At 71.6% G+C, this 56,773-nt stretch carries 54 protein-coding genes (1 of these 54 only partly in view); 38 read left to right on the top strand and 16 right to left on the bottom strand.

The window, feature by feature from the left end:
• On the top strand, nt 1-242 hold the 3' portion of the coding sequence (locus ABD205_RS11650; RefSeq protein ID WP_344044991.1) for a hypothetical protein. Its footprint begins 121 nt before the window's first position; the window shows 242 of its 363 coding nt (coding positions 122-363); its start codon lies off the left edge, out of view; it ends in the stop codon at nt 240-242.
• A 7-nt stretch (nt 243-249) separates the two neighbouring features.
• Here the strand turns inward: ABD205_RS11650 and ABD205_RS11645 are convergent, their stop codons facing one another.
• On the bottom strand, nt 250-966 hold the full coding sequence (locus ABD205_RS11645) for a type 1 periplasmic-binding domain-containing protein (protein WP_344044990.1): 717 nt from the start codon (nt 964-966) through the stop codon (nt 250-252).
• A gap of 141 nt (nt 967-1,107) precedes the next feature.
• Here ABD205_RS11645 and ABD205_RS11640 point away from each other — a divergent pair, with 141 nt between their 5' ends.
• The 4 genes from ABD205_RS11640 (at nt 1,108) to ABD205_RS11625 (ending at nt 6,580) form a co-directional block, all read left to right on the top strand.
• Nucleotides 1,108-2,325 carry a HupE/UreJ family protein gene (locus ABD205_RS11640; RefSeq protein WP_344044989.1) on the top strand — a complete coding sequence of 406 codons (1,218 nt, stop codon included), beginning with the start codon at nt 1,108-1,110 and terminating at the stop codon, nt 2,323-2,325.
• A 116-nt stretch (nt 2,326-2,441) separates the two neighbouring features.
• On the top strand, nt 2,442-4,319 hold the full coding sequence (locus ABD205_RS11635; RefSeq protein WP_344044988.1) for a purple acid phosphatase family protein: 1,878 nt from the start codon (nt 2,442-2,444) through the stop codon (nt 4,317-4,319).
• Between the two features lie 123 nt (nt 4,320-4,442).
• Entirely contained in the window at nt 4,443-5,564 is a 1,122-nt protein-coding gene (rlmN, locus tag ABD205_RS11630; protein ID WP_344044987.1) for a dual-specificity RNA methyltransferase RlmN, read from the top strand.
• A 20-nt stretch (nt 5,565-5,584) separates the two neighbouring features.
• Nucleotides 5,585-6,580, top strand: coding sequence for a DUF2332 domain-containing protein (locus tag ABD205_RS11625; RefSeq protein ID WP_344044986.1), 996 nt, complete (start codon nt 5,585-5,587; stop codon nt 6,578-6,580).
• Here ABD205_RS11625 and ABD205_RS11620 read toward each other — a convergent pair.
• Both ABD205_RS11620 and ABD205_RS11615 read right to left on the bottom strand, forming a co-directional pair.
• On the bottom strand, nt 6,567-6,974 hold the full coding sequence (locus tag ABD205_RS11620; protein WP_344044984.1) for a hypothetical protein: 408 nt from the start codon (nt 6,972-6,974) through the stop codon (nt 6,567-6,569). The two genes, ABD205_RS11625 and ABD205_RS11620, sit on opposite strands and share 14 nt — an antisense overlap.
• Nucleotides 6,971-9,109 carry a CDP-alcohol phosphatidyltransferase family protein gene (locus tag ABD205_RS11615; RefSeq protein WP_344044983.1) on the bottom strand — a complete coding sequence of 713 codons (2,139 nt, stop codon included), beginning with the start codon at nt 9,107-9,109 and terminating at the stop codon, nt 6,971-6,973. The genes ABD205_RS11620 and ABD205_RS11615 overlap by 4 nt, the downstream gene beginning before the upstream one ends.
• A gap of 92 nt (nt 9,110-9,201) precedes the next feature.
• On the opposite strand from ABD205_RS11615, the gene ABD205_RS11610 reads away from it, so the two are divergent.
• The 10 genes from ABD205_RS11610 (at nt 9,202) to ABD205_RS11565 (ending at nt 17,776) form a co-directional block, all read left to right on the top strand.
• Nucleotides 9,202-10,209: a zinc-dependent alcohol dehydrogenase gene (locus tag ABD205_RS11610; RefSeq protein ID WP_344044982.1), complete on the top strand. Its 1,008-nt coding sequence runs from the start codon at nt 9,202-9,204 to the stop codon at nt 10,207-10,209.
• Between the two features lie 3 nt (nt 10,210-10,212).
• Entirely contained in the window at nt 10,213-10,602 is a 390-nt protein-coding gene (locus ABD205_RS11605; RefSeq protein WP_344045871.1) for a 6-pyruvoyl trahydropterin synthase family protein, read from the top strand.
• Nucleotides 10,599-11,636: a glycosyltransferase family 4 protein gene (locus tag ABD205_RS11600; protein WP_344044981.1), complete on the top strand. Its 1,038-nt coding sequence runs from the start codon at nt 10,599-10,601 to the stop codon at nt 11,634-11,636. Before ABD205_RS11605 ends, ABD205_RS11600 begins: the two co-directional genes overlap by 4 nt.
• Nucleotides 11,633-12,550, top strand: coding sequence for a lysylphosphatidylglycerol synthase transmembrane domain-containing protein (locus tag ABD205_RS11595; RefSeq protein WP_344044980.1), 918 nt, complete (start codon nt 11,633-11,635; stop codon nt 12,548-12,550). Before ABD205_RS11600 ends, ABD205_RS11595 begins: the two co-directional genes overlap by 4 nt.
• Entirely contained in the window at nt 12,543-13,259 is a 717-nt protein-coding gene (locus ABD205_RS11590; RefSeq protein ID WP_344044979.1) for a RibD family protein, read from the top strand. Before ABD205_RS11595 ends, ABD205_RS11590 begins: the two co-directional genes overlap by 8 nt.
• A 3-nt stretch (nt 13,260-13,262) precedes the next feature.
• Nucleotides 13,263-13,877 carry a GTP cyclohydrolase II gene (locus tag ABD205_RS11585; protein ID WP_344044978.1) on the top strand — a complete coding sequence of 205 codons (615 nt, stop codon included), beginning with the start codon at nt 13,263-13,265 and terminating at the stop codon, nt 13,875-13,877.
• An 82-nt stretch (nt 13,878-13,959) separates the two neighbouring features.
• Nucleotides 13,960-14,415 carry a hypothetical protein gene (locus ABD205_RS11580; RefSeq protein ID WP_344044977.1) on the top strand — a complete coding sequence of 152 codons (456 nt, stop codon included), beginning with the start codon at nt 13,960-13,962 and terminating at the stop codon, nt 14,413-14,415.
• A gap of 7 nt (nt 14,416-14,422) precedes the next feature.
• Complete coding sequence (locus ABD205_RS11575; RefSeq protein WP_344044976.1) at nt 14,423-15,778, top strand: sensor histidine kinase; 1,356 nt, start codon at nt 14,423-14,425, stop codon at nt 15,776-15,778.
• Nucleotides 15,775-16,392, top strand: a complete 618-nt coding sequence (locus ABD205_RS11570; RefSeq protein WP_344044975.1) for a response regulator — start codon at nt 15,775-15,777, stop codon at nt 16,390-16,392. Before ABD205_RS11575 ends, ABD205_RS11570 begins: the two co-directional genes overlap by 4 nt.
• A gap of 199 nt (nt 16,393-16,591) precedes the next feature.
• Entirely contained in the window at nt 16,592-17,776 is a 1,185-nt protein-coding gene (locus ABD205_RS11565) for a glycosyltransferase family 4 protein (protein ID WP_344044974.1), read from the top strand.
• Between the two features lie 91 nt (nt 17,777-17,867).
• Here the strand turns inward: ABD205_RS11565 and ABD205_RS11560 are convergent, their stop codons facing one another.
• The 4 genes from ABD205_RS11560 to ABD205_RS11545 form a co-directional block, all read right to left on the bottom strand.
• Nucleotides 17,868-18,791 (bottom strand): LOG family protein, encoded by a 924-nt coding sequence (locus ABD205_RS11560; RefSeq protein WP_344044973.1) that lies wholly within the window; start codon nt 18,789-18,791, stop codon nt 17,868-17,870.
• Nucleotides 18,792-18,802: 11 nt separating this feature from the next.
• Entirely contained in the window at nt 18,803-19,684 is an 882-nt protein-coding gene (locus ABD205_RS11555; protein ID WP_344044972.1) for a serine protein kinase RIO, read from the bottom strand.
• A 160-nt stretch (nt 19,685-19,844) separates the two neighbouring features.
• Entirely contained in the window at nt 19,845-21,227 is a 1,383-nt protein-coding gene (locus tag ABD205_RS11550) for an NAD(P)/FAD-dependent oxidoreductase (protein ID WP_344044971.1), read from the bottom strand.
• Nucleotides 21,228-21,250: 23 nt separating this feature from the next.
• Nucleotides 21,251-21,724 carry an Lrp/AsnC family transcriptional regulator gene (locus ABD205_RS11545; protein ID WP_344044970.1) on the bottom strand — a complete coding sequence of 158 codons (474 nt, stop codon included), beginning with the start codon at nt 21,722-21,724 and terminating at the stop codon, nt 21,251-21,253.
• A gap of 344 nt (nt 21,725-22,068) precedes the next feature.
• Here ABD205_RS11545 and ABD205_RS11540 point away from each other — a divergent pair, with 344 nt between their 5' ends.
• The 5 genes from ABD205_RS11540 to ABD205_RS11520 are packed head-to-tail and all read left to right on the top strand — an operon-like array spanning nt 22,069 to nt 27,396.
• Nucleotides 22,069-23,130 carry a polyamine ABC transporter substrate-binding protein gene (locus tag ABD205_RS11540; protein WP_344044969.1) on the top strand — a complete coding sequence of 354 codons (1,062 nt, stop codon included), beginning with the start codon at nt 22,069-22,071 and terminating at the stop codon, nt 23,128-23,130.
• Nucleotides 23,114-24,268 (top strand): ABC transporter ATP-binding protein, encoded by a 1,155-nt coding sequence (locus tag ABD205_RS11535; protein ID WP_344044968.1) that lies wholly within the window; start codon nt 23,114-23,116, stop codon nt 24,266-24,268. Before ABD205_RS11540 ends, ABD205_RS11535 begins: the two co-directional genes overlap by 17 nt.
• A complete protein-coding gene (locus ABD205_RS11530) occupies nt 24,268-25,176 on the top strand; it encodes an ABC transporter permease (RefSeq protein ID WP_344044967.1) in 909 nt (302 codons plus the stop codon). Before ABD205_RS11535 ends, ABD205_RS11530 begins: the two co-directional genes overlap by 1 nt.
• Nucleotides 25,173-25,997: an ABC transporter permease gene (locus tag ABD205_RS11525; RefSeq protein ID WP_344044965.1), complete on the top strand. Its 825-nt coding sequence runs from the start codon at nt 25,173-25,175 to the stop codon at nt 25,995-25,997. The genes ABD205_RS11530 and ABD205_RS11525 overlap by 4 nt, the downstream gene beginning before the upstream one ends.
• Nucleotides 25,998-26,007: 10 nt before the next feature.
• On the top strand, nt 26,008-27,396 hold the full coding sequence (locus ABD205_RS11520; protein ID WP_344044964.1) for an NAD(P)/FAD-dependent oxidoreductase: 1,389 nt from the start codon (nt 26,008-26,010) through the stop codon (nt 27,394-27,396).
• 220 nt (nt 27,397-27,616) lie between these two features.
• On the opposite strand, the gene ABD205_RS11515 is transcribed toward ABD205_RS11520, so the two are convergent.
• Complete coding sequence (locus tag ABD205_RS11515) at nt 27,617-29,026, bottom strand: aspartate aminotransferase family protein (RefSeq protein ID WP_344044963.1); 1,410 nt, start codon at nt 29,024-29,026, stop codon at nt 27,617-27,619.
• A 117-nt stretch (nt 29,027-29,143) separates the two neighbouring features.
• On the opposite strand from ABD205_RS11515, the gene ABD205_RS11510 reads away from it, so the two are divergent.
• Nucleotides 29,144-30,763 carry an amidohydrolase gene (locus ABD205_RS11510; RefSeq protein ID WP_344044962.1) on the top strand — a complete coding sequence of 540 codons (1,620 nt, stop codon included), beginning with the start codon at nt 29,144-29,146 and terminating at the stop codon, nt 30,761-30,763.
• Nucleotides 30,764-30,779: 16 nt separating this feature from the next.
• Here ABD205_RS11510 and ABD205_RS11505 read toward each other — a convergent pair whose 3' ends face one another.
• From ABD205_RS11505 to ABD205_RS11495, 3 genes are all read right to left on the bottom strand, one after another.
• Complete coding sequence (locus tag ABD205_RS11505) at nt 30,780-31,160, bottom strand: VOC family protein (RefSeq protein ID WP_425572869.1); 381 nt, start codon at nt 31,158-31,160, stop codon at nt 30,780-30,782.
• A gap of 200 nt (nt 31,161-31,360) precedes the next feature.
• On the bottom strand, nt 31,361-32,011 hold the full coding sequence (locus ABD205_RS11500; protein ID WP_344044961.1) for a cache domain-containing protein: 651 nt from the start codon (nt 32,009-32,011) through the stop codon (nt 31,361-31,363).
• Between the two features lie 23 nt (nt 32,012-32,034).
• On the bottom strand, nt 32,035-32,790 hold the full coding sequence (locus ABD205_RS11495) for a FadR/GntR family transcriptional regulator (RefSeq protein WP_344044960.1): 756 nt from the start codon (nt 32,788-32,790) through the stop codon (nt 32,035-32,037).
• A gap of 130 nt (nt 32,791-32,920) precedes the next feature.
• Here ABD205_RS11495 and ABD205_RS11490 point away from each other — a divergent pair, with 130 nt between their 5' ends.
• From ABD205_RS11490 to ABD205_RS11475, 4 genes are read left to right on the top strand one after another with little or no spacing between them, the layout of a single operon-like run.
• Nucleotides 32,921-33,943, top strand: a complete 1,023-nt coding sequence (locus ABD205_RS11490) for an ABC transporter ATP-binding protein (protein WP_344044958.1) — start codon at nt 32,921-32,923, stop codon at nt 33,941-33,943.
• The gene (locus ABD205_RS11485) at nt 33,943-35,169 is read left to right on the top strand and encodes an ABC transporter substrate-binding protein (protein WP_344044957.1); all 1,227 of its coding nucleotides are present in this window, start codon (nt 33,943-33,945) and stop codon (nt 35,167-35,169) included. Before ABD205_RS11490 ends, ABD205_RS11485 begins: the two co-directional genes overlap by 1 nt.
• A gap of 4 nt (nt 35,170-35,173) precedes the next feature.
• Nucleotides 35,174-36,013: an ABC transporter permease gene (locus tag ABD205_RS11480; RefSeq protein WP_344044956.1), complete on the top strand. Its 840-nt coding sequence runs from the start codon at nt 35,174-35,176 to the stop codon at nt 36,011-36,013.
• Nucleotides 36,010-36,804, top strand: coding sequence for an ABC transporter permease (locus ABD205_RS11475; RefSeq protein ID WP_344044955.1), 795 nt, complete (start codon nt 36,010-36,012; stop codon nt 36,802-36,804). The genes ABD205_RS11480 and ABD205_RS11475 overlap by 4 nt, the downstream gene beginning before the upstream one ends.
• 12 nt (nt 36,805-36,816) lie before the next feature.
• Here ABD205_RS11475 and gabT read toward each other — a convergent pair whose 3' ends face one another.
• Nucleotides 36,817-38,154 (bottom strand): 4-aminobutyrate--2-oxoglutarate transaminase, encoded by a 1,338-nt coding sequence (gene gabT, locus ABD205_RS11470; RefSeq protein WP_344044954.1) that lies wholly within the window; start codon nt 38,152-38,154, stop codon nt 36,817-36,819.
• A gap of 49 nt (nt 38,155-38,203) precedes the next feature.
• Nucleotides 38,204-39,538: a hypothetical protein gene (locus ABD205_RS11465; RefSeq protein WP_344044953.1), complete on the bottom strand. Its 1,335-nt coding sequence runs from the start codon at nt 39,536-39,538 to the stop codon at nt 38,204-38,206.
• 153 nt (nt 39,539-39,691) lie between these two features.
• Here ABD205_RS11465 and ABD205_RS11460 point away from each other — a divergent pair, with 153 nt between their 5' ends.
• From ABD205_RS11460 to ispG, 3 genes are read left to right on the top strand one after another with little or no spacing between them, the layout of a single operon-like run.
• On the top strand, nt 39,692-40,813 hold the full coding sequence (locus tag ABD205_RS11460) for a 1-deoxy-D-xylulose-5-phosphate reductoisomerase (RefSeq protein ID WP_344044952.1): 1,122 nt from the start codon (nt 39,692-39,694) through the stop codon (nt 40,811-40,813).
• A complete protein-coding gene (locus tag ABD205_RS11455; RefSeq protein WP_344044951.1) occupies nt 40,810-42,123 on the top strand; it encodes a M50 family metallopeptidase in 1,314 nt (437 codons plus the stop codon). Before ABD205_RS11460 ends, ABD205_RS11455 begins: the two co-directional genes overlap by 4 nt.
• Before the next feature lie 8 nt (nt 42,124-42,131).
• The gene (gene ispG, locus ABD205_RS11450; protein ID WP_344044950.1) at nt 42,132-43,283 is read left to right on the top strand and encodes a flavodoxin-dependent (E)-4-hydroxy-3-methylbut-2-enyl-diphosphate synthase; all 1,152 of its coding nucleotides are present in this window, start codon (nt 42,132-42,134) and stop codon (nt 43,281-43,283) included.
• Here the strand turns inward: ispG and ABD205_RS11445 are convergent.
• Nucleotides 43,276-44,184, bottom strand: a complete 909-nt coding sequence (locus ABD205_RS11445) for a homocysteine S-methyltransferase family protein (RefSeq protein ID WP_344044949.1) — start codon at nt 44,182-44,184, stop codon at nt 43,276-43,278. The two genes, ispG and ABD205_RS11445, sit on opposite strands and share 8 nt — an antisense overlap.
• A 92-nt stretch (nt 44,185-44,276) precedes the next feature.
• Here ABD205_RS11445 and ABD205_RS11440 point away from each other — a divergent pair, with 92 nt between their 5' ends.
• The 6 genes from ABD205_RS11440 to ABD205_RS11415 all read left to right on the top strand — a co-directional run bounded on the left by ABD205_RS11440 (nt 44,277) and on the right by ABD205_RS11415 (nt 50,686).
• On the top strand, nt 44,277-45,125 hold the full coding sequence (locus ABD205_RS11440) for a GNAT family N-acetyltransferase (protein WP_344044948.1): 849 nt from the start codon (nt 44,277-44,279) through the stop codon (nt 45,123-45,125).
• A 20-nt stretch (nt 45,126-45,145) separates the two neighbouring features.
• Nucleotides 45,146-45,508, top strand: a complete 363-nt coding sequence (locus tag ABD205_RS11435; RefSeq protein WP_344044947.1) for a DoxX family protein — start codon at nt 45,146-45,148, stop codon at nt 45,506-45,508.
• A 147-nt stretch (nt 45,509-45,655) separates the two neighbouring features.
• Nucleotides 45,656-46,573: an endonuclease domain-containing protein gene (locus ABD205_RS11430; protein WP_344044946.1), complete on the top strand. Its 918-nt coding sequence runs from the start codon at nt 45,656-45,658 to the stop codon at nt 46,571-46,573.
• A 91-nt stretch (nt 46,574-46,664) separates the two neighbouring features.
• Nucleotides 46,665-48,446, top strand: a complete 1,782-nt coding sequence (locus tag ABD205_RS11425) for a proline--tRNA ligase (protein WP_344044945.1) — start codon at nt 46,665-46,667, stop codon at nt 48,444-48,446.
• Between the two features lie 15 nt (nt 48,447-48,461).
• A complete protein-coding gene (gene scpC / locus ABD205_RS11420) occupies nt 48,462-49,973 on the top strand; it encodes a succinyl-CoA:acetate CoA-transferase ScpC (protein ID WP_425572862.1) in 1,512 nt (503 codons plus the stop codon).
• Nucleotides 49,970-50,686, top strand: coding sequence for an HAD family hydrolase (locus tag ABD205_RS11415; RefSeq protein WP_344044944.1), 717 nt, complete (start codon nt 49,970-49,972; stop codon nt 50,684-50,686). The genes scpC and ABD205_RS11415 overlap by 4 nt, the downstream gene beginning before the upstream one ends.
• Before the next feature lie 153 nt (nt 50,687-50,839).
• Here the strand turns inward: ABD205_RS11415 and ABD205_RS11410 are convergent, their stop codons facing one another.
• Both ABD205_RS11410 and ABD205_RS11405 read right to left on the bottom strand, forming a co-directional pair.
• Nucleotides 50,840-51,301 carry a ferritin-like domain-containing protein gene (locus tag ABD205_RS11410; protein ID WP_344044943.1) on the bottom strand — a complete coding sequence of 154 codons (462 nt, stop codon included), beginning with the start codon at nt 51,299-51,301 and terminating at the stop codon, nt 50,840-50,842.
• Nucleotides 51,298-51,774, bottom strand: coding sequence for a hypothetical protein (locus ABD205_RS11405; RefSeq protein WP_344044942.1), 477 nt, complete (start codon nt 51,772-51,774; stop codon nt 51,298-51,300). Before ABD205_RS11405 ends, ABD205_RS11410 begins: the two co-directional genes overlap by 4 nt.
• A 94-nt stretch (nt 51,775-51,868) precedes the next feature.
• On the opposite strand from ABD205_RS11405, the gene rimP reads away from it, so the two are divergent.
• The 4 genes from rimP (at nt 51,869) to infB (ending at nt 56,738) form a co-directional block, all read left to right on the top strand.
• Complete coding sequence (rimP, locus tag ABD205_RS11400) at nt 51,869-52,378, top strand: ribosome maturation factor RimP (RefSeq protein ID WP_344044941.1); 510 nt, start codon at nt 51,869-51,871, stop codon at nt 52,376-52,378.
• Nucleotides 52,378-53,358: a transcription termination factor NusA gene (gene nusA / locus ABD205_RS11395; RefSeq protein ID WP_344044940.1), complete on the top strand. Its 981-nt coding sequence runs from the start codon at nt 52,378-52,380 to the stop codon at nt 53,356-53,358. Before rimP ends, nusA begins: the two co-directional genes overlap by 1 nt.
• A 65-nt stretch (nt 53,359-53,423) precedes the next feature.
• On the top strand, nt 53,424-53,720 hold the full coding sequence (locus ABD205_RS11390) for a YlxR family protein (protein ID WP_344044939.1): 297 nt from the start codon (nt 53,424-53,426) through the stop codon (nt 53,718-53,720).
• A gap of 144 nt (nt 53,721-53,864) precedes the next feature.
• A complete protein-coding gene (infB, locus tag ABD205_RS11385) occupies nt 53,865-56,738 on the top strand; it encodes a translation initiation factor IF-2 (RefSeq protein WP_344044938.1) in 2,874 nt (957 codons plus the stop codon).
• Nucleotides 56,739-56,773 lie beyond the last annotated feature (35 nt).

Genomic DNA, 56,773 nt, shown 5'->3' with positions numbered 1-56,773 from the left:
TCGTCTTCATGCTGGTGGTGCCGGGCCTGTTCGGCGCCGTGCTCGAGACCTTCTTCTCCCAGCACACCGTGACCGACCTCTTCCCGTTCGTCCTCGTGGCCCTGGCAGTGCCGGTGGTGCTGGTGGCCCGCCGCCGGACGCGCCGTTTCGGCCTCTACTTCGTCCTCGGCATGGTCGCCACGGCCGCCGTGGTGCTGGGCGTGGCCGCACTCGTCGTCTGGCTGATGACCGCGACCGCGTGACGCCGCGTCACGGCACCCAGACGACGTAGCCGCTGTAGCCGCTCACGACCGCTGCCACGCCGGCGCTCACCGCCCGCGCGGCGCGCTCGGGGGTGAACGAGGAGGCGTCGTACGTCGTGGCCGTGCCGAGTCCCTCGCCGCGGTAGGAGGCTCCCTTCCAGTCCGCCGCGGTGACGTTGAAGGTCGGCTCGGCCAGCTCGGCGCCGACGATGAGGAACCTCTGCTGTGCCCAGCTCGCCGTGACGACGGCGAGCGGGTCGACCAGACCCTCGCCGGTGCTGACGACCAGGTCGGCGTGCTCGTCGATCGCGGACTGGATGGCCGGCACGTAGTTGAGCGGGTCGTCGGCGACGACGGTGGTCAGCGGCACGTGGGTCCGGGACGCCCAGGACCGCACGGCCGCGCTGAGCACCTTCGTCTGCGCGTCCTGGTCGGTGGTGAGCAGCACGACGCGGAAGTCCGACGGCACGGTGACGCCGTCCCAGGATCCCGGCGACGGCGTCATCGTCCCGCCCGGGGGAGGCGGCGCCGTGGGGGTGACGAACCCGGGGCCGAGGGTCCCGCTGCCGGGCAGCGGCTCGACGGGTCCGCCGTCGGCCCCGACGATCGCAGGGGAGGACGTCGGCGACGGGGAGCGGGACTCGTCGGCGGTGCTCGCGGAGCAGGCCGACGTGAGGGTCAGGACGGCGGCTGCGACGAGCCAGCCGGAAGCGCGGGGGAGCACGGGACGCCTCTCGAAGGACGGGACTTGCGGCGTCTGTCTACCTGACCGATTCGGCCCGTTCCATCCCGCTCGACGGGTTTACGGAGGTGTTCGCCGGTCCGACCCCGTTCGTTCACCTGTCGCCGAGACGCTCCGCCTGCCATGCGAAAGATCCCCGCGCTCGCCACACCCCTCGTCGTCCTGCCGCTCGCCGTCCTGCTCTGCATGCTGCTTCTCGCCCCGCGCGCCGAGGCGCACGGCTTCTCGTCGGTGGTGTACGCCGGGGCCACCGCCCCGTCGGTGGGCCACGTCCGCGTCGATCTGGCGCTCGAGTACGACCTGCTGCTCTACTCCGTCGCCGACGCCGAGCGCGACGACCCGCTGGTCAAGGAGGGGCAGCCGGCGTGGGACGCCGCTGACCTGCCGGGTCAGGCGAGCGCGCTCAACCACCACGCGCCCGCGGTGCTGGCGTACGTCGAGAAGCGGTTCCGCGTCAGCGCGGACGGCTCGCCCTGTACGCCGACCCCGGACGGCGCCTTCACCGTCGAGCTGCGCGATGTGCCTTACGCCCACGTCGTGCTCGACTACCGCTGCCCGGACGCGGCCCGTGCGCACGTCGTCACCAGCACGCTGTTCCGCGACGACGAGGGCTACGTGAGCGGCACGAAGACGATCGTGACCTACGACCTCGACTTCGTGGACGGCAGCGCCGCGCTCGACGGCTCGCACACGTCCTTCTCGACCCGGCAGTCCACCGCAGAGCGGTTCTGGGAGTTCTTCCGACTGGGCTGCGAGCACCTGCTCACCGGCCTCGACCACCTCCTCTTCCTCACCGCCCTCATCGCGGGCTCCCGCCGACTGCGCGAGATCGTGCTCGCGGCGACGACCTTCACCCTGGCTCACTCGGTGACGCTGCTGCTCGCGGCGCTCGGCGTCGTCACCGTGCCCTCGGGCCTGGTCGAGCCGGTCATCGCGCTGTCGATCGCATGCGTCGCCGGGTGGCACCTGCTGCGGCTGTGGCTGAGACGCGAGCACGCGATCGACCTCGACACCACGAGCACCAGCCACTTCGCGCTCGACCGGGCCGGCTGGGGCAGGCTCGCGGTGGTCTTCTGCTTCGGCCTGATCCACGGTCTCGGCTTCGCCGGCGCCCTCGGGATCCAGCAGGCGTGGTCCTGGACGCTGCTGTGGTCGCTGCTCGTCTTCAACCTCGGCATCGAGGCGGTGCAGCTCGGGCTGATCGTTGCCCTGTTCCCGCTGCTGGCCCTGCTGCGGCGCCGCAAGTCGGCGACCCCGAGCCTCGTCGTGACCGGCGGCATCGCGGCGGCCGTGACGGTCGTCGGGCTCGTGTGGTTCGTCCAGCGGCTCCCCGGAGTCTGAGCGTTCCATGAGTGGAGCCTGCGAGAACGTGCCACGTTCACCGGCCCGTCACCGGGTGCCGAAACGGTGAGCCGTCCTCACAAGTTCTTCGCACGGATCGAAAGGGAACCGCTTCGATGAAGCTGCTCAACACCCGCCGGCGCGCAGCTGCCGGCATCGCGACCGTCTCCTTGGCGGCCGCTGCGCTCACGGGCACCGTGATCGTGACGAGCGCCGACGGCGCCAGCCCCGCCACGTTCAGCGGCGTCGTGCTCGGCGTCGGCAGCGACGAGACCAGCCGCACGCTGGCCTGGTACTCCTCGACGAACCCGGCCAGCGAGACCGTCGAGGTGTCGAAGACCGCAGACTTCGCGACCAGGACGCCCTTCGCCGCCACGCTCGCGCCGAACGTCACCACCGACGCCGCGACCAGCACCGCGCTCACCAGCGCGAACGGCAAGGCCACGCTGACCGGCCTGGAGGCCGACACCAAGTACTACTACCGGATCGTCTCGGCGGACGGCGGCAAGTCGGCGTACTACAGCTTCAAGACCGGCACGTTCGGCGACGGCGACTACCAGTTCCTGTTCTTCGGCGACCCGCAGATCGGCTCCTCCGGCGACCCGGTGCTGGACGGCGACGGCTGGCAGTACACCCTCGACCAGACGAAGATCCACAGCCCGAGGGCGGAGCTGTACGTCTCCGGCGGCGACCAGGTGAACACCGCCAACAACGAGACCGAGTGGAGCCAGTTCCTGCGTCCGTCCGAGCTCCGTTCCGTCCCGTGGGCGGCGACGATCGGCAACCACGACGTCAGCGGCTACGCCTACGAGCAGCACTTCGCCCTCCCGAGCACCATCGACCGCAGCGACCCCCTCTACACGAACGCCGCGAAGAAGGGCCCGGCCGCCGACGCGGTCTCCGGCGGTGACTACTACTTCACCTACAAGGGCGTCCTCTTCATCGACCTCAACTCGAACGCCTACTCCGCGGCCAACAACTCCGACCCGGCCCACGTCGCGTTCGTGCAGAGCACCATCACCGCCCAGAAGGCGGCCGACCCCGACATCAAGCACGTCGTGCTCGTCTACCACCACTCGATCTACTCGCCGGCCGACCACGCGAACGACGCCGACAACGTCCAGCGCCGCGTCGACTTCACCAAGGCCTTCTCCGACCTCGGGGTCGGCCTGGTGCTCCAGGGCCACGACCACTCCTACTCGCGCTCCTACGCGATCAAGGGGTCGACCGCGGCTCCGAGCGGCGCCAAGGCCAACCCGGCCGAGCAGCCGGGCCAGACCACGGTCGTCGAGGGTCCCGGCGGAGTCATCTACGTGACCGCCAACTCGGCCTCGGGCTCGAAGTACTACGACCTGACCAACCCCGGCTTCAGCGCCGGCGGCGCGGCCATCGACCCGCAGGGCTACACCAAGGACCCGCTCGACCCGAACGCCGGTGACACCGCGACCGGTCCGCACGCCCGCCACTGGGCGAACTCGGTCGAGAACCAGGAGCACGTCCCGACGTACGTCGAGGTGACCGTCACCGACAAGGGCCTCACCGTCAAGAACATCCGCTCCGGCGACGGCGATAGCCCGAACGCGGCCGTCCAGCGCGGCAACGTGACCGGGATCGGCCCGAACCTCGCGGGCACGCCGGCGCCCATCGGCTCGCTCGTCGACCAGGTCCGGATCTACCGCAGCCAGGCCGACGTACCGGTCGTGAAGCCCCCGGCCAAGCCGCCGGTGCACCTCGTCGGCGCCGCTCCGAGGATCGGCGGCAAGGCCCGCGTCGGGAGGCGCCTGTTCGCCGAGGCCGGGCACTGGACCCCGGGCACGAGGCTCTCCTACCAGTGGCTGGCCAACGGCAGGCCGATCGCCGGCGCGACCGGCACCTCCCTCAAGCTGACCGGCAAGCTCGAGGGCAAGAAGGTGTCCGTCCGCGTGACCGGCACGCTCCAGGGCGCCACCCCGTCCTCGCTCGTCCGGACCAGCGGGGTCCGGAAGGTCAAGTGACGCACGCGCACCGCGCAGGCGGGCCCCGGAGCCGACGGCTCCGGGGCCCGTCCCGTCTCCGGCGGTGTTCGGCGCCCCGCGGACTAGGTACGCCGACCGCCCGGATGTGACACTGGAGGCCTGATGTCGGACCCGAAGCCCCTTCCCCTCGTCTTCAACGCTCCGCGCGGCCGTGCCAAGCCGCCGCGGCACCTCGCCGACCTCAGCCTGGCCGAGCGCCAGGAGGCGGCGAAGGAGGCCGGCCTCCCGGGCTTCCGGGCCAAGCAGCTGTCGGTGCACTACTTCGAGCGGCTCGTGCACGACCCGGCCGAGATGACCGATCTCCCGGCCGCGCAGCGCGACGAGATCGTCGGCACCTTCCTGCCCGACCTGATGACCCCGATCCGGACCCTCGAGGCTGACGCCGGCACGACGCGCAAGACACTGTGGAAGCTGTTCGACGGCGCGCTCGTCGAGTCGGTGCTGATGCGCTACACCGACCGGGCCACGATCTGCATCTCGTCGCAGGCCGGCTGCGGCATGGCCTGCCCGTTCTGCGCGACCGGCCAGGGTGGTCTGCAACGCAACATGTCGACCGCCGAGATCGTGCACCAGGTCGTCGTCGGCGCCCGCGCGATGGCGTCCGGCGACGTCGCCGGCGGACCGGGTCGGCTCTCGAACGTCGTGTTCATGGGCATGGGGGAGCCGCTCGCCAACTACAAGGCGGTCATCGGCGCCGTACGACGCCTGACGGATCCGGCGCCCGAGGGGCTCGGCCTCAGCGCCCGCCACGTGACCGTCTCGACGGTCGGCCTCGTGCCCCGCATCAAGCAGCTGGCGACGGAGGGCGTCCCGGTCACGCTCGCGCTGAGCCTGCACGCGCCCGACGACGAGCTGCGCAACGAGCTGGTGCCGATCAACACCCGCTTCAGCGTCGCCGAGACGGTCGAGGCCGCGTGGGAGTACGCCCGCACCACCAAGCGCCGGGTGTCGATCGAGTACGCCATGATGCGCGACATCAACGACCAGGCCTGGCGCGCCGACCTGCTCGCCGACGTGCTCAACTCCTACGGCGACTGGGGCTGGGTCCACGTCAACCTGATCCCGCTCAACCCGACGCCCGGCTCGAAGTGGACCGCGTCGGACCCGGCGGACGAGCGTGAGTTCGTGCGCCGGCTCGAGGCGAAGGGCATCTCGACCACCGTCCGCGACACCCGCGGCCGCGAGATCGACGGCGCCTGCGGGCAGCTGGCGGCCGCGGAGTAGCGCTTCGGCACAATGGCGGTGTGCTGCTCTTCGACGACATCGCCGCCGAGTACGTCGATTTCGCTGCGTACGCCGAGGGCGACTCGCCCACCTTCGCCGACTGGGCCCGCGCGGTCGCCGGCGACACGGAGGTGCTGGCCTGGCTGGGCGACCTGCCGGCGATCAAGCACCAACCGAACCTGGTCTTCGCCGCCGCCCGGCTCCACGGCGTCAGCGCTCCCGGTCCGTACGCCGGCCTCCGATCCGCGCTGCTGGAGGACACCGGACCGATACGGGAGACGATCCTGGCGCGCGCGACGCAGACCAACGAGGTGGGCCGGCTCGCGACGCTGACGCCGGCGTTCGCGGCCGTCGACGGGCCGCTGGCGCTGCTCGAGGTCGGCGCCTCCGCCGGACTCTGCCTCTACCCGGATCGCTGGAGCTACGAGTGGGAGTCCGACACCGGTGTCGTGCGCCTCGGTGCCGGACACACCCTCACGTGCAGGGTCAAGGGCGAGGCGCCGCTGCCGACGCAGCCTCCACAGGTGGCTTGGCGCGGTGGCATCGATCTCAACCCCCTCGACGTCACCGACGCGGACGACATGAGGTGGCTGGCCACGCTCGTGTGGCCGGAGCACGACGATCGGCGTGCGCGCCTGTCGCAGGCCATCGAGATCGCTCGCGCCGAGCCGCCGACGATCGCTCGCGGCGACCTGTTGGACGAGCTGCCGACGATGGTCGAACGGGCGTCGCAGTTCGGCACCGTCGTGGTGTTCCACTCCGCGGTGGTCGCCTACCTCGAGCCAGCCGACCGCGTCCGGTTCGAGGCGATGGTGCGTGGTCTCGTCTCGGACGGGAGGTGTCACTGGGTCAGCAACGAGGGCAAGCGCGTCATCGAGTCGATCACGGCGACCGGTCCGGCCATCCCCGCGGAGAAGCAGACCTTCGTCCTCGGCCTGGACGGGCAGGCGATCGCCCACACCCACGGTCACGGGCGCTCCATGCGCTGGCTCGACGGTGGCGCTACCGAGGCTTGAGCCCCGCCGTGCGCTGTCCCGTCCCGCCGACACGCCCGAGCCGGTCCAGGTAGCCCTCCTGCCGCAGCCCCAGCAGGCCGAGCGCGATCGCGGCCAGCTCCACGGCCAGGGCCAGCCAGGCGTACCAGCTCCACCCCGTCTGGATGCCGAAGAGGCCCACCGTCAGCGAGATGAAGAAGGCCACGATCGTCGCGGCTCCGAAGCCCGCGGTGAGGAACAGCGGCTCCCAATCGCGCCAGGCGAGGAGGAGGACGGCGATGACGACGCCGGCGACCACGTTCAGCACGAAGAGCTTGCCGACGGTCCCCTGGTCCTTGACGCCGTCGAACCAGAGGTAGAGGTGGACGGCCGCGGAGACCAGCACGGCCAGCGCGGCGAGTGTTCGGATCTTCATGGTGTGCTCCCTTTCAGAGCGGGTCCGCTGTACGCGGCGAAGAATCGGTCGCGGAACGTGTCCATGCGCCACACGGGCGCGTCCGGTGAGGGGTGCAGCCCCGGCTGCCAGCGCCAGTCGGCGATCGACGCGAGCACGGCGGGGTCGTGGGCGATGACACTGATCGGGACGTCGTGGCCGGGGTGGGTGCCGGTCACGTAGCTGTGCGGCTGGTGGTCGCCGAGCACGACGAGCACGAGGTTGGGGTCGTGCCGCTGGACGATCCAGGAGACGAGCGACTGCCAGGTGTACTCGACCGACTTCCCGTAGGCGGCGCGGACCTGGTCGGGGTTGCGGAAGACCGAGTCGGGCGAGCCGCCGACCGCCGGGATCCGGTCGTAGATCGATCCGTCGCCGACGGCCGACCAGGGGACCAGCTGCGGGAGGGGCGTCCACGGGTGGTGGCTGGACACGAGGTCGACCTCGGCCATCACGGGTCGGCGTGCGCCGGGGGTGAGCTCGTTGCGTCCCAGCGCCGCCAGCGTGAACTGGTCGGGCATGGTCGCGTAGCTGAACCGTCGCCCGCGGTAGCCGACGTTGCGCGCGTCGTAGAGCTTGTCGAAGCCGTAGAAGCGGCTGCCGTCGGCCCAGTCCTTGGTCACCGCCGGCACGTCGAACACCGTGCGCCACCCGGCCTCACGGAATGCCGAGCTGAGGGTGGCGTGCTGGGAGGTGATCAGCTGGTCGTAGCGCTGCTGGCTGTCGACCCAGAGCCCCGACTGCAGGGTCGAGTGGGCGAGCCAGCTCGCGGCGCCGAACGTGGGCGAGGTGAGGAACGCGCTGCGCGCGCCGTAGCCGGCCGCCTGGAGCTGGGCCGTGCCGTGGTCGAGGACGGCGTCGACGCCGGGGGAGTACGACGTCCCCTGGACCGCCACCCGCCCGTAGCTCTCCACGAAGACCAGCAGCACGTCCTTCCCGCGCAGCCGGCCGAGCAGCCCGGCGGGCAGCTGCTCGTCGACAGCGATCCGCTCCGCGAAGGCCTTGCGGTCGGCGATGTCGGTGCCGATGGTCCGGAACTGGCTGACGGCCAGCTCGGAGGTCTGCACGGAGGCGACGCCCCCGCCCGCCGCGGCGGCGAACGCTCCGACGGTCGCGAGCGCGGCGACGAAGGAGACGCTGACCCGGCGGTGCCGCGCCGCGGCCGACGCGGCCCGGGCGACCGCGCCGGTCAGCACGACGAGCAGCACGACGAGCAGCAGCACGACGCCGACGACCAGGCCGACCGCCGCCGGCGTGCCGCTCGAGTCGCGCACGACGCCGATCGCCGGCGCGAGGTAGTAGGAGTCGTTGAGCAGGTCGAAGCGCCGGTCGAGCACCGCCGTGAAGCCGAGGTCGAGCGCCCGCACGAGCACCAGCAGGGTGAGCACGACGCCGGCGACGACGCTCAGCGGCCGGCGTACGGACCGCGGCAGGACGACGGCGAGCGCCACCAGCACCAGCAGCTCCACCGGCAGCCGGACGAACGCCGCGGGGGAGACGTCGACGATCCGGTCGGGCGCGACGAGCGCCAGCCACACCAGCGCGAACGCCGCCACGGTGACCGCGGCCGACGGCCGGCCCCGCGCCTCGGCGGGCCGCAGCCGCCACAGCTGGCGCACCTGGTGGGCGAACGACTCGACGAGGAGGGCCAACGCGACCGCCAGCGCGACCAGGGCCGCCTCTCGCGGCAGGACGCCCGCCGCGACGACCGTGAGCACGATGCCCTGCACGGCCGCGACGACCTTCGCCCAGTAGCGGTGCGGTGTCGTGCCGCGCAGCCACGGCCAGCACCAGCCGGCGACGAGCAGCAGGTAGCGCGCGAGCCCGATGAGCAGGACCCACGGGGTGACGGTGGCAGCGACGTACACGCTCAGCACCAGCACCAGGAACGCGTCGACCTCCATGTCGTAGCGCGCGCCGAACCGCGTGACCACGGTGCGGCGGGCGACCTCGCCGTCGACCGCGTCCAGCACCAGCGCGACGGTCGCCACCGTCACCATCAGCCCGATCCGTGCCGGTGCGACGAAGGAGCGCACGACGAGCAGCGCGACGAAGCACGCCAGCAGGAGCCGCGTCGTGGTCACCGCGTCGGCCGGTCGGATCTGAACCCTCGGCATGGGACCTCCGTGTAGTGGGGTACGACAGGGGTACGAGGCACCCAGGCTTCTGGTTCAGTCTGGACGCAGCCGGCCCCGGAAGGACGGTTCGCATGACGGTGACGACGGCACGTGCCTTCGTCGTCGCGCGTCCCGGCGTCGGCGAGATCCGCGAGGTCGCGCTGCCGGACCCCGGGCCCGACGACGTGCTGGTCCGCACGCTGCACAGCGGGATCAGCCGCGGCACCGAGACGCTCGTCTTCCGCGGCGAGGTGCCCGAGGACCAGCGCGAGCGGATGCGGGCGCCCTTCCAGACGGGTGACCTGCCCGGCGCGGTCGCCTACGGATACCTCAACGTCGGCCTCGTGGAGGCCGGCCCCGACGAGCTGCTCGGACGCACGGTCTTCTGCCTGCACCCGCACCAGACGGCGTACGTCGTGCCGGCCGGCGCGGTCGTGCCGGTCCCCGAGGGCGTGCCGGCGCAGCGCGCGGTCCTCGCGGGGACGGTGGAGACGGCCGTGAACGCCCTCTGGGACGCTGCGCCGCTCGTGGGCGACCGCGTCGCCGTCGTCGGCGCGGGCATGGTCGGCTGCTGCGTGGCGCGCCTGCTCTCGCGGATCCCCGGGGCGCAGGTGACGCTCGTGGACGTCGACAAGGAGCGGGCGGTGACGGCTGCGGCGCTGGGCGTCGGCTTCGCGACACCGGATGAGGCGCTCGACCCCGCCGGCGGCGAGCGGGACCTGGTCGTGCACACGAGCGCGACCGGCGAGGGTCTGCAGCTCGCGGTCGAGCTGCTCGCCGACGAGGGCACCGTGCTCGAGCTGAGCTGGTACGGCGACCGCCCGGTCGAGCTCGCGCTCGGCGGCGCCTTCCACTCCCGTCGGCTGCGGATCGTCGCCAGCCAGGTCGGCACGGTCGCGCCGGCCCGTCGCTCCCGCCGCAGCACCACCGACCGGCTCGCGCTCGCCCTCGCCCTGCTGCGCGACGACGCGTTCGAGGCACTGCTGAGCGGCCGCTCGCCGTTCGAGGAGCTGCCGGACGTCATGGCGCGGCTCGCCGCCGGGCAGGCCGCGCTGTGCCACACCATCGACTACCCCCATGCCGATCACACGGAGGGCTGAGCCATCTACACCGTCACCGTCCGCGACCGGATCATGGTCGCCCACAGCTTCACCGGCGAGGAGTTCGGCCCGGCGCAGCGCCTGCACGGGGCGACGTACGTCGTCGAGGCGGCGTTCCGCGGCGGCGCGCTCGACGGCTCGGGGGTGCTCGTCGACATCGGGCGGGCCGCGGCCGAGCTGCGGGCCGTGCTCGCCGACCTCGACTACCGCAACCTCGACGAGTCGGCCGCGTTCGCAGGCCGCAACAGCACCACCGAGGTCGTCGCCGAGGTGGTCGGCGACGCCCTCGCCGGTCGGGTCCGGGCCGGCGCACTGGGCTCGGGCGTCGAGGCTATCGCCGTCACGCTGCGCGAGTCCGACATCGCGTGGGTCACCTACGAGACCGCGCCATGATGTCGCTGCACCTGGTCGTGCCCGACGGGATCGACGATCCCGCCCGGGCGAGCGGCGGCAACGTCTACGACGGTCGACTTCGCGACGGGCTCACCGGGCTGGGCTGGGAGGTCGTCGAGCACGCGGTGAGCGGGCCGTGGCCGTGGCCCGACGCAGCGGCGACGGCTGCGCTGTCGGCGGCTCTCGACGCGGTCCCGGACGGCGCGCTCGTCCTCGTGGACGGCCTGGTCGCCTCCGCCTCGCCGGCAGTGCTCGTCCCGGCCGCGCGACGTCTTGCGCTGGGCGTCCTGGTCCACCTTCCGCTCGGGGTCGACGTCCCGGCGGCACGTGCCGCTGAGCGCGAGGTGCTGCTGGCCGCCCGGACGGTCGTGGCGACCAGCGCCTGGACGCGCGAGTGGCTCAGGCACCACTACGTGCTCGCGACGGTGCACGCGGCCCCGCCGGGTGTCGACCGGGCGCCCGTCGCGGCGGGCTCGGGCACCGGAGGGGCGCTCCTCGGGGTCGGCCGTGCGTCCCGCGCCAAGGGGTACGACGTCCTGGCCGCCGCCCTCGAGATGCTCGACGACCTGCCGTGGAGCTGCACGTGGGTCGGGCGGGTCGACGAGGTCGACCCGGTCACCGCCGGCCGGGGCCGGATCGACCTGGCCGGTCCGCTGGCGCCCGGGCTCCTCGCCGAGCGCTACGACGCCGCCGACCTGCTGGTGCTGCCCTCGCGCGGTGAGACCTACGGCATGGTGGTCACCGAGGCCCTCGCCCGCGGCGTGCCGGTGCTCGCCTCCGACGTGGGCGGCGTCCGCGAGGCCCTCGGGCAGACCTCCGACGGTCAGCTGCCCGGTCTGCTCGTCGCGCCGGGCGACCCGCGGGCCCTGGCGGCGGGACTGCGGCTGTGGCTGACCGACGCCGACTTCCGGGCGACGCTGCGCGTGTCGGCCCTCGACCGCCGTACGGACCTGGCGGGGTGGGACACCACGGTGGCCCGGGTGCTGGAGGCGCTGCCGACGCCGACGCCCACGTTGAGAGGGGCGCGGCCGTGAGCGGCCGGGCCTGGCTGCGGCCGGCGCTCGGCATGGTGATCGTCGCGGCGCTCATGGCGCGGTTCGGCGCCGACCCGATCGTGCGCGGGCTGCGGGCGGCGGACGGTGCCCTGGTCGCGCTCGCCCTCGTGCTGACCGCTGCGGCGACCGCGTGCTGCGCCTGGCGCTGGCGGGCCGTGGCGAACGCGCTGGAGGCCGGGATCGGCTTCGGACCGGCGTACCTGTCCTGCTACGGCGCACAGTTCCTCAACGCCACGCTGCCCGCGGGAGTGCTGGGCGACGTCCATCGGGCCGTCGAGCACGGGCGGCAGGCCGACCGAGCGGGCAGCGCCGTCCGCAGCGTCGTGTGGGAGCGGACCCTCGGGCTGGTGGTGCAGGCGGTCGTCACGCTCGCGGTCGTCGCGCTCGTGCCGAGCGGGCTGCGTCAGGTCGCGGTGGTGGTCGGGATCGGTGCCCTGCTCCTCACCGCCCTGGTCGTGCGCTGGGTCCGTCCGGTCACCGCCGACCTGCGTGTCATCCTCGGTCGCCCGCGGGCCGCCGTCACCGTGGTGCTCGCCTCGCTCGGAGTCGCGGCGTGCCACACCGCCGTCCTGCTCGCCGCCATGGCCGCGACGGGCGTCGACCTGCCCGCAGCGCAGACCGTCGCCCTGGCCCTCGCGGTGCTGCTCGGCTCGACGGTGCCGGCGAGCATCGCCGGCTGGGGGCCGCGGGAAGGGACGGCGGCCTGGGCGTTCGTCGCCGTCGGGCTGCCCGCCTCGGACGGCCTCGCCGTCTCGGTCGCGTACGGCGTCGCCGCGCTCGTCGCGACGCTTCCGGGCGCGCTCGCCCTGCTGCTCGGGCGCGCGGTCGCCGCACGGCATGCGGTCGGCGCACGGAGCGCTATCCCCGCACACCAGGAGGCGTCGCTTGGCTGAGCTTCCCTACATCCTGCTGAGCTGCTGCGTCTCGCTGGACGGCTGCCTCGACGACGCGACCGACTGCCGGCTCGTCCTCTCCAACGACGCCGACCTCGACCGCGTCGACGCCGTCCGTGCGGGCTGCGACGCGATCCTGGTGGGCGCCGGGACCGTCCGCTCCGACGACCCGCGGCTGCTCGTGCGTGACGCCGACCGCCGTGCCGTGCGGGGGAGTCGTGGGCTGCCGGAGACTCCGCTCAAGGTCACCGTCACCGAGCGCGGCAAGCTGGACCCCGATGCCAGGTTCTTCACCGCCGGGGACGGGCCGAAGCTGGTCTACTGCGCCACGGCCTGCGTCGAGGACGTGCGCGCGGCGGTCGGGGGGCGGGCCACGGTCGTGGACGCCGGAGCGTCGGTCGGGATGAGGGGTGTCGCCGAGGACCTCCACAGGCGGGGAGTCCGACGGCTGCTGGTCGAGGGCGGGGCGAGCGTGCTCACCCAGTGTCTCGAGGAGGGCATCGCCGACGAGCTCCAGCTGGCGGTCGCACCCCTGCTGGTGGGCGACCCGCAGGCGCCGCGCCTGCTCGGCCCGTCGGCCACGGACGGCCTCCCGGGCGATCGCGCGCGCCTGGCGGGCGTACGTCAGGTCGGGGACGTGGTGGTGCTGCGCTACGCCCTGTCGGGGCGATTCGCGGAGCGGGTCTCGGAGCGGTTCGAGGAGGAGTAGCGGATGCGACAGGTGACGATCAGGAAGCAGGTCAGGCTCCCGGTCCGGCTGCCCGACGGCCGGGTGGCCACGGGACGGCTCTTCAGCTTCGACGGGCTCGCTGACGGCCGCGAGCACGTCGCGCTCGCCCTCGGCGACCGTGCGGACGGGCCGGGCACCGGCCCCGCCGGCGTACCGCTCGTCCGGCTGCACAGCGAATGCCTCACCGGGGACGTCCTGGGCAGCCGGCGCTGCGACTGCGGGCCGCAGCTCGACGACTCGCTGGACCGGCTCGAGACGGAGGGTGGCTACCTGCTCTACCTGCGGCAGGAGGGCCGCGGGATCGGGCTCTACGCGAAGATCGACGCCTACACGCTGCAGGACGACGGGCTGGACACGTTCGACGCCAACCTCGCGCTCGGCTACCCCGAGGACGCACGCGACTACACCGTCGCCGCCCAGATGCTTCGTGCGCTCGGCCTCGACGAGATCCGGCTGCTCAGCAACAACCCCGACAAGACCGCCCAGCTGACTCGGCTCGGCATCCGGGTCGTCGAGCAGGTGCCCATGACCGTGCACCTGACGCCGTCCAACCAGGGCTACCTGGCCGCGAAGGCCGCCCGGTCGCGGAGGTACTAGTACCAAGGTCCGATGGTGCGCCGACCGCGCCGACGGCGAGGGTGGAGCTGTCAGACCAACCGCCCACCACCAGGAGTCCCCGATGATCATCAAGGCAGCTCTCGCCGCTCTCGCGGTCGTGGTCGCCGGAGTCCCGGCGGCCCTCGGCCTGTTCGGCAACGCGTCGTTCACCCGCCAGGTCCCGGTCGAGGATCCGACCGATACACCGTCGCTGGTCTCGACCACGCCGACGTCGTCCGCGACGCCGACCGCGCGCCGTACGGCGTCCTCGGAGGCGACCGAGCACTCCACCGAGCACTCCGCTGAGCACTCCGCCGAGCACTCCACCCGGCCGACCACGACCCGCCACGCCGAGCAGGGCGACGACCGTGGCACGCGTGAGGCGGAGCCGGGCGACGACCGTGGCACGCGTGAGGCGGAGCCGGGCGACGACCGGGGCGGTCGCGACACGGGCCGCCGGGGCGGCGACGACCGGTCCGGCCACCACTCCGGAGGCTCCGACGGTTCCGGCCACGGCGGCGGCGACGACCGACGATGATGGGGCGATGACGACCGAGGCGCAGGTCCCGTGGCTGGTGGTCTCCCGGCCACGGGGCGCCGGCGGTCAGGGCGACGGCAGGCCGGTGAGGGTGCTCCTCCCGGTGCTTGCCGCCGCTCTCGCCGTACTCGTGCTCGTCGCCGTCGTCGGCTCCTACGCCGCCCGGCGGCTCGCCGAGCGCGAAGCGGTGAACGACGCCGCCAACACCACCGACCTGCTGGCACGAGCGGTCGTGCAGCCGGCCCTCACCGACGGCATCGTGACCGGTGACCCGGCGTCCGCCGCGGCGCTGGCGGCGGCGCTGCACGACTACCTGCCCGCCTCCTCGGTCATCCGGGTCAAGGTCTGGTCGCGCGACGGGAAGGTGCTCTGGTCCGACGAGCCGCGCCTGATCGGCGCCGTCTTCCCGCTCGGACAGGCGGAGCGAGCGGTGCTCGACGACCCCGCCACGAGGGCCGACGTGAGTGACCTGGACGAGCCGGAGAACCGCTACGAGCGCGGCAACGGCAGGCTGCTCGAGGTCTACCGCCCGGTCTGGACACCCGGTGGCACGCCGCTGCTCTTCGAGACCTACGCCCGCTACGACACAGTCACGGCGCGCTCCGGTCAGCTGTGGCGCGGCTTCGCCGGCGTGACGATCAGCAGCCTGCTGTTCTTCGCCGCCCTCCTGACACCGTTGCTGTGGCGGCTGCTCGGACGGCTGCGACGGTCTCAGCGCCAGCGCGAGGCGCTCCTCGAGCAGGCGGTCGACGCGTCGCAGGAGGAGCGACGCCGGATCGCCGGCACACTGCACGACGGCCCTGTCCAGGAGCTCGCCGCGACGTCGTACGTCGTCAGCGGCGCAGCCGCCCGCCTGTCCGCCGCCGGCGACACCGCCACGGCCGCGGAGCTCGAGCGCGCGGCGTCCACGTTGCGCAGCAGCATCGGCAGCCTCCGCTCTCTCCTGGTCGACCTGCATCCGCCGGGCCTGGAGTCGGCCGGGCTGCGCTCGGCGCTCGGTGACCTCGCCGCCGGGTTGCAGCCGCGCGGCATCCGCGTCGACCTCGAGGTCGACGACGACCTCGACCTCGCACCCGACGAGGAGCGGCTCGTCTACCGCGTCGCGCGCGAGTGCCTCCACAACGTACGCCGCCACGCAGCCGCGACCCACGTCGCGTTGTCCCTGCACAGGACCGACGAGGGTGTCGTGCTCGAGGTGGCCGACGACGGCGTCGGGTTCGACCCCGTCGCGGTGATGGCGAACCCGCCCCAGGGCCACCTGGGTCTGCGGGTGCTCGCCGATGTCGCCTCCGATGCCGGCGCCGAGCTCGCGGTGGCGTCGGCGGCCGGCGTCGGCTGCGTCTGGCGGCTGAGGTTGCCATGATCCGCGTGGTCCTGGTCGACGACCATCCCCTCGTGCGCGCCGGCATCCGGGCTCTCGTCGAGGCCGCCGGTGACATCGAGGTGGTCGCCGAGGCGGCCGACGGGGCGGCGGCGGTCGACGCCGTGGCGACGCTGCCCGAGCCGCCGGACGTCGTACTCATGGACCTGTCGATGCCGGGTGTCGACGGCGTCACCGCGACCCGGCGCCTCCTCGACGCGGGCGGTGCCGGCGCGGTCGTCGTGCTGACCTCGTTCGCCGACCAGGCCAGGGTCGCCGAGGCGCTCGAGGCCGGCGCGGTCGGCTACCTGCTCAAGGACAGCGAGCCGGCCGACCTGCTCGCCGGGATCCGCGCCGCTGCAGCCGGTCATGCGCCGCTCGACCCGCGGGTGGCCCGTGCGCTGCTGCCCGCACGAGGTCCGGCGCCGGGCGCCGACCTCAGCGACCGGGAGCGCGAGGTGCTGGCGCTGGTCGCGCGCGGGTTGGCGAACAAGCAGATCGCGACCCGGCTGGGGATCACCGAGCGGACCGTGAAGGTCCACCTCGGCAGCGTCTTCCGGCGCATCGGCGTCGCCGATCGTACGAGCGCCGCCCTCTGGGCCCGCGAGCACCTCTGACCCACCCGGACGTCATACGAGCTGGTGGCTCTGGCGACCGGACCGTATGACGTCCGCCCGATGACCCGCCCCACGTCATACGAGCTGGCGGCTCCGGCGACCGGACCGTATGACGTCCGCCCGGTTGCTCACGCGACATTCACCGACACGTCAACCGGTCATGGCGACCCGTTGACGCCCGCCCGCCACCGTCGGTGCCATGACGAGCGTCATCGAGCTCCCGCTCGGGGGCCGGGCCGACGGCCACCTGCGCGTCCTGGTCGTCGCCGAGTCCTTCCTCCCGCAGGTCAACGGCGTCACGAACTCGGTCCGTCGCGTGCTCGAGCACCTGGCCGCGGAGGGACACGAGGCCGAGCTGGTCGCACCGACCGGCCCCGAGGCGTACGCCGGCTTCCGTGTCACCCGCGCCCGGGGCGCGAATCTGCCGTTCTACCGGGACTTCCGCATCGGGCTCGAGACCCGCCGCCGCCTGCGTGCGGTGATGACGCGCTTCCGCCCCGACGTCGTGCACGTCGCGAGCCCGGCGACGCTCGGCTACCAGGCCCTGAAGGTGGCCGAGGAGCTGGCCATCCCGACGGTCGCGATCTACCAGACCGACCTGGTCGGCTTCGCCGAGCGCTACGGGTGGCCGTATCCGCTCCCGGGCGGAGTGCCGGCGGCCGCCGCGCTCACCCGTGCGATCCACCGCCGGGCCGGCCGCACGCTCGCACCGTCCTCTGCGAGCCTCGCCCAGCTCACCCGGCTCGGTGTCGAGCGGACGGCACTGTGGCCGCGCGGCGTCGACCTGGTGGCCTTCGATCCCGCACGCGTCGACCACGGCCTGCGCAGCCGCCTCGCTGCGAACGGCCGGACGATCGTCGGGTACGTCGGCCGCCTGGCCCCCGAGAAGGAGCTCGGGCTGCTCGCGCACCTCGCGAACGACGACCGCTACGCGCTGGTCGTCGTCGGGGGAGGCCCCGAGGACGAGAGACTCCGCGCGCTGCTCCCCGGGGCACACTTCCTCGGTGTGCTCCACGGCGACGAGCTCGGGGCGGCGTACGCCTCCCTCGACGTCTTCGTGCACACCGGCCGCCACGAGACGTTCTGCCAGTCCGCCCAGGAGGCGCTCGCCTCCGGTGTGCCGGTGGTCGCCCCGCGCTCGGGCGGCCCGATCGACGTCGTCGACGACCAGGTCACCGGGTTCCTCTACGAGCCCGGTGCCGGCGGGCAGCTCGCCGCGATGGTCCAGCGGCTCCACGACGATCCGCGCCTACGGCGACGGATGGGCCGCGCCGCCCGTACCGCTGTCGCCGGCCGCTCCTGGCAGGCCGTCAACGACCGCCTGATCGCGCACTACCGCGACGTCATCGGCGTCCGCTTCACCGCCCACCGCCCCGCCGCCTGACCCCGCGGGGATCGACGTCTCGACCCGTGGGGATCGACGTCTCGACCCGTGGGGATCGACGTCTCGACCCGTGGGGATCGACGTCTCGGGGTCAGGGTCGATGGCTCGCGACGACGGCGGCGGCGTCCTCGACGGTGTCGACGAGGCGGACCCGGTCCTCCATCACACGGCCGGTGGCAAGCGACCGCAGCAGGGGCCACACCGGCAGCTCCTCGGTCCAGTAGCGCTCTCCGACCAGCACCATCGGCGCCACCGTCGACGCGTCGCCGTAGTAGTTCTCGCACGCGTCCTGGAACACCTCCTGCACCGTCCCCGCGGCGCCCGGCAGGAACACGATGCCCCCCTCGCACACCTCGAGCAGGATCGCCTCGCGCGTGGCGTTGCGGAAGTACTTCGCGATCGCGTCGCAGAACACGTTCGGAGGCTCGTGCCCGTAGAACCAGGTCGGGATGCCCAGCGACCTCCCGCGCGGCGGCCCGCCCGCCCGGTGACCGGTCGCGCCGCGCACGGTGAGCGCCACGTCGACCCAGTCCTGGATCGACGGCCGGAAGCCCGGCACCGCCGCCAGCCGTGCGGCCGCGGCCTCCACCTCGGCGACGTCGTACGACGCCATCCAGGCGCCCAGGTTCGCCGCCTCCATCGCGCCGGGTCCGCCCCCGGTCGTCACCACGCTGCGTTGCCCGAGCGCGTGCCCGAGCCGAGCCGCCGCGGCGTACGCCGGCTCCCCACGCTGGACGTCGTGCCCGCCCATCACCCCGACCAGGTGCCGGCCCTCGATCCACCCGTCGAGCGCCTCGTCGATCGCGAAGTCGTGCAGCGCCCGCACACGCGCCGTCTCGCGGGTGTGCCGCTCGCGCGACCACGCGTAGGCGCGCGCGTCCAGCGAGTCGGCGTACGACGTCGTGTCGTAGAGCTCCTCGGCGGTGTACAGGTCGGTCCGCTCGGGGTCGACGGGGGAGTCCACGACCGGTGCGGCGAGGGGTGCGGGCCGGGTGCGGACATGACGACGGTTCACAAGAGCCGAGACTAGAACGCCACGGCCATCAGCTCCCCGAAGAGCGCGTGCTCGTCGACGTCGAGCCCGCGCGCCGCGAACCACCGGCACACGTTGGTGCAGTCGCGCAGCAGGAAGTCGGCGCCCGCTGGGTTGGCGACGAGGTCGACCATCTGCGGCAGGTCGATGACGACCAGCCGATCGCCCGCCGCGAGCACGTTGTACGGCGACAGGTCGCCGTGCACCAGGCCGTGCTCGGTCAGCGTGAGGAGCACGTCGCGCAGCTGCGAGAAGTAGTGCGCCAGCAGCTCCGGCTCGGGGCGGGTCTGGGCCAGCCGGGGCGCCGTGCTCGAGCCGTCCGGGCCGTCGACCCGGATCCACTCCATGAGGATCTCGGTCCCGTCGATCTGCACCGGGTAGGGGACCGGTAGCCCGAGCTCGTGGCAGCGCACGAGCGCCTCCCACTCGGCGCGCGCCCACTGCCCGGCGGCCACCGAGCGGCCGTAGGAGGTCTTGTTGGTCATCGCCCGCATGTCGCGGGTGTTCCTCGTGCGACGGCCCTCGGTGTAGGACGCCGACCGGTGGAACGTGCGGTGCTCCTCGCCGCGGTAGCGCTTGGCGACCATGACGACGGACTCGCCGAGACCTCCTCGGTCCGGCGGAGGGGACCCGGGCACGGCGCGCTCGAGCAGGTAGGCGTCGGCCTCCTTGCCGGTCTTGAGGATGCCGAGGTCGGTGTCGACCGCGGCCTGGGAGGTCACGACCCAGTCGGGACGGGGCTGCGGGCCACGGCACAGCGGCTCGACCGCGAGCCAGGTCGACCAGCGGGTGCCGGTGTCGGCGAGCTCGTCGTCGGGGTCGAGCGCGACGAAGTCGAAGGTGAAGCTGGGATCAAGGGTGAAGTCGGAAGACAACGGTGCTCCGGTGAGAGTGAGAGGGGCGGCGGGTGGGCAGGCCGACAACGACAGTCGTCACGGGTCCTCGCCTCCTCTCAGTCACCGGGCGTCTCGGAACGACGCAGCCGATCGCGGGCCAGCCTCGCCTGCGCGATCGCCCGGGCGCAACCGGTTTTTCTCAGTGGCCGCCGAGCAGCGGCGCCATCGCCCGCGCGGCGAGGCTGGGTCGGCCGGTGAGCCGCTCCTCGGCGTCGGCGAACGTCATCGTGCGCAGCCCCACGTTGATGCCGAGCCAACGCAGCGGCTCGGGCTCCCAGCGCGGCGACCGGTGGCCGACCCAGGGGAGTGCGGTGAGCGGCGTCGACTGGCCGAGCACGAGGTCGCGGAGGGTGCGACCCGCCAGGTTCGTGGTGGTGACCCCGTCGCCGACGTACCCGCCGGCCCAGGCCAGCCCCGTCGACGCGTCGAGCCCGACCGAGGCGCACCAGTCGCGTGCGATGCCGAGCGCGCCGCCCCACGAGTGGGTGACCTTCGTGCCCGCGAGCATCGGGAACATCTCCAGCAGTGTCGCGTACAGGCTCGCGAACACCCGCTCGTCGCGGTCGTGGGCCGGGTCGATCCGGGAGCCGAAGTGGTACGGCGCCCCGCGCCCGCCGAACACGATCCGGTCGTCGGCGGTGCGCTGCCCGTAGATGATCAGGTTGCGGTGGTCGCTGAAGGTCTCGCGCCGGGCGAGCCCGATCTCGTCCCAGACCGAGGCGGGCAGGGGAGCGGTCGCGATCATGAGCGAGTAGACCGGCACGACGGCGCGCTCGGAGCCGCGGATGCTCGGGGTGTAGCCCTCGGTGGCGCGCACCACGACGTCGGCGCTCACGGTGCCGCGCAGCGTGACGACGCGGTGCGGCTCGATCGCCGTGACGGGCGTCTGCTCGTAGATGGCGACGCCCCGGGCCTCGACGGCTCGGGCGAGCCCGCGCACGAGCCTGGCGGGGTGGATCGCGGCGCAGTCGGGCGTGTACGTCGCCCCGAGCGTCCCGGTGGCGTTGATGACCGCGCGTGCCTGGCCGGCGTCGAGCAGTCGTACGTCGTCCTCGCCCCGTCCCCAGGCGCGTGCGCCGTCCACCTCGGCGCGTGCGCGCTCGAGCTGGGTCCGGGTGCGGGCGAGCACGATGGTGCCGCCCTTGGCGATGTCGGCGTCGATCCCCTCGGCCGCGGCCACGCGGGCGATCTCGTCGATGCTGTCGCGCATGGCCTGGTGCTGGGCCAGCGCGGTCTCCCGCGTGCCGATCCGGGCCAGGGCCGGCAGCGAGGCGGGGAACAGTGCCGAGGCCCAGCCGCCGTTGCGGCCGGAGGCGCCGAAGCCTGCGGTCTCCTTCTCGACGACGGCGATCCGCAGGTCCGGTCGGGCCTCGGCCAGGTAGTAGGCGGTCCACAGCCCGGTGAAGCCCGCGCCGACGATCGCCACGTCGACGGAGGTGTCGCCGGGGAGTCCGTCCCGCGGGTGCAGGGGGTCGCCGGCGGTGGCATGCCACAGCGACAGGCCGGCGTACGTTGGACTCACCCGTGCTGATCCGTTCGCGTCGCTCACCGAACGCCCCACGAGTAGGTCTGCTTGCGCAGCCGCAGGTACATGAACGTCTCGGTGGCGACCACGCCCGGGATGGTGCGGATGCTGTCGGAGATCAGCTCGAGCAGGTGCTCGTCGCTCTCCGCGACGACCTCGACGAGGAGGTCGTAGGAGCCCGCCGTGATGACGACGTAGTCCACCTCCTGGAGCTCGGCCAGCGCGTCCGCGACCGGGTCGAGCGTGCCGGTGACCTTGATGCCGACCATCGCCTGCCGCGCGAACCCGAGCTCGAGGGGGTCGGTCACGGCGACGACCTGCATCACCCCGGAGTCGACGAGGCGCTGCACCCGCTGCCGCACCGCCGCCTCGGAGAGGCCGACGACCTTCCCGATGGCGGCGTAGGATCGGCGACCGTCCTGCTGGAGCTGCTCGATGATGGCCTTGGAGACCTCGTCGAGCGTCACCGACGGCTTGCTTCTGGTGCGGGTCATGGGCGCCAGTGTCCAGGGTCGGTCAGCCCCGGTCAAAGATTTCCTCGCGTGTGGCAGAGGATTTCGCCGGTCACCGGTGGCCGTCACGACGTAGTTCGTTGCAAACTTGTTTCGTAACTACGGATTCCCTTGTGGTTCGCGGGTGACCCGTGTCACGATCCGGTGGCTCGGCGAAGCGCCGGGCGATTGATGGGAGGTACGCCGTGGCCGGGAATGGCCTGACGCGCCGAGGTCTGCTCCAAGGCGCAGGAGCCACAGCGTTCGGAGGGCTCAGTCTTTACGCGCTGCAGTGGTTCTCGACGCCGAACCGTCAACAGGACCCGACGTCGTGCTTCGCCAAGGACGTGTCGGCGACGGACAAGAAGCTGATCGTCTCGAACTGGCCGGAGTACATCGACCAGGACGCGGACGGCTACAAGTCGACGATGACCGTCTTCAGCGAGCGGTTCGGCATCGACGTCAGCTACACGGCGGACGTCAACGACAACAGCGAGTTCTTCGCCAAGGTCGTCAACCAGCTCGGCGCCTGCCAGCCGACCAAGCGCGACATGTTCATGCTCACCGACTGGATGGCCGCGCGCATGATCCAGATGGGCTGGATCCAGAAGCTCGACAAGTCGAAGATCCCGAACGTCGACAAGAACCTGATCTCCTCCCTGCAAGGGGTCGGCTGGGACCCGAAGCGCGAATACTCCGCGCCCTGGCAGAGCGGCTTCACCGGCATCGCCTACAACAAGAAGCTGGTCAAGGAAGTCCGCACGATGGACGAGCTGCTGACCCGCGACGACCTGCGCGGCAAGGTCACGATGCTGACCGAGATGCGCGACACGATGGGCCTGATGCTGCTCTCCGAGGGCAAGGACCCGGCCAAGTTCACCGACGCCGACTGGACGGCGGCCATCGACAAGGTCAAGGCCGCCCGTCGGCGCGGCCAGATCCGCGCCTTCACCGGCAACGAGTACGTCAACGACCTCTCCGCCGGGAACATCGCGGCCTGCGTCGCCTGGTCCGGGGACGTCGCGGCGTCCGGGGACGACAACCTCGTCTTCGTCCGGCCGGAGGAGGGCCTCATGATCTGGGCGGACAACATGCTCGTGCCCAATCTGGCCACCCACCAGGGCAACGCCGAGAAGTGGATCGACTACTACTACGAGCCGGAGACGGCGGCCAAGCTCGCCGCGTACGTCTGGTACGTCACCCCGGTCAAGGGCGCCCAGCAGGCGATGGAGAAGGTCGGCCCCGACCTGGTGAAGGCCGGGCTCATCGACGACGTCGACTCGATGGTCAACAACCAGCTCATCTTCCCGACCGAGGAGTACCTCAAGTCCACCCACAGCTTCATGGCCCTCGACGAGGTCAAGATGCGGCAGTACGAAGGAGATTTCGCCGATGTCACAGGTGGCTGACGCCGCATCCGCTGTTGGTCGCGACCTGCGACTGACGGGGCTGCGCAAGGAGTATCCCAACGGCTTCGTCGCCGTGCACGACCTCGACCTGGTCATCCCGCAGGGCAGCTTCTTCGCCCTGCTGGGCCCGTCGGGCTGTGGCAAGACGACGACCCTGCGCATGGTCGCCGGCCTCGAGACGGTCACGCAGGGCTCGATCACGATCGGCGACCAGCAGATCACGCACGAGAAGCCCTATCGCCGTCCGGTCAACACCGTCTTCCAGAACTACGCGCTCTTCCCCCACCTGACGATCGCGGAGAACGTCGCGTTCGGGCTCAAGCGGCGTGGCGTGAAGGACGTCGCCGGCCCGGTGCACGAGATCCTCGAGCTCACCGAGCTCACGGTGCAGGCGGACAAGCGGCCCGCACAGCTCTCCGGCGGTCAGCAGCAGCGGGTCGCACTCGCTCGCGCCCTCATCAACCGCCCCGAGGTGCTCCTGCTCGACGAGCCGCTCGGTGCGCTCGACCTCAAGCTGCGCCGGGCGATGCAGCTCGAGCTCAAGCGGATCCAGACCGAGGTCGGCCTCACCTTCGTGCACGTGACGCACGACCAGGAGGAGGCCATGACGATGGCCGACACGATCGCGGTCATGAACGGCGGCGTCGTGGAGCAGCTGGGCAGCCCCACCGAGCTCTACGAGAACCCGGCGACCACCTTCGTGGCGAACTTCCTCGGCCAGTCGAACCTGATCGCCGGCACAGTCGTCGGCATCGAGGGCGACCAGGTGAAGGTCGACATGGAGGGCACGGTCGTGTCCATCCCGCTCGACCGCGCGCACACGGCGAACACCGCCGGCACGAAGGGCTGGGTGGGGATCCGTCCCGAGAAGGTCCTCATCGCCCCGGCGGGCGAGCCGATCGACGCACCCGGCAGCCACATGACCGGCGCCGTCATCGTCGACTCCAGCTTCATCGGCGTCTCGACGCAGTACGTCGTCAAGATGCCCTGGGGCCGAGAGATGATGGCCTTCGAGCAGAACACCGGCGCCCGCGGCGTACTCGCCCCCGGCACCAAGGTCGACGTGTCGTGGCGTCCCGAGTTCGCCTTCCTGCTCGACGCCAGCCAGGACGTCGACGCGGGCATCGAGGAGGACTGATGGTCGCGGTCACCCCCGAGAAGGCGGCGCCTCCGGAGCCGTCCGCCGCTCCGCAGCGGCGGCCGCGGCGGAGCAGGGCCGGCTACTGGCTGATCCTGCCCGCGGCCTTGTGGCTGGGCGTCTTCTTCATCCTCCCGTTCTACTCGCTGCTGGCGTCCTCGCTCTTCGACCCCAGCGGCTCGGTGCTCACCGGTTACAAGGTGACGTACCACTGGGCCAACTTCCCGAACGCCCTTCGCGACTACTGGATCCCGCTGGTCCGCGCGTTGTGGTACGCCGCGCTGGCGACGTTCTTCTGCCTCATCCTCGGCTACGTGCTGGCCTACGCGATCGCCTTCAAGGCCGGTCGGTGGAAGAACCTCATGCTGGTGCTCGTCGTGGCGCCGTTCTTCACGAGCTTCCTCATCCGCACGCTGTCGTGGAAGCTCATCCTCGGCGACAACGGCTGGGTCGTGAGCGCGCTCCAGACGGTGCACATCCTCGGCGCCAACGGCCGCCTGCTGGCGACTCCGATCGCCGTCATCGCCGGTCTCACCTACAACTTCCTGCCGTTCATGGTGCTGCCGCTCTACGCCTCCCTGGAGAAGATCGACGGCCGCCTGATCGAGGCCGCCGGTGACCTCTACGCGTCGCCGGCGCGTGCGTTCTTCAAGGTGACCTGGCCGCTGTCCCTGCCCGGTGTCGTCGGCGGCACGCTGCTGACGTTCATCCCGGCGGCCGGCGACTACATCAACGCCACGCTGCTCGGCAGCCCCAACCAGAACATGGTCGGCAACGTGATCCAGAAGCTCTTCACCACGACCGGTGACTACGCCGCCGCCGGCGCGCTCTCGGTGATCCTCATGCTGATCATCCTGGTGATGGTCATCCTGTACATCCGCAAGGCCGGCACGGAGGAGCTGCTGTGAACGCGCTGTCCCGCCTCGGTCGCTGGGTCCGCGACCACCTGATCCTGATCCTCGGGATCCTGGTCCTGGTCTACATGTACATCCCCAACATGGTCGTGGCCCTGATGTCGTTCAACGACAGCAGCCACGCCCGCAACCTGTACCAGTTCCAGTCGTTCACCCTGAACAACTGGCTGCACCCCTGCGCGCCTGATGGGATGTGCCAGTCCGTCGCCAAGAGCCTCGAGATCGGCATCATCGCGACCGTGGTGGCCACGGTGATCGGCACGCTGGCGGCCTTCGCGCTGGTCCGGCACCGTTTCCACGGCCGGGGCTCGATGAACCTCGTGCTGTTCCTGCCGATGGCCTCGCCCGAGATCGTGATGGGCTCCTCGCTCCTGGCGCTCTTCATCGCGTTCCACGCCGGCGGGCACCTCGGCACCGGGACGATCCTGATCGCCCACATCATGTTCTGCCTGTCGTTCGTCGTCGTCACGGTGAAGTCCCGCTTGGCGGGCCTCGACGGCAACCTCGAACAGGCGGCGATGGACCTCTACGCGACGGAGTCGCAGACGTTCTGGAAGGTCACCTTCCCGCTCGTCTTCCCGGGCATCCTGGGCGCGGCGCTGCTCTCGTTCAGCCTGTCCTTCGACGACTTCATCATCACCAACCTGAACGCCGGCCAGACGGTCACGTTCCCGATGTTCGTCTGGGGTGCCGCCCAGCGCGGCGTGCCGATGCAGGTCAACGTCGTGGGCACCGTGATGTTCCTCATCGCCATCGCCATCGTGATCAGCGGCGAGGTGCTGTCGCGCCGACGGAGCCGGGCCCTCGCCGGCTAGGACGAACTCCATGCATCACGCACTCGACGACGCCGAGCCGGCGCCGTACTGGCTGGACGACCCGCGCCGACCCGACGGCCTGCCACCGCTCGTCGGTCAGGCGTCGGCGGACCTGGTGGTCGTCGGCGGCGGCTACACCGGCCTGTGGACGGCGCTGCTCGCACGCGAGAGGTTCCCGTCCCGGTCGGTCATGCTGGTCGAGGCGGGTCGCTGCGGCGACCAGGCGAGCGGCCGCAACGGCGGCTTCGCGTCGGCGAGCCTGACCCACGGATTCTGGAACGGGCTGTCGCGCTGGCCCGACGAGCTCGAGACGCTCGACCGGCTCGGCGCCGAGAACCTCTCCGAGATCGGCAGCACGATCGACAAGCTCGGGATCGACTGCGACTGGCGCCTGACCGGCGAGCTGTCGGTGGCGACCCGTCCGCACCAGGCCGACGAGCTGGCCGAGCTGTCAGGGGAGATGACCGCGCGGGGCATCGAGCACTCGCTCCTCGACGCGGCCGGTGTGCGCGGGCTGCTCGACTCCCCGACGTACGTCGGCGGCCTGCTCGAACCGCACGGCACGGCCCTCGTCGAGCCCGCCCGTCTGGCCTGGGGCCTGCGTCAGGCGTGCCTCGACGCCGGCGTCGTCGTCCACGAGGGCACCCGGGTGAGGTCCCTGGTCCGTGAGGGTGCAGGCGTGCGGCTGGAGACCGATCGCGGCTCCGTCCGCGCCGGGAAGGTCGCCCTCGCGACGAACGCGTTCCGGCCGCTGCTGAGGCGGCTCTCGCTGATGACGGTGCCGGTCTACGACTACGTGCTCATGACCGAGCCGCTCTCCGCGGAGCAGCTCGCCTCCATCGGGTGGCAGGGACGGCAGGGCGTGGGTGACTCCGCCAACCAGTTCCACTACTACCGGCTCACGCGCGACAACCGCATCCTGTGGGGCGGCTACGACGCCGTCTACCACTACGGCTCGCGGATCTCCCCGGAGCTGGAGGCGGCCGGTCCGACGCACGAGCGGCTGGCCGGGCACTTCTTCGAGACGTTCCCGCAGCTCGAGGGGCTCCGTTTCACCCATCGCTGGGCCGGCGTGATCGATACGTGCACGCGGTTCTCGGCGTTCTTCGGGACGGGCCTCCGGGGCGACGTCGCCTACGCCTTGGGCTACACCGGCCTCGGCGTCGCGGCGACGCGCTTCGGCGCACAGGTCGTGCTCGACCTGCTCGAGGGCGAGGAGACCGAGCGGACCCGGCTGGAGATGGTGCGGTCCAAGCCCCTGCCGTTCCCGCCCGAGCCGCTGCGCTGGGCCGGCATCCAGCTCACCACCCGCTCGCTGGCGAAGGCCGACGCCAACCAGGGGCGACGCAACCTGTGGCTGAAGTCCCTGGATCGCGCCGGCCTCGGCTTCGACAGCTAGAACCGCCGAGTCGGCGCATCCTCGCGCTCCTGAAAGGCCGAGTCGGCGCATCCTCGCGCTCCTGAAAGGCCGAGTCGGCGCATCCTCGCAGTCAGACTGCGAGGATGCGCCGACTCGGGCCCTGTGACGTGCGAGGATGCGCCGACTCGGGCCCTGTGGCGTGCGAGTTTGCGCCGACTCGGCGCACCCGGACTCAGGCGCGCCCAGACTCGACGTCTCGTCAGAGCATCGAGGATGCCTTGTCCAGCACCCGGCGGAGGATCTGCTCGATCTCGTCGAACTCGGTCTGGCCGACGATGAGCGGGGGAGAGAGCTGGATGACCGGGTCGCCGCGGTCGTCGGCGCGGCAGTAGAGACCCTCTTCGTAGAGCGCCTTGGAGACGTAGCCGTAGAGGATGCGCTCGCACTCCTCCTCGCTGAACGACTCCTTGGTGTTGCGGTCCTTGACCAGTTCGATGCCGTAGAAGTAGCCGGAGCCGCGGACGTCGCCCACGATCGGCAGGTCCTTGAGCTTCTCGAGCGTCGACTTGAACGCCGCCTCGTTGTTGGTGACGTTCTCCAGGAGGTTCTCGCTCTCGAAGATGTCGAGGTTGGCCAGGGCGACGGCCGTCGAGACCGGGTGGCCGCCGAACGTGTAGCCGTGGGCGAACATCTGGCCGTCCTCGAGGAACGGCTCCATCAGCCGGTCGGACGCGATCATCGCGCCGAGCGGGGCGTAGCCCGAGGTCAGACCCTTGGCCGACGTGATGATGTCGGGCGTGTAGTCGAACTTCTGACCGCCGAACCACGTGCCGAGCCGGCCGTAGGCGCAGATGACCTCGTCGGAGACCAGCAGGACGTCGTACTCGTCGCAGATCTCGCGCACCCGCTGCCAGTATCCGGGCGGCGGCGGGAAGCAGCCGCCGGCGTTCTGGACGGGCTCGAGGAAGACGGCGGCGACGGTGTCGGGGCCCTCGTTCTCGATCGCCACGGCGATCTGGTCGGCGGCCCAGCGACCGAAGGCCTCAGCCGACGCATCGTCGGTCACGTCGATGAGGCCGCCCGTGATCGAGTCGGCGCGGTAGACGTTGGTGTTCGGCACGCGGAAGGTCGAGGGGACGAGCGGCTCGAACTGCTGCTTGAGCCCGGGCAGGCCGGTGATCGACAGCGCGCCCTGCGTGGTGCCGTGGTACGCGATCGCGCGGCTGATCACCTTGTGCTTCATCGGCTTGCCGACGAGCTTGTAGTAGTTCTTCGCGAGCTTCCACGCGGTCTCGACCGCCTCGCCACCGCCGCTGCTGAAGAAGACGCGGTTGAGGTCCCCGGGCGCCAGGTTGGCGAGCCGCTCGGCGAGCTGGATGGCCGACGGGTGGGCGTAGGACCAGAGCGGGTGGAACGCCAGCTGCGAGGCCTGCTTCGCCGCGGCCTCGGCCAGCTCGGTGCGACCGTGGCCGACCTGGTTGACGAAGAGCCCGGCCAGGCCGTCGAGGTATCGCTTGCCCTGGGCGTCGTAGATGTACGCGCCCTCACCCTTCACGATGATCGGCACGTCTGCGTCCTTGTACGACGAGTGCCGGGTGAAGTGCATCCACAGGTGGTCCTTGGCGGCCTTCTGAAGATGGGGCAGGTCAGCGGTGTAGTCCGGGTCCATGGTCCCCATGGTTCCTGTCCGAGGCGCGAGATGCAAGCGAATCCGAAGTGATCTTGCGCGAAATGCGACGGAATCCGTTGTTGGAAAGGGGTGGCACGGTGCTGATAAACACTCCTCATGACCCTCACCCTGTTCACGAACGGCACCCTCTTCACCGGTCACACGTACGTCGGCCGGGTCGGTGCCGTCGTCGTCCGCGACTCGCTCGTCGAGGCGGTGCTGCCGCCGGGGGCCGACCTGCCCGACCTGCCCGACGGGCGCGTCGTCGACCTGGCCGGTGGGCTGCTCACGCCGGGGTTCGTCGACGCGCACGTGCATGCGGTGCAGGGCGGGCTCGAGCTGCTCCGCTGCGACCTGTCCGGCCTCGACCGGCGCGACGACTACCTGCGCGCCGTGAAGGACTACGCCGACGCGCATCCGGAGCTGGAGTGGATCACCGGGGGCGGCTGGTCGATGTCAGCGTTCCCCGGCGGGGCCCCGACGAAGGACGACCTCGACCTCGTCGTGCCGGACCGCCCGGTCTTCCTGCCGAACCGCGACCACCACGGAGCCTGGGCGAACAGCCGCGCGCTCGAGCTGGCCGGGATCACGCGCGACACGCCCGACCCGGCGGACGGCTACTTCGAGCGCGCCGCGGACGGGAGTCCGACCGGCACGCTGCACGAGGGCGCCATGCACGCGGTGGCCCGGTTGCTCCCCGAGATCACCGCGAAGGACCTGCGTGACGGGCTGCTCGCCGGACAGGCTCGACTCCACTCGGTCGGCGTGACCGGCTGGCAGGACGCGATCGTCGGCGACTACGCGGGCATCACCGACCCGGGGCCGACGTACGCCGAGGCGGCCCGGGCCGGCGACCTCACGGCGTACGTCGTGGGGGCGCTGTGGTGGGACCGCGACCGAGGGACGGAGCAGATCGCAGACCTCGTCGCGCGGCGCGCGCACTACACCCACGGCCGCTTCCGGGCGACGAGTGTGAAGGTCATGCAGGACGGCGTGCCTGAGAACGGCACGGCGTCGATGACGGTGCCCTACCTCGACCGCTGCGGTCATCCCACCGCCAACGCCGGGCACTCCTTCGTCGACCCGGCGGTCCTGAAGGAGGCGGCCCCTGCGCTCGCCGCGCTCGGCTTCCAGATCCACGTGCACGCCATCGGCGACAGCGCCGTGACGGAGACGCTCGACGCCCTCGAGGCGATCGGCGCGGACGACGCCGACCTGCGCCACCACGTCGCACATCTGCAGTTCGTCCGCCCCGACGACCGACCGCGCTTCGGGCGGCTCGGCGTCGCCGCCAACCTCCAGTCGCTGTGGGCGTGCCTCGACGACCAGATGGTCGACCTCGTGCTTCCCGCGGTCGGGCCCGAGCGCGCCGCCTGGCAGTACCCCTGGGCGGCGCTGCAGGCCGGTGGTGCCCGGCTGGTCTCGGGCAGCGACTGGCCGGTGAGCACCCCCGACCCGTGGCAGGCCCTGCACGTCGCGGTCAACCGCGTCCACCCCGGGGACGACCGGGAGGCATTCCTGCCGGAGCAGTCGCTGACGCTGGAGACAGCCCTGGCGTCGTACACCTCGGGGAGTGCGTGGGTGAACCACCGCGACGACGCCGGCGTGATCGCACCCGGCATGGTCGCCGACCTGGTCGTCCACGACCGGGACCCGTTCCAGGGTCCGGCCGCGCGGATCGCGGAGACGCGGGTCGTGAGCACCTGGGTCGAGGGCGTGCCCGTCCACGAGGCGTAGCTGCGCCTGCCGGCCGTCAGAGCGGGTTGAGGCGGGCCCTGAGCAGGCAGAACTCGTTGCCCTCGGGGTCGGCGAGCACGTGCCAGGACTCCTCGCCGGTCTGACCGATGTCGGCAGGACGCGCTCCCAGAGCCAGGAGGCGTTCGAGCTCGGCGTCCTGGTCGCGGTCGGTGGCGTTGACGTCGATGTGCAACCGGGACTTCCCGGGCTCCGGCTCGTCCCGGCGGCTCAGGATGATGGTCGGCTGGGGGCCGCCGAAACCTTCACGCGGGCCGATCTCGAGCGTGCCGTCCTCCTCGCGGTCGAGCACGACGAAGTCGAGCACCTCGCACCAGAACCGGGCCAGCAGCTCGGGGTCTCTGCAGCCGAGCACGAGCTCACTGACACGACACGCCATGGACGGGACCTGCTTTCGGGTCGAGGACTGTCGGGGGACTTCCTGGTCGCGGATGCGTCGGGCCCATTCTGCAGGGCCGCCTGGTAGCGCCAGATGCCGACGACCTCCACCGGTCACCCCCCAGCCTCGAGACCGTGGACCAAGGCTGCTCCGGCCGGTGGGTCGCTGTCGATGGCACGCGGAGCGCGCCAACTCGTTCGTCAGTGGATGACGAGGCCGAGCGGCAGGCCCGAGCAGGGGAGTGTCTCGCGGCCGGCCTCGACGCGGTCCCCGGGGCCGACGTGCGGGTCGGCTGACACGACGGCCCGGCCGTACTCGTTGACGAGCGTCGCTCCGGCGGCCCGCAGGCCGGGCAGGAGCATGCCCTCGAGCGTCTCGACGAGGGTGTCGGCGCCGACGACTCCGACCATCCGGCCGTCGACGATCACCGGGGCGGTGGTGGTGACGGTGTACTCGTCGGTGCAGACGAAGTCGACGTACGGGCCGGTGAGGTGCGGGTGCCCGGTGAGCTGCGGGTTCGCGAACCACGGGCGCCGCGTGTAGTCGAAGGTCTCGGTCGCGGTCAGCGTCGGCTCGGCCAGGAGGCGGCGGTCGTCGCCCTGCCACCAGGCGAGGTAGAGCGGCTTGTCGGCGAGCGCGTTGCGCGCCGCGACGAAGCCGCCGCCGACGAGGTGGTGGGGGCCGTCCAGGAAGTCGATGACCCGTACGGCGATCGCGGCCGTCGCCATCGCCGCGGTCACCGGGCCGGACTCGAACTGCTCGGTGAGCGCACCCTGCCACGTGTGGAGCTCGTCGAGGATCTGGTGGAAATGGCGTTCGACGTCACGGAGGCATGCCTCCGCCGAAGTCACGCCGGCCACGGTCACGCCCATCATCATCGCACCGCCGCGTGGAGGTCGGCCAGCAGTTCGAGGGTGTCCGTCACCTGCGCCCGCGTCACGCGGCGGGCCGTCTCGGAATCCCCGTCGGCCAAGGCGTCGGCGAGCGCCGACAGCCGGTCGGCGGTGGTCCGCCGGTGGTCGGGGTCCTGCAGCGGGAGCCGGAGCAGGGCCCCGAAGTCGGCCTCCAGCCGGATCACCTCCCGGGTCAGTCGCGCCGACTGGGTGAGCGCAGCGACCGCCAGGTAGAACTCCGTCTCCGCGCGCCGCCACGCACCGACGTCGCACCCGGTCGAGTGGTCGCGCGGCACGATGCCGCGGACGTAGTCGACCTCCGCCGGGTCGACGCGCGCCGCCGCGAGCTCCGCGCAGCCGGTGAGCACGACGGTGTAGTGGCTCCCGCGGTCACGCAGCTCGAGGCGCGACATGCCAGCGAGCCTGGTGTGGGTGAGCGCGTCGCCGGACGGCGCCGTGACGAAGCTGCCGCCCTTGCGGCCGCGGACGGTGGTCACCAGCCCCTGCTCGCGCAGCGCCACGAGCGCCTCGCGGGCGGTCACCAGGGCGACCCCGAAGAGCTGGGCGAGCTCGGCCTCGCTCGGGAGCCGCTCGCCGTCGACGAGCATGCCGGCCCAGATCGCCTCGGCCAGCCTGCGTTCGACGAGCAGCGCACGCCCCTCGTCGCCGATGGGCGCGAAGATCGCCGCTCGGACAGGGCCCGTCTCGGGGCGCCCGCCTGCCGGGGACTCGGCCACTCTCCACCTCCTTCACGAGGAGAAGTGCAACGACTCGGAAACTTTTGCTACCCGCTCATCGGAACTGCTCGCGGAATTAACATATGGGACCATATGATTCCTCGGCGCGACACTACCGGAGCGGAGAAGGATGAGCGGCACAGCGATCAGCCTCAGCGGGCTGAGCAAGCACTACGGCGAGGTCAAGGCCGTCGACGACCTCGACCTGCAGGTCGCCGAGGGCGAGTTCTTCTCGATGCTCGGCCCGTCGGGCTCGGGCAAGACGACGGTCCTGCGCCTGATCGCGGGCTTCGAGCAGCCGACGGCCGGGCGGATCGAGCTCGCGGGCACGGAGGTGACCGGCCTCGCGGCCCACCAGCGCGACGTCAACACCGTGTTCCAGGACTACGCGCTCTTCCCGCACCTCAGCGTCCGGCAGAACGTCGAGTACGGCCTGCGCGTGAAGAAGGTGCCGACGCGTGAGCGCCGCGAACGCGCGGAGCAGGCGCTGGCCAGCGTCCGCCTCGACGCGTACGCCGACCGCCGTCCGCACCAGCTCTCCGGCGGCCAGCGGCAGCGGGTCGCGCTCGCGCGGGCGCTGGTCAACCGGCCGCAGGTCCTGCTGCTCGACGAGCCCCTCGGCGCCCTGGACCTCAAGCTGCGTCGCGAGATGCAGCTCGAGCTCAAGGAGATCCAGCGCGAGGTCGGCATCACCTTCGTGTTCGTCACCCACGACCAGGAGGAGGCGCTGACGATGAGCGACCGGGTCGCGGTGTTCCGCGACGGTCGCATCGAGCAGGTCGCCTCGCCCGTGGAGCTCTACGAGCAGCCCGCCAGCCCCTTCGTGGCCGGGTTCGTCGGCACGTCCAACCTGCTCGACGAGGCGCTGGTCGGCCGGCCCGGCACCTGGGCCATCCGCCCGGAGCGCCTGCTGCTCGGCGAGCCCTCGCCGGGCGCCCAGTCGGCCGACGGCGAGATCACCGAGGTCGTCTACCTCGGGGCGGCGACCCACACGATCGTGCAGCTCGACGCCGGCCCGACCGTGACGGTCTCGCGGCCGAACTCGGGCACGGCCCACCTGGCCGAGCGCGGCGCGCGTACGACCGTCAGCTGGCGAGCCGACGACCTGGTTTCCCTCGGGTCCGCTCCGACCCGTCCCACCGAGGAGGAATGATGCAAAGAACAGCGGCACTCCCAGCAGTCCGCACAGCGCTCGCCGTGGCGGTGGCTGGTGCCGTCATCGCCCTGTCAGCCTGTGGTTCGTCGGACTCGTCCGGCGGCTCCGCCGGCGGGTTCAAGGCCCCGGACATCCCGATGGCGAAGAAGCTCGGGGACAAGGAGGGGGCGGTCAACATCCTGGCCTGGCCCGGGTATGCCGAGGACGGCAGCAACGACCCGGCGACCGACTGGGTCACGCCTTTCGAGAAGGACACCGGCTGCCAGGCGACGGTGAAGTACTTCGGCAGCTCCGACGAGGCACTCAACCTGATGAAGTCGGGTGACTACGACGTCGTGTCGGCCTCCGGTGACGCCACGCTGCGGCTCATCGCCGGCGGCTACGTCCAGCCGGTCAACACCGACCTGCTGACGAACTACGCCGACATCCAGCCGTTCCTGAAGAACACGGCGTACAACTCGGTCGGCGGCCAGATGTACGGCATGCCGCAGGGCTGGGGCGCCAACCTGCTCACCTACAACCCCGACGTCGTGAAGCCCGCGCCGACCAGCTGGGCGGACATGTTCGACGCCAGCTCGCCGTACCAGGGCAAGGTCTCGGCGTACGACTCGCCGATCTACATCGCCGACGCCGCGCTCGTGCTGATGAAGACGACGCCGGACCTGAAGATCACGAACCCGTACGCGCTCGACAAGAAGCAGTTCGACGCGGCCGTCGCCCTGCTCAAGAAGCAGCGCGGCATCGTCGGCGAGTACTGGTCCGACTACGCGGCGCAGCAGCAGGCCTTCGAGAAGGGCGACGACGTGCTCGGCACGTCGTGGCAGGTCATCGTCAACCTCGTCGAGGCGGACAAGAAGCCGATCCAGGGCGTCGTCCCCGACGAGGGCTCCACCGGGTGGTCCGACACGTGGATGATCAACTCCAAGACCAAGCACGTGAACTGCGCCTACGCGTGGCTCGACTACATCGGTGGCCCGCAGGGCAACGCCGCGGCGGCGTACTACTTCGGTGAGGCGCCCGCCAACGCCAAGGCCTGCGACACCATCGCGACGGTCGACAAGGACCCGACGTTCTGCGACACCTTCCACGCGGCGGACGCGGCGTACGCCAAGAAGATCTGGTACTGGACCACGCCGATCTCGCAGTGCCTCGACGGCCGCACGAACGTCAAGTGTGTGCCGTACTCCGAGTGGGCCAAGGCCTGGACCGAGATCAAGGGCTGATCGGATGAGTCTGCGGCAGCCAGGGCCCCGGGCCGGTGTGGCGACCGGTCTCCTTCTGGGGCCACCCCTGCTCTGGCTGGGAGTCGCCTATCTCGGGGCCCTGGCTGCCCTGCTCGTCACGGCGTTCTTCTCGGTCGGCGAGTTCACGTCCGAGGTCATCAAGGTCTTCACGCTCGACAACTTCTCGTCGCTGCTGAGCGAGCCGATCTACCGGACGGTCGCGTTCCGCACCATCGGGATCGCGGTCCTCGTGACCGTCGTCGACGCGGTGCTCGCCCTTCCGATCGCGTTCTTCATGGCGAAGGTCGCCAGCCCCCGCGTCCAGCGGGCGCTCGTCATCGCCGTGCTGATGCCGCTGTGGGCGTCGTACCTCGTCAAGGCGTACGCGTGGCGGGCGATGCTGTCCGCCAGCGGGCCGCTCAGCTCGATGGGCCTGCACATCGGCTACGGGCTGCCGGGGCTGATCATCACGCTCGGCTACCTGTGGCTGCCCTACATGATCCTGCCCGTGTACGCCGGCCTGCAGCGCCTTCCCGGCTCCCTGCTCGAGGCCTCCGCGGATCTCGGCGCGTCGGCCGGCACGACGTTCCGCCGGGTCGTCATCCCGTCGATCTTCCCCTCGCTGGTCGCGGGGTCGATCTTCACGTTCTCGCTGACCATGGGCGACTACATCGCCGTCAAGATCGTCGGCGGCCCTACCCAGATGATCGGCAACGTCATCTACGAGAGCGTCGGCACCGCCAACAACCTGCCCTTCGCGGCGGCGTACGCGTTCGTCCCGATCCTCGTCATGCTCGTCTACCTGTGGGCCGTGCGGCGCACAGGCGCTCTGGAGAACCTGTGATCCCCACCCGCCTCAAGGTCTTCTACGGCGCGGCGACAGCCGTCGTGCTGCTGCTGATCTATGCGCCGCTGGCGCTCGTCGTGCTCAACTCCTTCAACACCTCCAAGTCGTTCGCCTGGCCGCCGACCGGGTTCACGACGGAGTGGTGGAGCCGCGCGTGGCACTCCTCGGGCGCGCGGCACGCGCTGCTCGTGAGCATCGAGGTGGCCCTGCTCGCGACCGCCGTCTCACTCGTGCTGGGCACGCTGGCGGCGCTCGGCCTGCAGCGCAGCCGGTTCTTCGGCCGCAACGCGATCTCGCTGCTCATCATCTTGCCGATCGCCCTGCCCGGCATCGTCACCGGCATCGCGCTGAACAACATGTTCCGCACCGTGCTGGGGATGCAGCTGGGTCTCCTCACGGTCGTCATCGCGCACGCGACCTTCTGCATCGTCACCGTGTTCAACAACGTGCAGGCGCGGCTGCGGCGACTCCAGGGCTCACTCCAGGAGGCCTCCGCGGACCTGGGCGCCCGGCCGTTCACGACGTTCCGACTGGTGACGTTCCCGCTGCTGCGCTCGGCGCTGCTCGCGGGTGCCCTGCTCGCCTTCGCGCTGTCCTTCGACGAGATCGTGGTGACCACGTTCACCGTCAGCGCGACCCAGCAGACGTTGCCGATCTGGATCTTCGCCAACCTGTTCCGGCCCAACCAGGCGCCGGTCGTCAACGTGGTCGCGGCAGCGCTGATCGTGCTCTCGATCGTGCCGATCTGGTTCGCGCAGCGGATCTCGGACGACCCGCAGACCCACTGACCGCAGCCGTGGCTACGCCGTGGCGGTGAACGCCTCGGCCACGACGTCGAACGCCTCCTGCAGGAGCTCGTCGCCGATCGACAGCGGCGGCAGGAACCGGAAGACGTTGCCCCACGTGCCGCAGGTGAGCACCACGACGCCCTGGGAGTGGCAGTACGCCGCGACGCGGGCCGTCCGGTCGGCATCCGGCTCGAGCGCGCCCGGCCGGGTCAGCTCGATCGCCATCATGGCGCCGCGCCCGCGCACCTCGGCGATGACCGGGTGGGCGTCCTTGAGGGCGTCGAGACGGGTCTGCATGATCGCGCCGATCTGACGCGCTCGGCCGGCGAGGTCGTGGGTCTCCATCTCCTCGATCGCGCCCAGCGCCGCAGCGCAGGCGACCGGGTTGCCGCCGTACGTGCCGCCCAGGCCGCCGCCGTGGACGGCGTCCATGACCTCGGCGCGCCCCGTCACCGCGGCGAGCGGCAGGCCGCCCGCGATGCCCTTGGCGGTGGTGATGAGATCGGGGACGACGCCCTCGTCGTCGACGGCGAACCAGGTGCCGGTGCGGCACAAGCCCGCCTGGATCTCGTCGGAGACGAACAGCACGCCGTTGCTCCGGCACCACTCGGCCAGCGCCGGGAGGAAGCCCGGAGCCGGCACGACGAAGCCGCCCTCGCCCTGGATCGGCTCGATGACGACACAGGCCAGGTTGGCGGCGCCGACCTGCTTCTCGATGACGTCGATCGCGCGGGCGGCCGCGTCGGTGCCCGAGAGGCCGTCGCGCAACGGGTAGGACATCGGCGCGCGGTAGACCTCACCGGCGAACGGGCCGAACCCGTTCTTGTACGGCATGTTCTTCGCCGTCATCGCCATCGTCAGGTTGGTGCGGCCGTGGTAGGCGTGGTCGAAGACGACGACGGCGTCCCTGCCGGTCGCGACGCGGGCGATCTTCACCGCGTTCTCCACCGCCTCGGCGCCGGAGTTGAACAGGGCGCTCTTCTTGGCGTGGTCGCCGGGGGTGAGCTCGGCGAGCTTCTGCGCCACGTCGACGTAGCCGTCGTACGGCGTGACCATGAAGCAGGTGTGCGTGAACGCCGCCAGCTGGGCGCTCGCACGCTCGACGACCTTCTCCGCCGCGTTGCCGACGGTGGTCACGGCGATGCCGGAGCCGAGGTCGATGAGGCTGTTGCCGTCCACGTCGACCAGCACACCGCCGCCGGCGGCGACGATGAACACCGGGAGCGTCGTGCCGACGCCGTCGGCGACGTACGCCTTCTTGCGGTCGAGCCGCTCGAGCGACCCCGGGCCGGGGATCGCTGTGACGAGGTTGCGCTTCTGGCTGAGGGAGGGGCCACCGGTTGCCGTCATGGCGTCAGCGTAGGACGCGCCGATCGGCTGGTGAAGCGGTAGGCGCCGCCTACAGAGCCGGCGGTGTCTCGCTCAGCGACCAGTAGTAGTAGGAGAGGTCGACCCGGATCGCACGCAGGTCCACGCCGTTGCCGTTCGCCACCCGGAACTCGACGTAGACGTCCTGACCGCTGAGGTCGCGGCTCACCGGGCGCGGAGCCAGCCACTGGGCGTTCGCCCACTCGTCGGGCACGCGTGAGGCCGGGGCGCCGGACCCCCGCGTCCAGCCGATGCCGGCCGCGGGGACGGAGTAGCGGAAGCGGTAGCGGGTGTCGCGATGCGTTCCTGCGAGCCGGACCCCGACCCGGAGGGTGTCCGCGCCGAACATCGCGACCCGGGGGAGCCGGACCTTGAACCGCTGCACGACGACGTCCCGCGTGCCCGTGCGGGACGCGCACCTGGATCCCGACAGCAGGGCGACGCTCCCCGTCACGCGCTTCGGCCCCGGGCTCCTGACCGACGAGCAGCGGCCGACGATGCGACCCTCGCCGATGCGCGCGCTCGACGGGTGCACCGTGAGCGTCCGGTGACCGAGGGCGTCGTGGTAGAGCCGGACGGCTCCGAGGTCGACGGCGATCGGCCGGCCGTAGGCATCCGGCATCTCCGCCGTCGCGGTGTAGGTCCCCGCCGGCTGCATCGGACAGCCGTCGGGCGGTGCGCACCGGCCGAACCCGTCCCACTCCAGGCGGTAGTGGCCGGGGTCGTCGGGGCAGCCGGTGTCGTCCATGAGCCCGCAGCCGGCAGGGTTCCCCGGCTCGTCGAAGACCACGTCGCCGCCCGCGCTGCGGATGGTGAGGCGGGCGGTGGAGGCCGGCCGTCGCCAGTAGACCGGGAGGCGCCACAAGGCCGGTGCCGGGTTGCCCCCTCTGAAGTAGACGGCGGTCCGCACCGCGTCGACCGCCGGCGGCGGTGTCGGCGCCGGGTCGTCGATCAGCGTGATCGGGAGCGTCGCGGTGGACGGCGCGACGCCGGAGTCGGTCGGGGTGACGGTGACCAGCAACGTGTAGCTCCCGGCGGGGACCACGACGCCGTGCTTCTCCGGGTCGATGGACAGCGAGACGTACGCCGTCCCGTTCCCCGCGATCGGCACGGGCGGCAGCACCGCCTGGGAGGCCTGGTCGAGAAGGGTCCAGGTCGCGTCGTACGACGTCACCGCGGCACGCAGGGTGAGCCAGGCCGTCGAGCCCTGATAGGCGGGGTCGGTCAGGAGCGAGCGCTCCGGCTCCGCCCACACCACGACGGGGCCGGCCGCCGATGCGGGCGGCGCGGGCGATGCGACCACCCCGATCGACGCCAGCATCGCCACCGCAGTGGCGATCCACCGCCGTGCTCGACGAGCGACCATGTGACCCTCCCGGAGAACGAGCCGTCCGCTGTGGCCCGGCAGGCGGCAATCTAGTCGGGGTCGCGGGCCGAGCGGGAGAGGTCGCAGTCGCCGAGGTGTCGGCGTCGCCGTCAGCCCGACCTCCGCGGGCGCCGGGTCTGGGAGGATGGCCCGGTGCGTGACCCCCGTGATGTCGTCGTCCTCGGCTCCACCGGCTCCATCGGCACCCAGGCCCTCGACCTGGTGCGTGCCAACCCCGACCGGTTCCGCGTCGTCGGGCTGACGGCCGGCGGGAGCAACCCGGAGCTCTTCGAGCGTCAGGTGGCGGAGTTCCGGCCGGCGTACTCCGGTCTCGGCGAGGAGGCCAGTGTCGAGGCAGCCGGCATGGACGCCGACGTGGTGCTCAACGGGATCACCGGAGCGGTCGGGCTGCGGCCGACCCTGGCCGCCCTCGACGCGGGCAACGCCCTGGCGCTGGCCAACAAGGAGTCGCTCATCATGGGCGGCCCGCTCGTCCTCGGTCGCGCCGAGCCCGGGCAGATCGTGCCCGTCGACTCCGAGCACTCCGCCATCGCGCAGTGCCTGCGCGGCGGCGCCGCGGACGAGGTACGCCGGCTGGTGCTGACCGCCTCGGGCGGCCCGTTCCGCGGCCGGTCGCGGGCCGACCTGGAGCAGGTCACCGTCGAGGAGGCGCTCCACCACCCGACGTGGGACATGGGCCCCGTCATCACGATCAACTCGGCCACGCTGGTCAACAAGGGCCTCGAGGTGATCGAGGCGCACCTGCTCTTCGGCATCCCCTTCGACCGCATCGAGGTCGTCGTGCACCCGACGAGCGTCGTGCACTCGATGGTCGAGTTCCTCGACGGGTCGACCCTCGTCCAGGCCAGCCCGCCGACCATGCTCATCCCGATCGCGCTCGGCCTGGCCTGGCCCGAGCGGGTGCCGGACGCGGCTCCGCCCGTGGACTGGACGACGACGAACACCTGGGAGTTCTTCCCGCTGGACGACGACGCCTTCCCGGCAGTGGGTCTGGCGCGGGCGGCGGGGGAGCGGGGCGGCGTCGCGCCGGCCGTCTACAACGCCGCGAACGAGGTCTGCGTCGACGGGTTCCGGCGCGGGACGCTGCCGTTCACGGGCATCGTCGACACCGTGGAAAAGGTGCTGGCAGCCCTGGACGACGTACCCTCGACGCAGACGCTCACCGTCGACGACGTCCTCGCCGCCGACGCGTGGGCGAGGGCCGCGGCCGCTGCCCGCATCGACGACCACCGGACGGAGCGCACACCGAGTTGAGCACGCTGTACTACCTTCTCGGCGTCGTCCTGTTCGTCGTCGGCCTCGCGCTCTCCGTCGGGCTGCACGAGTTCGGCCACCTGATCCCGGGCAAGCTCTACAACGTCAAGGTCACGCAGTACTTCATCGGCTTCGGCAGGACGCTGTGGTCACGCCGCCGCGGCGAGACGGAGTACGGCGTCAAGGCGATCCCGCTGGGTGGCTACGTGAAGCTCGTCGGGATGATCCCGCCGAGCCCTGACGACGACCCGGCCTCGGTCCGCAGCCGTCCGACCGGCATGTTCGCGCAGCTGGTCGACGACGCCCGTTCCGCCGAGTACGAGGAGGTCGGGCCGGAGGACCAGGACCGCCTCTTCTACAAGCTGCCCTGGTGGAAGCGCGTCGTCATCATGGGCTCGGGCGTGGCGATCAACCTCGTGCTCGCGTTCCTGCTGTTCGCGGTGGTCTTCATGGGCTACGGCGTCTTCAAGCCGACGACCACGGTGAGCACGGTGTCGCAGTGCGTCAAGGTCGTCCGGACGGGGCAGGAGCCCGGCGCCTGCACGCCGACGGACCCCGTCGCGCCGGCGAAGAAGGCAGGCATCCGCCCGGGTGACCGGATCGTCTCCTTCAACGGGACGCCCGTCACCGGTTACAAGAGCCTGCAGAGCCTGATCCGGGGTAACGAGGCCGGGACGGCCACCATCGTGGTCGAGCGCGGCGGGAAGGACGTGACCCTCCGGACCGACACGGCGGTCAACGTCCTGCCGTCGCTCGACGATCCGGAGAAGTCGGTGAAGGCCGGCTTCCTCGGCATCGGCCCGACCCAGACCCGACAGCGGCAGGGCCTCGGCTACGTGGTCTCGTCCATGGCGGACGGGACCTGGCAGACCGTGAAGGCCATCGGCTCGATGCCCAACAAGGTCTACCACATCGCACGCGCGTCGGTGGGCCTGGAGACACGGGATCCGAACGGCCCCATGAGCGTCGTCGGGGCTGGGCGCGTCGCAGGTGAGCTGGTCTCGGACCAGCAGACCTCGCTCGCGTCCCGCTTCTTCTCGGTGCTCCTCATCCTGGCCGGCCTCAACCTGTTCCTCGGTCTCGTCAACCTCGTCCCGCTGCCGCCCTTCGACGGTGGAGGTGTGGCCACGACGATCTACGAGGCCGCACGCCGGGCCTTCGCGCGCCTGCGCGGCCGACCCGATCCGGGGGGTGTGGACGCCGCCCGGCTGCTCCCGCTGACCTACGCGATGGCCGCCGTCATCCTCGTCGTCAGCGTCGTCCTGATCTTCGCCGACCTGGTCGTCCCAGTTCACGTCCCGAACGGATAATGAGTCCCATGACCGCCATCTCCCTGGGCATGCCCGCCGCTCCGCCGCCGGTGCTCGCACCGCGTCGCAAGACCCGCCAGATCCAGGTCGGCAAGGTCGGTGTCGGAAGCGAGCACCCCATCTCGGTGCAGTCGATGACGACGACGCTGACCGCCGACGTCAACTCGACCCTGCAGCAGATCGCCGAGCTGACGGCCGCCGGCTGCGACATCGTCCGCGTCGCCTGTCCCAGCCAGGACGACGCCGAGGCCCTGCAGGCGATCGCCCAGCACTCCCAGATCCCGGTCATCGCCGACATCCACTTCCAGCCGAAGTACGTCTTCGCCGCGATCGAGGCCGGCTGTGCCGCCGTACGCGTCAACCCGGGCAACATCCGGGCCTTCGACGACCAGGTCAAGGAGATCGCCGCCGCCGCGAAGGACCACGGCACCTCGATCCGCATCGGCGTCAACGCCGGCTCGCTCGACAAGCGGCTCCTGGAGAAGTACGGCAAGGCGACGCCCGAGGCGCTCGTCGAGTCGGCCGTCTGGGAGGCGGGCCTCTTCGAGGAGCACGGCTTCCAGGACTTCAAGATCTCCGTGAAGCACAACGACCCCGTCGTCATGGTGCGCGCCTACGAGCTGCTCGCCGAGCGCGGCGACTGGCCCCTGCACCTCGGCGTCACCGAGGCGGGCCCGGCGTTCCAGGGCACGATCAAGTCGGCGACCGCGTTCGGCGCGCTCCTGAGCAAGGGCATCGGTGACACGATCCGCGTCTCCCTGAGCGCCCCGCCGGTCGAGGAGGTCAAGGTCGGCCTGCAGATCCTCGAGTCGCTCAACCTCCGTCCGCGCCGGCTCGAGATCGTCTCGTGCCCCTCGTGCGGCCGTGCCCAGGTGGACGTCTACAAGCTCGCCGAGGAGGTCACCGCCGGACTCGAGGGGATGGAGGTGCCGCTCCGGGTCGCCGTCATGGGCTGTGTCGTGAACGGTCCCGGCGAGGCCCGCGAGGCCGACCTCGGCGTCGCCTCGGGCAACGGCAAGGGCCAGATCTTCGTCAAGGGTGAGGTCATCAAGACCGTGCCCGAGTCGCAGATCGTCGAGACCCTCATCGAAGAGGCGATGAAGATCGCCGAGGGCATGGAGGCCGTCGACGGCGCCGCGCCGTCGGTCAGCATCAGCTAGTCGCGACGCCCCACATCGCGGCGACGTGCCGCACGTCGGTGCCGCAGCATCCGCCGAGCACCCCCAGTTGGGGGAAGGCCTCGAGCAGCGGCTGCTGCGCCGCGGCCAGCGCGACCGGGTCGCCCTCGTCGAGCTCGGTGGCCTCATCGAGCTCCGCGTGGCTCCGGGTCGAGGCGTTCACCCGCAGGCCGCCGATCCGCTCGCGCCAGGCGCCGTCGTCCAGGCCGGCCAGCACGTGGGTCGGGTGCGCGCAGTTCACCAGGAAGTACGCCGGCTGCGCGACCGCGTCCACCGCGGCAACCGCCTCAGCCAGCGTGGTGCCGTCGGGCAACCGCCCGTCGGTCTCGACGGTGAACCCGACGGCCGCCGGCACCCCGACGTCGGCCGCGGCCCAGGCGACGCCGACGGCCTCGCCGACCTCGGTCAGCGTCAGCGCGGTGACCCGCTCGACGCCGGCGGCACCGAACGACGCGATCTGCGGCCGGTGGTACTCCGCGGCCCGCGCTGGGTCGACCGCCCCGTCGGTGCGGTAGCCGTCGCCGCGCGGTCCGAGCGTGCCGCCGACACTCCAGCCGACCAGCTCGTCCTCCCGCTCGCGGGCCAGGCCGACCAGGAGGTCGACCGACGCCCGGTTGACCCGGTCGAGATCGGCCGCCCCGTAGCCGAGCCTCTCCGCGTGGTCGCGGTTCGCCCGCCACGTGGGTGTCTCCAGCAGCACCGGTGCCTGCGCGGCGATCGCCACCTCGACGTACGCCCGGAAGTAGTCCGCAAGGGTCGCACCACCGTCCTCGCTGTCCAGCAGAGGGAACGCCGCGAACTCGGGCAGGTCGTAGCCGCGGTGGAAGATCAGGTCGGTCTCGAGGCCGCCGTCGGTGACCCGGCATCCTGTGGGGATCGTCATCGCTCGCTCCTGTCGGCCCTTCGGGACCGCCCTGCCCGCCTGCGTTGCGGGCACAGGGGCAATCTCTCCCGACGGCACACTAGGCTCGCTGCGTGCTCACCACGCGTCAAGGGATCCGCCCGCTCGGTCCGGCGGATCTCGACGCGTTCCTGCGGCTGGTCGCCCTCGACCCCGTCGTCAACGTGTTCGCCGACTACCGCGCCCGAACGACGAGCCTCGAGCCGCGCTGGCTCGGTGGCGAGATGTGGGGGCGGTACGCCGAGGGTGAGCTCGTCGCCGCCTGCCACGTCGGCGCCAACCTGGTGCCGATCGGCGCCGACGAGGACGATGCTCGGGCCTTCGGCGAGCGGGCGCTGACCCGCGGGCGCACCGTCTCGACGATCGTCGGGCCCCAGGACGCGGTCCGTTCGTTGTGGCACACGGTGGCCGGCGTCTGGGGACGGCCCCGCGACGTACGTTGGAACCAGCCGCACATGCAGCTCGACGGCGAGCCGCTCGTCGAGGCCGACCCTCACGTGCGGCGCACCACGCGTGCCGACCTGGCCGAGGTCTATCCGGCCTGCGTCGCCATGTACACCGAGGAGGTCGGCGTCTCCCCGGAGCACGGCGGCGGCGCCGAGCTCTACCGTGCGCGGGTCCTCCAGCTGATGTCGCGAGGCTGGTCGTTCGCGCGCTTCGACGAGTCGGGGCGGCTGATCTTCAAGGCCGAGGTGGCCTGTGCCTCGCCGCACGCCGCACAGATCCAGGGCGTCTACGTCGTGCCCGACCTGCGCGGGCGCGGGCTCGCGTCCGCCGGCATGGCAGCCGTGGCACAGATCGTCCGCCGGGAGATCGCGCCGGTGGTGTCCCTCTACGTCAACGACTGGAACACGCCCGCCCGTCGCGCCTACGAGCGTGTGGGGTTCGTCGAGTCGGCGCGCTTCTCGACCGTGATGTTCTGAACGCTGCGTAGGGTCGGCGCATGGCCTTCCCACGTGGCACGCGCATCCTCAGTGCGGCCTTCGCGATCAGCGGGACCGTGCACCTGGTGCGTCCTCGGACCTTCGAGCCGCTCATGCCGTCGTGGGTGCCGGCGCATCGCGAGGTCATCGTGGCGAGCGGTGTCGCCGAGCTCGTCTGCGCCGCGGGGTTGAACGTCCCGGCGACGCGGCGGGTGGCCGGCCTGGCCAGCGCCGTCCTCCTCGTCGTCGTCTACCCGGGCAACCTGAAGATGGCCGGCGACGCGGCGCGCACGGACAACACCGCACTGAAGGCCGCGACGTTCGGCCGGCTGCCCCTGCAGCTCCCGCTCATCCGCGCCGCCCTGCGTGCCGCCCGCGGCTGAGCCGCGCGGACACCGGTACACCGAAGCCGTGTGCCGGGGCTGCGACGCCGCCTGAGGCGATGCCCGCAGGAGGACTTCGGTGTACCCGTGTACGAGCCTGTGGAAGGCCGGATGCGCGGAGCCGCTGCCGGTGACCACCATGGCGCCGTGGACGAGCCGCTGCTTGATGCCGACCCGGGCCTGGTGCCGCGGGCGTTGGTCGAGCTCGGCGGAGTGGCCAGCCGATCGGCACTGGTCGGACGGGCTGGTCGGGCGAGCGTCGATCGGGCGCTCGCCCGCGGCCGGATCGTCGCTGTGCGGCGCGGCTGGTACGGGTCGCCGGAGCTCGGGTCGGCAGCTGCGACGGCCCGTGCCGCGGGCGGCAGGCTCTGCCTGGAGAGCGCGGCGCTGCACCACGGCTGGCCGGTCAAGCAGGTGCCGGAGGTGCCGCACGTCCTGCTCGCTCGAGGCCGCAAGGTGCCGCGCGGCCTCGTCGGCCGAGCAGTCTGGCACCGGGGTGACCTCTCCGAGGAGTGTGACGACGTCGCGACCGGCAAGGAGCTCACCCTGGCGCAGTGCTGCCGCAGCCTGCCGTTCGATGCAGCGCTCGCCGTGGCCGACTCCGCGCGACGGGCGGGTGAGTCGGCGCTGCTGACTCGGGTGGGCCGCCTGGCCAGGGGGCCCGGCGCCCCTCGCATCCGACGTGTCGTGGCCGAGTCGAGGGCCGAGGCGGCGAACCCGTTCGAGTCGGTGCTCCGCGCGATCTGTCTCGGTGTCGCGGGTCTGAAGGTGCGACCGCAGGTCCTCATCACGAGCACCGATCCCTGGTCGCGCCCGGACCTCGTCGACGAGGATCACCGCATCGTCATCGAGGCCGACTCCTTCGAGTGGCACGGCGATCGCGGTGCCCTCCGACGCGACGCCCGACGCTACAACCTGCTCGTCGCGGACGGGTGGCTCGTGCTCCGGTTCTCCTGGGAGGACGTCATGTTCGACCAGGACTACGTGGCCGCGGTGCTTGCTGGGGTGGTCGCCCTCGTACACCGGTACACCGAAGCCGTGTGCCGCGGCTGCGTCGCCGCCTGAGGCGATGCCCGCAGGAGGACTTCGGTGTACCCGTGTACGCGGGTCAATACCGGGTGGGTGCCGACCGGACGCGCGCCGTAACCTTCTGCCCATGCTGATGCGGATGTCGACCCTGTTCGTGCGGACCCTGCGAGAGGACCCCGCGGACGCCGAGGTGCCGAGCCACCGGCTCCTCGTCCGGGCCGGCTACATCCGCCGCGCCGCGCCCGGCATCTACACCTGGCTGCCGCTCGGCCTGCGGGTCCTCCGCAAGATCGAGGGGATCATCCGCGAGGAGATGGACGGCATCGGCGCCCAGGAGGTCACCTTCCCGGCACTGCTGCCGAAGGAGCCCTACGACGTGACCGGCCGGTGGACCGAGTACGGCGACGGCATCTTCCGCCTCAAGGACCGCAAGAACGGCGACTACCTGCTCGGGCCGACGCACGAGGAGATGTTCACCCTCCTCGTGAAGGACCTCTACGGCTCCTACAAGGACCTGCCGCTCAGCCTCTACCAGATCCAGACGAAGTACCGTGACGAGGCCCGACCCCGCGCCGGGCTGCTCCGCGGTCGCGAGTTCACGATGAAGGACTCCTACTCCTTCGACATCGACGACGCCGGCCTGGAGGAGAGCTACCAGCGCCACCGCGACGCCTACGTCCGGATCTTCGACCGGTTCGGCTTCGACTACGTCGTCGTCAAGGCGACCTCGGGCGCGATGGGCGGCTCGGCGTCGGAGGAGTTCCTGGCCAAGGCGGAGGTCGGTGAGGACACCTACGTCCGCTGCACCAGGTGCGACTACGCGGCCAACGTGGAGGCGGTGCAGGTCAGCCCGCCCGCGCCCCAGCCGTACGACGACGTGCCGGCCGCCCACGCCGAGGACACGCCCGGAACGCCGACGATCGACACCCTCGTGGACCATCTCAACGAGCGGTTCCCGCGCGACGACCGGCCCTGGGCGGCCGGTGACACCCTCAAGAACGTCCTGGTCATCCTCAAGCACCCCGACGGCACCCGCGAGCCCCTCGCCATCGGGCTGCCCGGCGACCGCGAGGTCGACCAGAAGCGCCTCGAGGGTCAGCTCGAGCCGATCGAGGTCGAGCCGATGGACGAGGCCGAGTTCGCGAAGCACCCCTCGCTCGTCAAGGGCTACATCGGCCCCGGCGTGCTGGGGGAGAGCAACGAGTCGAAGATCCGCTACCTCGTCGACCCGCGCGTCGGTGAGGGCACCCGCTGGGTCACCGGTGCGAATCAGCCCGGCCGGCACGTCATCGACCTGGTCGCCGCCCGCGACTTCACCGCGGACGGCACCATCGAGGCCGCACAGGTCCGCGACGGCGACCCGTGCCCGCAGTGCCAGGCGAGGGGCGACGACGGCGTCCTCGAGTCCGCGCGGGGCATCGAGATGGGCCACGTCTTCCAGCTCGGCCGCAAGTACGCCGATGCCCTCGGCCTCCAGGTCCTGGACGTCAACGGCAAGCTCGTCACCGTCACGATGGGCTCCTACGGCATCGGCGTGACCCGGGCCGTCGCCGCGATCGCCGAGGACACCCTCGACGACATCGGCCTGTGCTGGCCCCGCCACGTCGCGCCGTACGACGTGCACCTCGTCGCCGCGGGCAAGGACGAGGCGGTCCTGGCCGCTGCCGAGCGTCTCGCCCACGAGCTCTCCGGGGCTGGCGTCGACGTGCTCTTCGACGACCGCGACAAGGTCAGCCCCGGGGTGAAGTTCAAGGACGCCGAGCTCATCGGCGTGCCGACGATCGTCACGGTCGGGCGCGGTCTCACCGACGGCGTCATCGAGGTCAAGGACCGCCGCAGCGGCGAGCGCGAGAGCGTGGCCGCCGACCACGTGCGCGACCACCTGGTCGCGCTGGTCCGGCAGCGCTGACGGGTCCGCCGGACCGTGATGCGCAGGATCGTCTGCCCGACGCTCGCCGGCCGAGTCACCTCGGCCGACGAGGCGGCTGCGCACATCCGCCCGGGCGACTCGGTGGGCATCAGCGGGTTCACCGGCGCGGGCTACCCCAAGGCGGTGCCGGCCGCGCTGGCGGAGCGGATGCGCACGGCGCACGAGCGCGGCGACGAGTTCCGCGTCCAGCTGTGGTCGGGCGCCTCGACGGCTCCTGAGGTCGACGGCCTGCTCGCGTCGGCGCACGGGCTCTCGAAGCGGCTGCCGTACAACTCCGACCCGACGCTGCGGGCACTCATCAACGACGGTGAGGTGGAGTACGTCGATGCCCACCTGAGCCACTCGGCGCAGCACATGTGGTTCGGGTTCTACGGGCCGCTCGACGTCGTGGTCGTGGAGGTCACGGCGATCCTGCCGAACGGGCTGCTCGTGCCGAGCAGCAGCATCGGCAACAACAAGACCTGGCTCGACAGGGCCGACAAGGTGATCCTCGAGGTGAACTCGTGGCAGCCGCGCGAGTTCGAGGGGTTCCACGACGTCTACTACGGCACGCGTCTGCCGCCGCACCGTGCTCCGATCCAGCTCACCTCGACGATGCAGCGGATCGGGGACCCGTACCTGCGGGTCGACCCGGCGAAGGTCGTGGCGGTCGTCCAGACGGACGCGCCCGACCGCAACACGCCGCTCAAGCCGGTCGACGACAACTCGCGGGCGATGGCCGACCTGCTCGTCGACTTCCTGCGCCACGAGGTCCGGGTAGGGCGGATGCCCCCGTCTCTGCTGCCGCTCCAGTCGGGCGTCGGAAACGTCGCGAACGCGGTGATGGCGGGTCTGGTCGAGGCCGAGTTCGAGCCGATGACCGCTTACACCGAGGTCCTCCAGGACGGTCTCCTCGACCTGCTCGACTCCGGCAAGCTGACCGGTGTCTCCGCGACCAGCTTCGGCCTCTCACCCGACGGCGTCCGCCGCTTCATGGATGCCATCGACTCCTACAAGGGCCGGATCCTGCTTCGCAGCGAGGAGATCTCCAACCACCCCGAGGTCGTCCGGCGCCTCGGCGTCATCGCGATCAACGGCATGATCGAGGCCGACATCTACGGCAACGTCAACAGCACGCACGTCATGGGCAGCGCGATCATGAACGGCATCGGCGGGAGTGGGGACTTCGCGCGCAACGCCTTCCTGAACTTCTTCGTCTCGCCGTCGACGGCCAAGGCCGGTGCGATCTCGTCGATCGTGCCCTTCGTGAGCCACGTCGACCACACCGAGCACGACGTGCACGTCCTCGTCACGGAGCAGGGCCTCGCCGACCTGCGCGGGCTGTCGCCGAGCGCACGCGCCGACCGCGTCATCGACCACTGTGCCCATCCCGACTTCCGCGAGCCGCTGCGCGACTACGTGGCCCGCGCTCGTGCCGCGCGTCCGCACGCGCAGCACACCCCGCACCTGCTCGACGAGGCGTTCAGCTGGCACCGGCGCTACCTCGACACCGGGTCGATGGCATGACCACCCCGGGCGGGGTCGACGCCGTCATCTTCGACTGGGGCGGCACGCTGACGCGCTGGCACGACGTCGACTTCCACGCGGAGTCGCTCGCCCTCGCGCAGGCCGTCCGGGGCGCCCGCGACCACGACCACGCAGTGAACGCTCCCCGGTTGCACGAGGCCGGTCGGGTCGTGTGGGGCTGGTCGCGCGACGAGCAGCGCAGCGCGACGATCGCGGACCTCTTCGACGTCGCCGGGCTCGAGCACGACGCCGACCTGCTGAGTGCGTACTACGAGTTCTGGCTGCCCCACACCGAGACCGACCCCGAGGTGCGGCCGCTCCTCGAGGGGCTGAGGGCTGCGGGGATCAAGGTCGGCGTGCTCTCGAACACGATCTGGCCGCGCGCCTGGCACGTCGGGTTCTTCGAGCGCGACGGCGTCGCGGACCTGATCGACGGGGACGTCTACACGTCGGAGATCCCGTGGACGAAGCCGTCGCCCGACGCCTTCCGCGCCGCGATGGAGGCGGTGGGGGTCAGCGACCCGGCCCGCTGCGTCTACGTCGGCGACCGGCTCTACGACGACATCTGGGGCGCGAAGAGCGCCGGGATGCGGGCGATCCACATCCCCCACAGCCTCATCCCGGCCGAACAGGCCGGGCACACGGAGGGCGCTCCGGACGGCGTCGCGGCGTCGCTGTCAGACGTCGCCGGCCTCGTCGCGGGGTGGTTCTGAGCGCCCTGGATCCTCCTCCCGCCGCCTGAGGATTCTGCACTTAATTGCAATGCACAGACTTGAGGGCGCGTGTTGGTAGCCCCTGGTCACGCTCGGTTGCATGATTGTGCACGAGGGCGTCCCAACCGTCAGTCCCCACAGCAGACGGGTCCCTCACGGCCTCGTGTCCAGGCCTTTTGAGTGGTCCGTGAGCTCACGGATTCCGGGGAACGTCTCGGGAGTTCCTCGGAACGTGAGCCCACGGACCGCTCCGTCTTTCAGGGCGTCGACCGCCCAGGAGCGGGCCCCGTCGTGGGTCTGCGAGACCACCCAGGCGTAGGTCTCCTGGCAGGAGCGCTCCAGCTCCAGCGCCGCGCGCCGGATGCCCGCCGGTGTGTCGATCCGCCGCGGCGTCGCGTACGCCGGCGCCGGGCCGACCGGCTCCTCGCCGGCGTCGGCGATCAGCGCCTGCAGGCGGTCGCGCCGGGCGCGGTGGCTCTCGTAGGCGCTGCGCACGGCTCGGGACAGGTCGGTCGCGCCGGTCCGCGAGGCGCGCCCGCCGAGGACGCCGTAGACGTAGACAGCGGCGTGCTCGGCCGCGAGCGCCGTCTGCAGGGGTGTGACGGTGGTCGTCATCGGGTTGCCTTCCGGGCCGGGAGCACCGCCACGTGCTGCGCGATCGAGGCCGCCATCGAGGCCAGCAGGCGGGCGAGCGCGCCGTCGCCGGCCCGGTCGGCCGCGTCGGTCAGGGTCGCCTCGAGCGCGACCTCGCTCGCGTGCAGGGCGGTGGCGGTGGGAGTCGGCACGACGGGAGCCCCCGAGGGCGAGGCCGAGGGGGAGCCGGTCGGCGCCGGTGCTCCGAGTGCCGCGAGGTGCGCGTCGTGCACGTCGGCCAGTGACTGTGCCCCGGGCACCGCCGCAGCCAGGTCGCGCGCCCGGCGTACCGCCGAGACGACCCGGTCGACGAGGAGCTCGTCCGCGGTCGGTGCGGGCGGGGTCACCGGCGGCGACTGGGGGAGCAGGTCGCAGGCGGTCAGCGGCAGCACGACCGCCCCGACGAGCATCCCCTGCACGCTGCGTCGGGAGAGGGGGCGGGAGAGCGATCGCACACGCGGACCCTACCGAGGCGTGCTGCTCACCCCCGCGTCGAGCCGATAGGCTGTCGGCCACAACTGCACCACACAACAGGACAGGGAGATGGCCATGACCGGCCCGTTGCAAGACTCCGTCAGGGAGCGGCTCGAGGGCGAGCTGACGCAGCCCCTCGCCTCCCTGGGGCTCGACGTCGAGGCCGTCGAGATCACGCCGGCCGGCAAGCGTCGCATCCTGCGGGTGGCCGTCGACAAGGACGGCGGTGTCACGATGGACGACGTCGCCGACGCGACCCGTGAGGTCAACCGGGTCCTCGACACCTCCGACGTCATGGGTGAGCAGCCGTACACGCTCGAGGTCACCTCCCGCGGCGTCGATCGCCCGCTCACGCTGCCGCGCCACTGGCGCCGCAACGCGTCGCGCCTCGTCAAGGTGACGCCGCACGAGGGTGGCCCGTTCACCGGCCGCATCGTGGGCAGCGACGAGGACGGCGCGACGCTGGACGTCTCGGGCAAGGAGCGTCGGCTCGTGTACGCCGACGTCAAGCGCGCCCTGGTGCAGATCGAGTTCAACCGACCCGGCAGCGCCGATGGCGACGCCGACGAAGAAGGAGACGCCTGATGGACATCGACCTGAGCATCCTGCGGATGCTGGAGCGGGAGAAGGAGATCTCCTTCGACGTCCTGGTGGAGGCGATCGAGCAGGCCCTCCTCACGGCGTACCACAAGACCCCGGGCGCCCAGCACGACGCGCGCGTCGTGCTCGACCGCAAGTCCGGCCACGTGAGCGTGCTCGCTGCGGAGCTGGACGCGGAGGGCAACGTCATCACGGAGTACGACGACACGCCTGACGGCTTCGGCCGGATCGCCGCGACGACCGCGAAGCAGATCATGCTCCAGCGGCTGCGCGACGCCGAGGACGACATCAAGTTCGGCGAGTTCTCCGGTCGCGAGGGCGACATCATCTCGGGTGTCATCCAGCAGGGACGCAACCCCGACGACGTGATGGTCGACCTGGGCAAGATCGAGGCGTTGCTGCCGGTGAGCGAGCGGGTGCCCGGCGAGCGCTACGACCACGGCACCCGCATCAAGTGCCTGGTCACGAGCGTGCGCAAGGGGATGCGCGGGCCGCAGATCACGCTCTCGCGCAGCCACCCGAACCTCGTCAAGAAGCTGTTCGCCCTCGAGGTCCCCGAGATCGCCGACGGCACCGTGGAGATCGCGGCCATCGCCCGTGAGGCAGGCCACCGCAGCAAGATCGCGGTCAAGTCGAACACCCCGGGTGTCAATGCGAAGGGCGCCTGCATCGGGCCGATGGGCCAGCGGGTGCGCAACGTGATGGCCGAACTGCACGGCGAGAAGATCGACATCGTCGACTGGTCCGACGACCCGGCGACGCTGGTGGCCAACGCGCTCTCGCCGTCGCGGGTGAACTCGGTCGAGATCCTCGACGCGGCCGCGAAGTCGGCGCGGGTCGTGGTGCCCGACTACCAGCTCTCGCTGGCCATCGGCAAGGAGGGCCAGAACGCCCGCCTGGCCGCCCGGCTCACCGGCTGGCGCATCGACATCCGCTCCGACGAGGAGAAGCCGGCCGAGGCGTGACCCCGGATCGGTCGACCACCCCCGTTTCGGAATCCGTTGACCTGAACCGGTAGAGTGGGGGATTGGTGGAACGCCAAGACGAAACCCCTGCTCACGGCCCCGTTCGGACCTGCATCGGTTGTCGGAAGCGGGCTACCAAGCGCGAGTTGTTGCGGGTGACCGCCGGCTCGGACGCGCACGGCCGCCCGGTCGTCGTACCCGATCCGACAGCCACCGCGCCCGGCCGTGGAGCGCATCTGCACCCCACGTCCGAGTGCTACGACCTCGCGGTGCGGCGGAAGGCCTTCCCACGAGCCCTGAGGCTCGAGGGAGGACTGTCCGTGGCGCCGGTGGGGGAGTACGTCGCCTCGCTGACCGTTTGATCAACCCGACCAGGAACTGGAGCAACAGCTCATGAGCACTCGATGAGTAACTCGCGATGAGCCCCCTCCGCTGTTCGCACAGCACCAACCACTAACGGTCACAGAGTTCCCCCGATATCCGGGTCTGTGGCCAGAAGGAGAATTGTGGCCAAGACCCGAGTATCAGAACTCGCCAAGCAGTACGGCATCACCAGCAAGGAAGCGCTGGAGAAGCTGGGTGCTATCGGCGAGTTCGCCAAGACCGCGTCGTCGAGCATCGAGCTCCCCGCGGTGAAGAAGTTCGAGGCGAAGTACGGCGCTGACCTGCTCGCCCAGAAGCCGGCCGCCGCGCCCGCCGAGGAGTCGGCGAAGCCGGCCGCCGCCCAGCCCGCCCCGGCCACCGAGTCGGCTCCCGCCGCTCGCGCCGCCGAGGCTCCCGCCGCGCCGTCCGCACCGGCTCCTGCCGCGCCCGGCCCCCGGCCCGGTCCGGCCCGGAAGGCCGCCCCGGAGGAGACGTCTGCTCCGGTGGCGCCTGCTGCCGAGGCTCCTGCTGCTCCGGAGGCTCCGGCCGCCGAGGCGCCCGCTGCTCCGGCCGCCCAGGCTCCGTCCGCACCTGCTGCGCCCAAGGGCCCCACGCCGGGCCCGCGCCCGGCGCCGCGCCCGGGTTCGCCGCGTCCCGGCAACAACCCGTTCGCGTCCAGCCAGGGCATGGGCCGTCGGCCCGCGCCGCCGGCCGCCCGTGACGGTGGGGCCGGCCAGGCCGGTCCCGCTGGTGCCGGCGACGGCGCTCAGCGTCCCCCGCGTCCGCCGGCCGGCCGCGACGGTGGCGCCCCGGGTCGTCCGGGCATGCCTCGCCCCAACCCCGCCATGATGCCGAAGTCGTCCGGCTTCGGTGCGCCCCGTCCCGGTGGCGCTCCCGGTCGCGCCGGTGGCCCCGGCCGCCCTGCTCCGGGCGGTCGTCCCGGTGGCGGCGGTGCCCCGGGTCGCGGCGGTGCGGGTGCCGGTGCCGGTGCCCCGGGTCGCGGTGGCTTCGGCGGTGGCCCCGGTGGCGGTGGCGCCCCCGGCGGCGCCGGTCGTCCCGGTGGCGGTGGCCGTCCCGGCCAGCGTGGCTCCACGCAGGGTGCGTTCGGTCGCCCCGGCGGCCCGTCGCGCCGTGGTCGCAAGTCGAAGCGGGCGCGTCGCCAGGAGTTCGAGGCCATGGAGGCCCCGACGATCGGCGGCGTGCGCGTCCGCAAGGGCAACGGCGAGACCGTCCGTCTGCCCCGCGGTGCTTCGCTGACCGACTTCGCCGAGCGGATCAACGTCGACGCTGCTCAGCTCGTCCAGATGCTCTTCAGCCTGGGCGAGATGGTGACCGCCACCCAGTCCGTGGGTGACGAGACCCTCGAGCTGCTCGGCGAGGAGCTGAACTACATCGTCCAGGTCGTGTCCCCGGAGGACGAGGACCGCGAGCTGCTCGAGTCCTTCGACATCGAGTTCGGCGAGGACGAGGGCGACGAGGCCGATCTGGTTGTCCGTCCGCCGGTCGTGACCGTGATGGGTCACGTCGACCACGGTAAGACGAAGCTGCTCGACGCGCTCCGCAACGCGAACGTCGTCGCGGGCGAGGCCGGTGGCATCACCCAGCACATCGGCGCCTACCAGGTGTCGACCCAGGTCGACGGCACGGACCGTGCGATCACCTTCATCGACACCCCGGGTCACGAGGCGTTCACCGCCATGCGTGCCCGCGGCTCGCAGTCGTCCGACATCGCGGTCCTCGTGGTCGCGGCCGACGACGGCGTGATGCCGCAGACCGTCGAGGCGTTGAACCACGCCAAGGCGGCCGGCGTACCGATCGTGGTGGCGGTCAACAAGATCGACAAGCCGGAGGCGGACCCGACCAAGGTCCGTGGCCAGCTGACCGAGTACGGCCTCATCCCCGAGGAGTACGGCGGCGACGCGATGTTCGTCGACGTGTCGGCGAAGTCGGGCCTCAACCTCGACAAGCTGCTCGAGGCGATCGTCCTGACCGCCGACGCCAGCCTCGACCTCCGGGCGAACCCGCACCAGGACGCCCAGGGTCTGGTCATCGAGGCGCACCTCGACCGCGGTCGCGGTCCGGTCGCCACGGTGCTGGTCCAGCGCGGCACGCTCCGCGTCGGCGACTCGATCGTCGCCGGCCCGGCCCACGGCCGCGTCCGGGCGATGCTCGACGAGTTCGGCCACGAGATCGAGGAGGCCACCCCGGCCCGTCCGGCGATGGTGCTCGGTCTGTCGGCCGTCCCCGGTGCCGGTCAGAACTTCCTCGTGGTCGAGGACGACCGGATGGCGCGTCAGATCGCCGAGAAGCGGGAGGCGCGCGAGCGTGCCGCCCTGCAGGCGAAGCGCCGCGTGCGTCGTACGCTCGAGGACTTCATGGCCTCCATGGAGAAGGGCGAGAGCCAGGAGCTCAACCTCATCCTCAAGGGCGACGTGTCCGGTTCGGTCGAGGCCCTCGAGGACGCGCTGGCGAAGATCGACGTCGGCGACGAGGTCGGCATCCGCGTCATCGACCGCGGTGTCGGTGCGATCACCGAGACCAACGTCGACCTGGCTGCGGCCTCCGACGCGATCATCATCGGCTTCAACGTCCGCCCGCAGGGCAAGGCGACCGAGATGGCCGACCGCGAGGGTGTGGAGATCCGGTACTACACGGTCATCTACCAGGCCATCGAGGAGATCGAGGCCGCGCTCAAGGGCATGCTCAAGCCCGAGTACGAGGAGCGCACCCTCGGCCAGGCGGAGATCCGCGCGATCTTCCGCAGCTCCAAGATCGGCAACATCGCCGGTTGTATGGTCACCAGCGGCCTGATCCGTCGCAACGCCAAGGTCCGGGTCATCCGCGACGGCAGCGTGGTGGCCGACAACCTCGACCTCGCCTCGCTCAAGCGCGAGAAGGACGACGCCTCCGAGGTCCGCGAGGGCTTCGAGTGCGGCCTGGTGCTGCGCAACTTCCAGGACATCAAGGAAGGCGACATCGTCGAGGCCTTCGAGATGGTGGAGATCCCGCGCGGCTGATCCCGCCGAGTCGGCGCATCCTCGCACCCCCGTGT

Source organism: Nocardioides panacihumi (genome assembly GCF_039530925.1).
Classification (GTDB): domain Bacteria; phylum Actinomycetota; class Actinomycetes; order Propionibacteriales; family Nocardioidaceae; genus Nocardioides; species Nocardioides panacihumi.
The sequence above is the reverse complement of the archived record's forward strand: the minus strand, read 5'-3'. Positions and strand labels throughout refer to the sequence as shown.

Bases quoted from the DNA above. Each gene is read 5' to 3' on its own strand.
- ABD205_RS11640 (WP_344044989.1), top strand. From the start codon at position 1,108: ATGCGAAAGATCCCCGCGCTCGCCACACCCCTCGTCGTCCTGCCGCTC.
- ABD205_RS11635 (WP_344044988.1), top strand. From the start codon at position 2,442: ATGAAGCTGCTCAACACCCGCCGGCGCGCAGCTGCCGGCATCGCGACC.
- rlmN (WP_344044987.1), top strand. From the start codon at position 4,443: ATGTCGGACCCGAAGCCCCTTCCCCTCGTCTTCAACGCTCCGCGCGGC.
- ABD205_RS11620 (WP_344044984.1), bottom strand. From the start codon at position 6,974: ATGAAGATCCGAACACTCGCCGCGCTGGCCGTGCTGGTCTCCGCGGCC.
- ABD205_RS11615 (WP_344044983.1), bottom strand. From the start codon at position 9,109: ATGCCGAGGGTTCAGATCCGACCGGCCGACGCGGTGACCACGACGCGG.
- ABD205_RS11610 (WP_344044982.1), top strand. From the start codon at position 9,202: ATGACGGTGACGACGGCACGTGCCTTCGTCGTCGCGCGTCCCGGCGTC.
- ABD205_RS11600 (WP_344044981.1), top strand. From the start codon at position 10,599: ATGATGTCGCTGCACCTGGTCGTGCCCGACGGGATCGACGATCCCGCC.
- ABD205_RS11585 (WP_344044978.1), top strand. From the start codon at position 13,263: ATGCGACAGGTGACGATCAGGAAGCAGGTCAGGCTCCCGGTCCGGCTG.
- ABD205_RS11580 (WP_344044977.1), top strand. From the start codon at position 13,960: ATGATCATCAAGGCAGCTCTCGCCGCTCTCGCGGTCGTGGTCGCCGGA.
- ABD205_RS11575 (WP_344044976.1), top strand. From the start codon at position 14,423: ATGACGACCGAGGCGCAGGTCCCGTGGCTGGTGGTCTCCCGGCCACGG.
- ABD205_RS11570 (WP_344044975.1), top strand. From the start codon at position 15,775: ATGATCCGCGTGGTCCTGGTCGACGACCATCCCCTCGTGCGCGCCGGC.
- ABD205_RS11565 (WP_344044974.1), top strand. From the start codon at position 16,592: ATGACGAGCGTCATCGAGCTCCCGCTCGGGGGCCGGGCCGACGGCCAC.
- ABD205_RS11545 (WP_344044970.1), bottom strand. From the start codon at position 21,724: ATGACCCGCACCAGAAGCAAGCCGTCGGTGACGCTCGACGAGGTCTCC.
- ABD205_RS11535 (WP_344044968.1), top strand. From the start codon at position 23,114: ATGTCACAGGTGGCTGACGCCGCATCCGCTGTTGGTCGCGACCTGCGA.
- ABD205_RS11530 (WP_344044967.1), top strand. From the start codon at position 24,268: ATGGTCGCGGTCACCCCCGAGAAGGCGGCGCCTCCGGAGCCGTCCGCC.
- ABD205_RS11520 (WP_344044964.1), top strand. From the start codon at position 26,008: ATGCATCACGCACTCGACGACGCCGAGCCGGCGCCGTACTGGCTGGAC.
- ABD205_RS11515 (WP_344044963.1), bottom strand. From the start codon at position 29,026: ATGGACCCGGACTACACCGCTGACCTGCCCCATCTTCAGAAGGCCGCC.
- ABD205_RS11510 (WP_344044962.1), top strand. From the start codon at position 29,144: ATGACCCTCACCCTGTTCACGAACGGCACCCTCTTCACCGGTCACACG.
- ABD205_RS11505 (WP_425572869.1), bottom strand. From the start codon at position 31,160: ATGGCGTGTCGTGTCAGTGAGCTCGTGCTCGGCTGCAGAGACCCCGAG.
- ABD205_RS11490 (WP_344044958.1), top strand. From the start codon at position 32,921: ATGAGCGGCACAGCGATCAGCCTCAGCGGGCTGAGCAAGCACTACGGC.
- ABD205_RS11485 (WP_344044957.1), top strand. From the start codon at position 33,943: ATGCAAAGAACAGCGGCACTCCCAGCAGTCCGCACAGCGCTCGCCGTG.
- ABD205_RS11480 (WP_344044956.1), top strand. From the start codon at position 35,174: ATGAGTCTGCGGCAGCCAGGGCCCCGGGCCGGTGTGGCGACCGGTCTC.
- gabT (WP_344044954.1), bottom strand. From the start codon at position 38,154: ATGACGGCAACCGGTGGCCCCTCCCTCAGCCAGAAGCGCAACCTCGTC.
- ABD205_RS11465 (WP_344044953.1), bottom strand. From the start codon at position 39,538: ATGGTCGCTCGTCGAGCACGGCGGTGGATCGCCACTGCGGTGGCGATG.
- ispG (WP_344044950.1), top strand. From the start codon at position 42,132: ATGACCGCCATCTCCCTGGGCATGCCCGCCGCTCCGCCGCCGGTGCTC.
- ABD205_RS11445 (WP_344044949.1), bottom strand. From the start codon at position 44,184: ATGACGATCCCCACAGGATGCCGGGTCACCGACGGCGGCCTCGAGACC.
- ABD205_RS11435 (WP_344044947.1), top strand. From the start codon at position 45,146: ATGGCCTTCCCACGTGGCACGCGCATCCTCAGTGCGGCCTTCGCGATC.
- ABD205_RS11425 (WP_344044945.1), top strand. From the start codon at position 46,665: ATGCTGATGCGGATGTCGACCCTGTTCGTGCGGACCCTGCGAGAGGAC.
- ABD205_RS11415 (WP_344044944.1), top strand. From the start codon at position 49,970: ATGACCACCCCGGGCGGGGTCGACGCCGTCATCTTCGACTGGGGCGGC.
- ABD205_RS11410 (WP_344044943.1), bottom strand. From the start codon at position 51,301: ATGACGACCACCGTCACACCCCTGCAGACGGCGCTCGCGGCCGAGCAC.
- rimP (WP_344044941.1), top strand. From the start codon at position 51,869: ATGACCGGCCCGTTGCAAGACTCCGTCAGGGAGCGGCTCGAGGGCGAG.
- nusA (WP_344044940.1), top strand. From the start codon at position 52,378: ATGGACATCGACCTGAGCATCCTGCGGATGCTGGAGCGGGAGAAGGAG.